Here is a 57,671-nt window from a genome sequence, read left to right on the forward strand (position 1 = left end):
TTCCTCCACTTATCGTAAAGTTAGTTTGATTTGTAACAGCTAATTTTCTGAAAACTTCTTTATTCCAATCTGTATCTGCGGTACCAAAGTAATCATCTCTAATCCCGTTATTTGTATACTGAAAAGTATCGTAATCCAAATCGATATTTGCAATATTCATAAGGTCAAAATCATAATAGAATTCTAAAGTTCCATCATTCAACCCATTTACACTATTTGTAATAAGTGTGTTATAAAAGTCTTTATATTGAGAAGCATTTAAAGCTTTTAAAGTATTTACAGGAGTCGCAAATGTAGAAGAGTACGATAAATTAACTCTTGCTTTTTGATTTCTCTTACCTCTTTTGGTCGAAACGATAATTACACCATTTGCTCCACGTGATCCGTAGATTGCAGTTGCTGCAGCATCCTTCAAGACATCGATTTTTTCGATATCGCTTGGGTTAATTGCTAGTAACGGATTAACTCCTGATATAGCATCGGTATTAAAAACGATTCCGTCAATGACAAACAATGGTTGATTTAATTGCCCCGATAGTGGAGACGTTAAACCTCTGATGTTTATTCTGATGGCTTCACCTGGACGTCCACTATTTTGAGAAACTTGCATACCCTCTGACAGTCCACCCAAAGCTTTGTCAAATCCAACAGTACCTGTTGCCATTTGCTCTATCTGAGCACTCTTTATTGATGATATAGCCCCTGTAACCTTGTCACGAGTTTGAGATCCGTAACCAATAATTACAACTTCTTGCATACTTGTTACCGCTTCCTTCATAACAATTTTCATATTGTCGGGAGACGTAATAGTATATTCTAAATCTTCGTAACCTATGTAAGAAACCAATAAAATTGGATTGCTACCAGAAACAGTCATTTTAAAATTTCCAAGAGCATCAGTCATTGTTGAATTTTGAGTGCCTTTTTCAAGAATACTTGCAGCAATCAATTTCTCATTCATTTCATTAAATACAGTTCCTGTAATGGTGGTAGTTTGCTGTTTAGCAACCACAGTTTTTTTAGGACTTGCAACTAAAGAAATCGTTTTACCTTGAATAACGTAATCGAAATCTGCGTTTGCAAAGGCTTTATTTAGCACCTCTTCCAACGGTTGATTCGTCACGTCAAGAGATACAGGTTTTGCATCTTTTGCTAAAGCGCTATCATAGAAAAACACATAATCTGTTTGCGTTTTCACAATATTCAAGAACTTTTTGAAAGCGATATTTTTGCCAGAATACGTAATCGTCTGAGACGATGCAGCAGCTGAAACTTGCAATGTTAACACAAGAAAGAAGATGGAGGCTAGCTTCATAATTTGCCAGGTTTTAGACGAAAGTCGATGATTTTTCGACTTAATTTTTAGTAATAATTTCATACATTCGTAATGGTTTTGGTTAATAATAGTACTCATACAACAGTCTAAAAATTAGAAATCAAAGTCAGTAAACCTAAAAGGTTTAGGCCGGCGATGCTCGAACATCAGTCGGCTTTTTTTTTGAAATCTTTTCTTTATTTTATAAAATAAGAAGGCAGTTTAATTCGAAATAAAAACGGTACGTCCTTCAAGTTTAAATTTTACTTTATTTAATTCTAATATTCTCAATACTTCTGAGAGTTTCAAGTTTCGCTGAATCTCTCCTTCAAAATTACGCTCTGGAACATCGCCTTTATAGACAACATCCACATCATACCAGCGACTTATATCACGCATAACTTCCTGAAGACTAGAATTTTCAAAATAGAATAAACCATTTTTCCAGCTCATCACTTGCGAGAGATTTACATTTTTTTCAAGGTTGATATCTCCAATAGTATTCACAACCGCTTGCTGACCAGGATATAATTTTTTGGATTTTATGTTTTGTGTAACGACCACACTTCCTTCAAGAAGAGTTGTTCTGATCACTTCTTCATCATTATATGAATTTACATTAAAGTGAGTTCCAAGAACCTCAACTTGCATTCCACCCACATCAACAATAAATGGACGACTTTTGTCAGGACTAACTTCAAAATATGCTTCCCCAGTGATGCTTACTTGTCTGCTTGCGCCAGAAAAAGCTGTAGGAAATTTAATAGAAGATGAAGCATTGAGCCAAACTTTTGTTCCGTCGGCCAGTTGCAAATTATATCGTTGTGCCTTTGGAGTAGACATTGTATTGTATACCGTTGCAGCTCCTTTTTGAGAATTGTAGATTAATTTTCCATCTCTGTTAGAAATTGTAGTATTAGATTGTTGTGCGATTTGTCCATTTCCGAGACTATCCAAAAGAATCTGCGATCCGTCTGCAAGTGTAAGTATTGCACCAGGAATTGCGGGAGAAATGTCTTTAATAGTTTCATCTGTAGTTACTACTTGTGTTTGCACCGGCTGATCATCATTAATGAAAAATGTCGTTCCAACTCCAACTGCAAGTATTAATGACGCTGCAACTACCAATTTTTTCCATCCAAACATCTTAATAACTTTTGGCTCTTGAGATTTTTGAGAAGTGTTGATTTTTAAATTTATTGCATTGATAAATTTTTCTGTCTGTGCTTCTGTGGCAAAATTATTTTCCGCTTTCGCTAAATTGTCTCTCAATAGCAAATCTAATGAATCTAGACTTTCGTCCCTGTCAAGCAAATCAAGCAACCGCGCCTTTTCTGAAGATGAAATTTCTCCAGAGATATAGCGCGATATCAGTTCATTAAATTCTTTTTCCTGCAACATAATTATATTTATTTGGCAACGATAGTATTAGTCTCTATATATAAAGACGACAACAGTTGACCAAAGTGGCAATGGAAAAGGAAAAATTTTATAATTATTTTTAGACTTTAATAAACAGTAAGGCTAAAATGCTGGAAATGTATTGATTATGAATATGAGTACGCATAAAATTTAACGCCTCGGCAAGATGCCAACGCACAGTTCTTTTGGCAATTCCCAATTCGGCACTAATGAAATCTGAATCTCGACCTTCAATTCGGCTAAGTAAAAATACCGATCTGCGTGGCTCAGACAGCAAATCTGCACCTTCTTGAATGATGCTTTCTAGCTCCTGGAATGCAAACTGCTCATCAGGCTTGAAAAACATTTCTTCTAATTTCTGTTCTTTGAGAGTACTAGTTTCAACTAGTTTTTTGCGAATGTGGGTAATAATAAGATTCCGACTCACGATAAAGAGATAATTATCAAAACTTTTTACATCGGTAAGTTTTTCGCGTTTTTCCCAAAGTTGAATAAAAACATCCTGAGTTAGTTCTTCTGCAACTTGGTAGGATTTGACAAAGGTCAACGCATGCTGAAGAACCTTTTGCCACCGTTGCCTAACAATTTCGGCAAAAGCCACAGAATCTCCGGCAGCTACTTTTAATAACAGCGAATTCTCTTCTGTACCGGAAGTTAAATGATCCATCATTAAAATTAAAGTTGCTTTGCGTTAGCTGTGAATTAACACACAAAAGTATGGCCTGAATATTACAATTAGAATAATCTGTAAAATTAGTACAATACTAAAGAGGTTTGTAACTATCTATATGCAAATAGTTGTAGATAATCATGAATGATCTAAAGTACCTTTCGGTATTGCATCAATCAGTTTTTGAGTGTAGACACTCTTGGGACTAGAATATAAAATATCAGCGTCGGCGGTTTCTTCGATTTTTCCTTTATTCATTACCACCACCTGGTCTGACATATATTTGACTACAGCAAGATCATGCGAAATAAATATATAGCTAAAGCCAAAATTATCCTTCAAATCATTTAGAAGATTTAGCACTTGGGCTTGCACCGAAATATCCAAAGCTGAAACCGATTCGTCACAAACAATCATTTTTGGCTGAAGCGCTACGGTTCTTGCAATTCCAATTCGTTGCCTTTGTCCTCCAGAAAATTCGTGGGGATATCTATCAAAATGCTCAGCGGTAAGTCCTACTTGTTCTAGAATTTCGATAGTTTTTGCTTTCCGCTCTTTGTCATCATTATACAATTTATGAACCTGCATCGGTTCCATAATTGCTTTCCCCACTTGAATTCGGGGATTTAAGGAGGAATACGGATCTTGAAAAATTATTTGAATTTCCTTTCGAAGATTTTTCAGTTCGTCTTTTCCGATATTGGTAATGTCTTGGCCTCGGTAAAAAATCTGTCCAGCCGTTGCTTTATCAAGTTGCAAGATTGCATTCCCCAATGTTGATTTTCCACAACCTGATTCGCCCACTAAACCGAGAGTTTCACCTTCATAAAGTTTAAGGCTGACATCATCAACTGCTTTAAAGCTCTTGGTTTTGCCCAGAAATCCTGCCGAAAAAAAGTATTCTTTTTCGAGATTTCGAATTTCTAGTAATGGTGGTGTACTGTATAATTTGTCTAATCGAATTTGTCTTTCCTCGGGACTTACAATTTCAGATTTGATTTTATTTTCGAGAAAATCTTTTATTGTTGGAAGACGATTAAGTCGTACATCAAGCGAAGGTCTCGCGCTCAACAACGCCTTTGTATATTGATGTTGAGGATTTGAAAATAATTCTTTTTTACTTCCTTGCTCAACAATACTTCCCTTGTACATCACAATCACTTTGTCGACAATTTGAGAAACTAAAGACAAATCGTGAGAAATAAAGAGGATGCTCATTTTGGTTTCCTGCTGCAGCTCTTTGAGTAACAGCAATATTTCTTTCTGAACGGTTACGTCCAATGCCGTTGTAGGTTCGTCGGCAATCAGAAGTTTTGGTTTGCAAGCGATTGCCATTGCAATCATTACACGTTGCTTTTGCCCGCCAGAAATTTGGTGTGGATATTTTTCAAAAAGCTGTGCTGGATCTGGAAGTTTTACTTGTTCAAAAAGTTCAATAGTTCTCGTTTTACTTTCCGATTTGGATAATTTGGTATGCTGTAGCAAAATTTCTTGCACTTGCACACCACATTTTGTTGAAGGATTTAAAGAACTCATTGGTTCTTGAAATATCATTGCGACTTCGTTTCCACGAAAATTCTGCCAGTGTTTTGCGGTAAAATCTGCGACATTTCTATTATTGAAAATTATTTCTCCTTCCGATATTTTCGAAATTTTTGCGGGCAACAATCCCATTATTGACAATGAAGAAACCGATTTCCCTGAACCTGATTCACCCACAATTCCAACGATTTCATTTGGCTGAATGCTATAGCTGATATTATGAATTACCGAATTCCACTTTCCGTCTGAAGCAAAAGCGATATTTAGATTTTCGACCGACAATAAAGGAGCAATTTTCATAAGGTAAATGTAAATATTATTTTGGAAACAACTGCCCTAGCCCTGATTGTAGCGGAAATCCCTTAGCTAGCATTTGCCTTTTTGCAACTGTGGCAGGCAAGAGCGACCAACGGAAGCTCCTTGAATGCCAACTGTTGCGGCAATTGCTAGCTAAGGATTGTAGAGAAAAGCAGGAAATAGCTCCAAAAAAAAAATTAAACAGAAAGAACTTCTTCGGGAATTAATATGGCTTCATTGCGCATTCGGAGAAAAATTTGTGCCACGGTCAAGGTGTCTTTCTCACAATAGGTCACGATGCGGTCGATATCCTTTTCTTTGTAAAAAACTGCGGCGACTTCACTGCCATCTATATCATCTTTTGGCGATGGTATGCCTAAAATTTTTGCTAATAACTTGAGTGATGTAAAGTGTTTATAGTCACCAAATTTCCACATTTCGAGAGTGTCTAGATGCGGGATTTCCCAAGGCTTCTTTCCGACTAAATTAAGCTTCGTAGGCAATGGAATACCTTTGATAATACAGCGTCGAGCAATAAATGGCAGATCAAATTCCTTGGCGTTGTGCCCGCATAATACATGCTGTGGACCAGAAAAATGATCGTTGAGAAGTTGCGAAAAATCTTTGAGAATTTGAACCTCATCTCCAAAAAAGGAGGTAACTCTAAAATTTCGGATGTCATTTTTGATATTGAAATATCCTACAGAAATGCAGATTATTTTACCGAATTCTGCCCAAATTCCTGCGCGATTGTAAAAATCTTCTGCACTAGCCTCGTCCCGCCTCTGATAATGCGTTTTATGATCCCACAAAACTTGCATTTCTGAGTCCAAATCTGAAAAAGTTTCAACTTCGGGAACTGTTTCGATATCTAAAAATAATATATTTTCGAGTTTTATCTTTTCTATCATACCGCGCTGTTTTTAGAATTTACGAGTTCATTTGCTCGAGCATTTTATAAGCCTCTTCGATGTAAATATAGAAATCCTTGCCGTGCTCATCGCCATTTACAGGCGTTGCTCGATGTCCTAAACGGGTGATTATAATATCGTCTTCGGGAATTACAATCACGTATTGTCCAAGGTGTCCGCGCATATAAAAGACATCTTTGCCTTGATATTTTGCCAACCACCACCCATAACCATACTCGGGAGCATCTTTAAATCGAGGAGTTATCGATTTTGCCACGAAAGCGCTATCGAGTATCTGCTTGCCTTCCCACTTACCAAATTGTTTGTACAACTTTCCAAATCGTGAAAAATCACGAGCATCAGATGCTATACAGCAATAGGCTTTCACGATTCCATCTTTTTGATCGGTTTGCCAAAGCGCGTCATTTTCGGCGCCCATTGGTTGCCAAAACTTTTCTGAAACATAGGTTGCAAGGGATTTGCCAGTAGCTTTTTCTATGACCATTGCTAGCAATTGTGTGTTGCCACTTAAATAAATAAAATATTTTCCAGGTTCGCTTGTTACTCTTAAATTCTTAATAATTGCGGGTAAATCCTTGTCGAAATAGGCTCGCGTGGTCACAGAAAACGGACTGTAATAGGATTCGTCCCAATTAAGGCCCGAGGACATTGATGACAGGTCGCCAACGGTAAGAGTAGCTGCTTTTCCAGTTGAAAACTCTGGAAAGAAATCGCCGACTAGTTGATCGAGACCTTTAATTTTCTTCTCTTGAATCGCTTTTCCCAAAGCTGCCGAGACCAAACTTTTGGCCATCGAGAATGAATTTGACTTAGAATCCTTATTATAATCATCGTAATAATGTTCGTATTGAATACTGTCATTTTTAATGATAAGATAAGCGACAGTTCCATTTTTTGAATGCAGGGAATCTAATCTATTACTACTGCTTGCCGAATTGTATTTGGCAGAAATTGGCCAGGATTGTGGAGTTTTTGACTTCTCTATAATCCGGTTTTCGAAATAATTATAATCATCTAAGAATGCTGTTTTGTGGCCATTAAGATAGGTGATTCGAACTGCGGTAATAAGATAGTCTACCTTAAAAATATATAAAGCGGCAATTAGCAATGCGAAAAAGGCAACTAAGCCAATTAAAAAGTATTTGAGAATTTTCATAAGATACCGACAATTAAAAATGCGAAGACCGTAACGAAAATACAACTTTTTTTAACAAGTATTTTTTCTGTTACAAAAATTAGAATAATTGTTCTTGCTGGCAATTTTGTTCGTGATGTAGCAGCCATTCTTTGCGCCAAAGTTCGGCTGAGAAACCTCCAAGTCCACCATCTTTTGAAATAATGCGGTGACATGGAATAATAATGAGAATAGGGTTTTTGCCATTTGCCGAAGCGACAGCACGGCTGGCTTTTGGATCGCCGTATTGTTCAGCAAGCTGAGAATAGCTCAAAATACTTCCGTATGGTATATGTTGGAGCAAATTCCACACCTTTTGTTGAAATATTGTTCCTTTCGGATTGATTTTAACTGTAAATTCTCTCCTACTTCCTGCAAAATATTCCTGGAGCTGGTTTACAACATTTTGAAGTTCAGTGGCAACTACGGGAGATTCTTGTAAAGAATCACAAAAATTTAAATAAAAAATTCCATCCTCATTCCCTATAATCTTAATGAAACCCAACGGCGAATTGATCACAGATGTTTTCATAATCAAGAAAGAATGATGATGGAATAAATTACTTGCAGACAATTATTTAGCCATTGAAAGCATATATGCTTCCAAAGACGCTAATTCGTCAGCACTCATTTTTTTTGTAATTGCTAAATTGGCTTGCATAACCACATATTGAGCTGGATCGACAATTGGCTTGGCGTCATCTTTAAGAAATGCAACAAGACTTGCACCCTCTTTTTTGTAAATAGTACCAATTTCAGTAATACTTGGTCCGATTGTCTTTTCGGCTGGTTGGTGACAAGCAATACAAGTTCCTTTTCCAGAGAAGAGTGCTTTTCCTTTTTCAACTAAAGCAGGATCCAAACCTGATGCAGCTAAAGCCGCTTCGGCAGCGGGATCTGGCGCATCTGCAACTGCTTCTGCTGGCATCTCCATTTCGTCTTCATATATAACGGTTTCTGCATTTTGAACTGGTTTGTCTTTACAGGCAAAAAGCATCAAAAGGGAAGCGAATACGATTACTTTTTTCATAACTTAAAATATTTGTGTTGTTTTTTGTTGCTATTTTCTAATGAGTGTCTATAAATTGCTGATTTATGGCAAAAGACTTGAGATTATTTAAAATTACATAAAATATTACCGCAAATTTAAGCCTTTTTTAAATTCTAAACTTTATTTTAAACAAGATTTAGATTGAAGCAACTCAATATATACGGATTCTAATCTAGTATCATTCAAGGATTATTTCCGGAATTTATTTTTGATTATCTTTTAGAAATTGTGCCGCTTCTCTAGCAAAATATGTTGAGATCAAACTTGCTCCTGCCCTTTTGATACACATCAATTGCTCCATCATAATTTGGTCGTGATCAAGCCATCCTCTTTCGGCTGCAGCCTTAATCATCGCATACTCACCCGACACGTGAAAAACAGTTACTGGAACATTTACCGCGTTTTTTACTTCGCGAACAATATCAAGATACGCAATTCCTGGTTTTACCATCACCATATCTGCGCCTTCTTCTACATCCCACAAAGCTTCTTTAATAGCTTCGATGCGGTTTGCATAATCCATTTGGTAGGTCTTCTTATCTTTTGGAACTTCGATATCAGCTTCTCGTGGTGCACTGTCTAAAGCATCGCGGAAAGGACCATAAAATGCCGAAGCATATTTAGCCGAATAGCTCATAATTCCCACATTGTGGAAACCTGCTTCATCCAATCCTTGACGCAATCTCAAAACGCGACCATCCATCATGTCACTTGGCGCAACCATATCTGCTCCCGCTTTTGCGTGCGAAACAGCCATTTTGACCAATGCGTCATTAGTAACATCATTGGCAACATCCCCATTTTTGATAATTCCGTCGTGTCCGTACATTGAGTACGGATCCAATGCTACATCAGGCATTACAATCATATCTGGACAAGCTTCTTTAATTGCTCTGATGGTGCGTTGCATCAATCCTTGGTCATTCCAAGCTTCTTTTCCGGTATTGTCTTTAACAGACTCATCAGCTTTCACGTAGATATTAACCGCGCGAATTCCCAATTCGAAAATATCTTTAACTTCTTGAACAGTCAAATCTATCGATCGATGGAAAATTCCCGGCATTGATGGAATTTCTATTTTGACGTTTTCGCCTTCGGCAATAAACATCGGAAACATAAAATCACTTGGACTTAATGTAGTTTCGCGAACAAGACTTCGCATAGATTCGTTGACACGTAGTCGGCGGCCTCGGTGCAGCATAAGTTAGTTTAGTTTACGGTTTACGGTTAACAGTTTTTGGTTTGCGGGTAAGCAGACTTCTATGTTATTGTGAACCAATATTATTAATTATACGTTGACAAATTATGAAAATTTTCTTAGTTTAAAGTTCTTTGTAGATCGTTAACAGCCGTTTATCGTACCATATTGAAATTCCTTCTCCTTTAAATAGTATTTCTCAATTATTTTTGCTGGAACATTATTGATTATAATGTTGATTTTATCTTTCTAATAAGAGAACCCAACATTTTTTTAATTTCTAAAAGCTCAGTTAATAATCTCTCTGACTCGTCTTGATTTATAAATTTTAAATCAGTTGCTAGTAAGATTAAATATTCTACCTCGTGTGCTGATCCTGATGATATGTATAAGAATCTAATCAATTCTTTTTGAGTTTCTCGTCCACAGCCTTCGGCAATATTGGTTGGGATGGAAATTGCAGCTCTATTAATTTGCGGAACAATTGTAAACATTTCCGATTTTGGAAAAGTTGAAGTAATTCGATAGACATCCAAAACTAATTGATGTGATCGCTGCCAAACGTGATATTTTTTATAATCTACCATTCGTCCTACTTTTAACTGTGAACCGTAAACTGTGAACTTTAAACTATTTGAGCCACTCCACCGGTCTCTCCAACACCTGCACCAATCTTTCCTCCTCGCTTCCAACTTCTGGATGATGATCGTAAATCCATTGCACATGCGGCGGTAAACTCATCAAGATACTCTCGATTCTTCCGTTCGTTTTAAGACCAAATAAAGTTCCTTTGTCGTGAACTAAATTAAATTCGACATAGCGGCCTCTTCGTACTTCTTGCCATTTGCGATTTGCATCTGATGATGGTAAGTTTTTTCTCTTTTCAACAATTGGAATGTATGATTCAACAAAGCTATTTCCAACTTCTGTGACAAAGTTATACCAAGCTTCCATCGACATTTCTGGGGTTTCTTTTAGATAATCAAAGAATAACCCACCGATTCCTCGCGCTTCGTGTCGATGTGCATTCCAGAAATATTCGTCACATTGCTTTTTGTATTTTGCGTAGAACGTTGGATTGTGTTTATCGCAAGCTTCTTTACAAATAGTATGAAAATGAACCGCATCTTCATCAAATAGATAATAAGGCGTAAGATCTTGGCCTCCACCAAACCAACTATTGATAACCGTTCCTTCGGCATCATACATTTCAAAATAGCGCCAGTTTGCGTGAACAGTTGGCACCATTGGATTTTTTGGATGAATAACTAAACTCAGCCCGCAAGCAAAAAAATCTGCTTCTCCCACATTAAATAACTTTTGCATACTATCCGGAAGTTTTCCGTGGACCGCCGAAATATTGACCCCGCCTTTTTCGAAGACAGCTCCATTTTCGATTACTCGAGTTCTTCCGCCACCACCTTCTGGTCTGTCCCAAAGATCTTCGCGGAATTTGGCTGTTCCATCTTGAGCTTCGAGGGCTGCACAGATTTGGTCTTGTAAGTTTAATATATATGAATAAAATTTATCTTTCATTATTCCAATTCTTTTTTAATATTCAGGTAGTCGATCGCTTTTAATTTATTTACAACACTTTTACCGGTTTTCTCTTCAATTTCTTTACGAGTATTTCCTGCAATTGTTCCACCTTGTTTCGCAATAACTTTATTTTCGACAAATGTCTCTGGCTTCTTTTCTTTGCTAATTTCTGTAGTTGTCGCTTCTGCCAACATATTGAGTACTAATTCTAGATTACTCATATTATCACGCAGATTTTCTTTTTTTAACCCTTTGTGATTTTTATATTCTTTAACTGATAATCCACTCCAAGCCTTGGTAATTTCATCAGTTAAAATCGCATATTCTTGACCCTTCTTTACACCTCTATTATCCCATTCATCCGTCAGATCTTTTCGAACTTCTATACTTTTCAACCGCTGATTGACCCATTCTTTGGAATATCCTTTTTTTAGATAAGTTTCCATCAAACGATCAATACCTATTTCTGGATCTTCGATTTCGTCGATTCTTTCACGGGCAACCTGCGCAATCCATAATTTAAATGGCTCTGCTTTAGGTGAGGGAATTGATTGTATTAGTCTAAATAACTGCTCGGTATCAGCAATGTCGGTTTTATAAAACTTCCCATCCGCAGCTTCCATTTTCAGTTGTCCGATTTTATCGGACAACTGACTTCCTTCTTTTTTGAGTTTCGATTTTAAGTCGCTCCAATATTTTCTTGGTCTATCGGTTTCAGTAAGAACTTCGACAATATCAACAATCGAAAAATACCATTTCTCTTGCTCATCATCCCAAAATGATCGAATTTTATTCTGCTCAAATAATTTTATCGCTGTTTCCTTTGTCATAATTTCAGTATTTACAGTTCAATTTACACAAAATCAACCAGTTATCAGTATAAAGTATTTTTTATAGTTTGGCTTGCGCCGAAGTAATCTTCCCCATTATCGAGAAAGACATTGTATGACTTTCGGTCTGAATGAATTTATAAATCGAAATTGCTTTCTCACCGAAATTATATTGACTTCCTTTCGACAGATTTATAAGAATATCTGCAAATTGCTCTAGTTGTTCAAATTCCAAATTATTCTGCTTTAGAAGTTTAATTAAATCTTCAGAACTCGAATTGCTGATAGTTTCTAAGGTCATTCCAAACTTTTCTAGCTGTTCGTCAATCGAAGAAAGTTCCGTCACATTCCAAAACTTCGGAACAAAAACTAGTGATAATAAGGTCTTTAGAATATTATCGATTCGTACTGCTTGCTCGTCTCTTAGTCCTTTGTTTAGCATTGCTGTTTTATTCTTTACTAATATTTTTATCAAGCTGTTTTGCAAAATCAATTACCGCTATTGTGAGAGCCGTGTCTTTAGAACAATACCTACAAGGTTTAAAAAAAACCTTGCAGGATCGCCAACTTAAGATTTTTTACTCAAGCGTATGTTTTACCGTTAGCGCATCACTTTGATTCTTGTGACAAAATTTGAAATTTTCGATTCCTCCAAATAGTTCTAAAACTTCTAACCTTTCTAACTTTGTTTCCTTTTCTGATAGTATAGATTGATACGATGAAAATCTAAAAACTTCAAAATTCAAATCCAAATGATGTTTTGGATTTAAATTGGTATAAATAATTAAATGTTTTAAGTATTCTTCGTTATCTAGCTTTATCCTTTTAAAATGTTTTTCGAAGAGACTGCCTGTTCTACCATTTTCTTTATTCACAGCTTTGACATACGAATTCAAGAAATTAGAAAAAGATTGTGTTACAAGCTCTCCTTCTTCGAGTAATCTTACAACTAAATGATAATGGTTGTCAAGTAAACAATAAGCATACAATGAAATTTTACCTGATAAATATTTGTTCAACTGCTTAAGAAAGAACATTTTATTTTTATCTGTAAAGAACACATCGCCTCCATTTATACCTCTATTATAAATGTGATAATAATGATCTTTTTCTAAAACTTCAAGTTGCACTAATCGCGTTTTTTAGACTTTCCTGCAAGGTTTTAAAAACCTTGTAGGTATTGTTGTTTTTCGGAATGCTAAAAATCCTGCAGGGATTAGAAAAACCTTGCAGGATAATTTATTATTACTGCTTATATTCTTTTACTGCATCAATAAATGCTTTGGCGTGGTCTATTGGAATATGAGGTAGAATTCCGTGCCCTAGATTTACGATGTATTTGTCTTTTCCGAATTCGTCAATCATTTCGTGAACCATTTTCTTGATCACAGGAATTGGAGACATTAGTCTTGAAGGGTCAAAATTTCCTTGCAAAGTGATGTTTCCACCTGTCAAGTATCTAGCGTTTGTTGGAGAACAAGTCCAATCTACTCCAAGTGCAGAGGCGCGGCTTTTTGACATTTCGCCAAGTGCAAACCAACATCCTTTTCCGAAAACGATTACCGGAGTTTCATCTGCCAACGCTTCGATAATCTGATTGATATATTTCCAAGAGAATTCTTGGTAATCAGCTGGAGCTAACATTCCGCCCCAAGAATCAAAAATCTGAACTGCATTTACACCAGATTTTACTTTTTCTTTTAGGTAAAGAATTGTGGTATCGGTAATTTTTTGAAGTAAAACGTGTGCAGCTTCTGGATATTGAAAACAAAATCCTTTTGCTTTATCAAAACTTTTTGAACCTCTTCCTTCTACAGCATAACACATAATTGTCCAAGGTGAACCTGCAAATCCGATAAGTGGAACCTCATCGTTAAGCATCTCTTTGGTCAATTTAATAGCATCAAAAACGTATTGTAATGTTTCGTGAACATCTGGAACTATTACTCTTTCTACATCTTGAGGTGTGCGAATTGGATTTGGAACAAAAGGTCCAAAATCTTCTTTCATCAATACTTCAAGTCCCATTGCTTGCGGAATTACAAGAATATCTGAGAATAAAATCGCTGCATCTGGAGCAATTCTTCTTATAGGTTGTACGGTAATTTCGGCAGCAATTTCAGGTGTTCTACAACGTGTAAAGAAATCGTATTTATCGCGCAAGGCCATAAATTCTGGCAAATATCTTCCCGCCTGACGCATCATCCAAACTGGTGGTCTTTCGACAGATTCACCTTTTAAAGCTCTTAGAAATAAATCGTTTTTTATCATTGTAATTAAATTTTTTATCTAAAGTGATTTAGATGTTTTATAATAATTTAGAACCTGAATAATTGTATTCTCAACCGTTTGAACAGTTGCAATATGAATCTGATCTTCTGAAACATATCGATTAATTAGCGCTTGGGAAGTCGTTCTGCCAATGCAGAAATACTGCTGATCTTTCTCCAAAGAATTTTCCATTAAATAACTATCTACTCCACTTGGACTGAAAAATAATATAGCTTCCGCCGAAGATTGGATCATTTGTGGCGACAAAACCGTTTTATAAACTTCAATTTCGTTATAGCTGATATTATGATCCTTGAGACCTTGAGGAATCGTTTCGTGTCTTAAATTTCCAGAGAAAAAAGTATATTTTCTATCCGAATATTTCGAACCGAGAATTTCTACAAGTTCCGCAGCATAATTGGTAAATTCCAACACTTCAAAACCATTTTTCTCTAATAAATCTTTGGTTTTAATTCCAACACAAAAAACTGGTTTAGACTTTAAATCCCCCACTTTCGAAGTTTTTAAAACTGAAGTTACCGAATTTTGACTAGTGAAAATTAGATTCTCGTTTGTGTCTTTAATTTCAACCGCATAATATTCGATGCTAATAAAATTGGCTTCAACCACTGTCAGCCCAGCATTCAGCAGAAACTGCTTCTGATTGGGTCGTAATATTTTTGTGGATAAAACTCGAACTGTATCGTGCATCGCAATATTCTTTATAGAAAAATCAGGAGGATTATTTTTTTAAGTCTTTCTTAATCTGAGCCATAATAACATCTCCGCCTCTTGACAGGATTTCTCTGGCACATTCCTGTCCAAATTCTGCGTACTCATCGATACTTATTGTCTTTTCGATGTCAATTTTCTGAGCACCATCAAGAGAAAACAATCCGCCTTTAAAGCGAATTTCATCGTCAATAATTGTAGCAAGTGCCCCAATAGGAGCTGTACATCCACCTTCAAGAGTCTTTAAAAACATTCTTTCAACGTGGGTGCAAATTTCTGCTTCCTGATTATTTAATTTGGCAACAGCCTCCTTACAATAATCATCGTTTGCCATCACCACAACCACCATCGCGCCTTGTGCAGGTGCGGGAATCATCCAATCTAGTTCTTGAAAATTCGCTGGTTTTTTGTTGATACGGTTTAGTCCGGCAGCAGCAAATACTGCTCCTTCCCAAGGATTGTCGGCAAGTTTCTGCAGTCTTGTATTTACATTTCCACGCAAATCTACAACCTGATGATTTGGATATCTATTAAGCCATTGTGCTTGTCTTCTCAACGATCCTGTAGCAATTGTGCAAGGCGCTTGAAAATCCACTTCGCCTTTTTTGACAATGATGTCAAGAGTACTTTCACGCTCCAAAACTGCAACTTGTTCTATTCCCAAAGGCAAAGCGGTCGGCACATCCTTCATAGAATGTACTGCTATATCTACCTGATTGGTAATCATTGCAACGTCTAAAGTTTTGGTGAAAATTCCTGTGATTCCAAACTCATATAATGGTTTGTCAAGAACGATATCTCCTACAGATTTGATGGGAACGATTTCGGTATTATAGCCTAAATCTCTTAGTTTATCTTGAACGTGATTGGCTTGCCAGAGTGCAAGTTCACTATCTCTAGTTCCAATTCTGATGATTTTTGTCATTTTGCCAGCGCTTCAATTTGAAAGATCTTTTCGATCCATTCGATACTTTCATCTACCATTGTGTCATCATCTTTAAGGTGATTGGCAAAATGAGTAGTTATTTTTTGAATAATTCTATTGCTAATAATTTCTGCTTGCTCTTCGTGAAAATCGCTGAATTTCTTACGCTGAAAGTTTAGTTCATTCTGCTTGATCGAATTCAGTTTTGCTTTAAGTGCAAAAATTGTTGGAGCAAACTTGCGGTCTTTTAGCCACGCTTTAAATTCGCTTTTTACCTCTTCAATAATCGCTTCGGCAGCAGGAATTTGTTTTTTTCTATTGATAAGAGTTTCGTCAGTCATTTGTGCGAGGTCATCCATGTGCACAAGAGTAACTCCTGGAATTGACTTCACATTCTCGTCTACATTCTTTGGAATCGATAGATCAAGAATAAGCAAAGGCTTTTTTATATTTAAAATTGCTGCATCAACAGTTGGCTTTTGAGCTCCTGTTGCAACAATTAGAACGTCTGCTTTCTGAATTTCTAACTGAAGATCGCTGAAGTCTTGCACGATAAGATTAAATTTTCCAGCAACTTCTAGCGCTCTGTCTTTGGTACGATTAATCAGTGTGATGTGATCATTTTTGGTATGCTTTACTAAATTTTCACAAGTATTACGACCAATTTTCCCTGTACCAAAAAGAAGAATATTTTTATTTTTAAGATCCTCGATACTGCGCATTATGTACTGTACAGATGCAAAAGATACTGAAGTAGCACCCGAACTAATTTGAGTTTCGTTCTTAATTCTCTTACTCGCTTGAATCACACAATTAATAAGCCTCTCCATAAAAGCGTTGGTAAGACCCATATTTTTCGCTTCTGCAAAACCGTTTTTTATCTGGCTTATAATTTCAAAGTCACCTAGAATCTGACTATCTAATCCCGTACCAACTCTAAATAAATGATTAACTGCCTCATTGTTTTTATATACATAGGCAACTTTTTGGAAATCTTCAACTGTACCTAAACTATGATTGCATAAAAGCTGAATTAATTGGAAAGGGTGCTCTGCATAACCGTAAATCTCAGTTCGATTGCAAGTAGAAATAACGATTAAACTTTCCAAACCATTTTCCTTCGCTTCCGCTAAAAGATTTGTTTTTGCTGCCGAATCTACACTAAACTTTCCTCTCATACCGGCGTCAGCTTTCTTGTAGCTTAGTCCAATAGCGTAAAAGGTTAGGTGCTTCGACGAGTTGTAATTTTCCATATTTGAAGATATCTCTTTAAGACGATACAAAACTATCGCTATCTTACCGATGAAAGTAACGCTAGAAGTACTTTTTATAACGCTATAAGCTTTTAGAATTATAAATCGTTTCTTTTTAGTAAAATAGCGTAACTTTGCAATGAAATCAGCTTGTTAGAGTGGTTCAATTTAGAGTTGTTCTAAATAAGAATCTCTCAAATGTTAAATTTTATTTTAAAAAAACATCGCTATGGGTTCTCCCGAAATTATTACAATTGAAGAAGATTTCATTATAATCAAATCTGAAAACAATACTTCAGAAACTGAATTTGTCTCGCATTCTGTGAGTACTGGCCTGATACAGTTTCATTTTCAACTGAAAGGAAAGTCGAAATTTATTTTCAATAATGGTTCGTATGCATTGGAACTTCGTGATAGTAAATCCCTGTTTTTATACAATCCGCAGAAGGAGCTTCCGCTAAATTTAGAACTAGGCGCAGAATCTTGGGTGATCACAGTTTTGATTTCCATCAAAAAATTTCACGCGTTGTTTTCCAATGAAGCAAATTATATCAGCTTTCTAAATTCCGATAATAAGGACAAAAAATATTACAAAGAAGAAGATGTAAGTCCGTCGATGGCAATCGTGCTTAGTCAGATGTTTCATTACAACCTTCACTCATCAATCAAGAATCTTTACTTTAAAGGAAAAGGTTACGAAATTTTAAGTCTCTACTTTAATCAGAGCGAGGATCCAGTTTCTGAGCAGTGTCCTTTTTTAAGTGATGAAGACAATGTGCTTAAAATTCGAAAAGCAAAAGACATTATTATCGCCAATATGACCGAGCCTCCCGGACTTCAAGAGTTGGCAGATCAGGTGGGATTGACTTTGAAGAAATTGAAAATGGGTTTTAAACAAATTTATGGCGACACAGTATTTGGATTCCTCTTCGATTACAAAATGGATTACGCTCGAAAATTACTCGACAGCGGTTCGTATAATGTAAATGAAGTAGGTCTCAAAATTGGCTACAGCACCGGAAGTCACTTTATTGCTGCTTTTAAAAAGAAATATGCCACTACTCCCAAAAAATATTTAATGTCTCTTGTAGTTAATGAGACGAAATAAAAAAATAAGTTCAAAAAAAATAAATATACTGTAATATGAAGGGTGTTTTATTAGTAAATCTAGGTTCTCCTCAAAGTCCAACTCCAAAAGATGTAAAGCCATATCTTGACGAATTCTTGATGGACAAATATGTGATCGATGTTCCGTTTTTATTGCGTGCATTGTTGGTTCGCGGAATTATTTTGCAAGCACGTCCTAAAAAGTCTGCCGCGGCTTACGCCAAAATCTGGTGGCCTGAAGGTTCACCACTTATTGTATTATCTGAAAGAATGCACAAGAAAGTTGAGCCGAAATCAAAAGTTCCAGTATCCCTAGCAATGCGTTATGGACAGCCGTCGTTAAAATCTGGATTGCAGGAATTGGTAGATCAAGGTGTAACTGAAATTATGTTGTTTCCGCTGTATCCTCAGTATGCAATGGCATCGACAATGACAATTGTAGAGCTTGCAGAAGATTTACGCAAAAAACATTTTCCACAAATCACGTTTACCCACGTACCTGCTTTTTACAACAAACCAGATTACATCAAAAATCTATCTGATTCGATTAAGGATTCATTGAAAGATTTTGAGTACGACCATTTATTATTTTCATACCACGGAATTCCAGAAAGACATATTCGCAAAACAGACGTTACCAAATCTCACTGTAAGATAGATAAGAGCTGCTGCTCTACCCCATCACCAGCGCACGAATTCTGTTACCGTCATCAATGTTACGAAACTACAAGACTTGTAGTTGAAAAATTGGGAATTCCAGAAGGAAAATACAGTCAAACTTTTCAATCAAGACTTGCTGGAGACAAATGGCTTGACCCTTATACCGATGTGGAGATAAATAAATTACCTGAGAAAGGCGTGAAAAATCTTGCTGTTGTAACACCAGCCTTCGTTGCCGATTGTCTTGAAACTTTGGAGGAAATTGCAATGGAAGCAAATGACGAATTTCTTGCTCACGGTGGAGAAAAATTCCACACCATCCCTTGTCTTAACGACGATGAAGCTTGGACCGATACTGTTGCTTCTTGGATTAATGATTGGGCTGTAGCCAAATAAAATTAGCCTATTATTCTATGGAATATTATAATTATATCAAATCCCTGCATCTCATTTTTGTAATCACTTGGTTTGCAGGGCTTTTTTATATCGTCCGACTTTTCGTTTATCAGATTGAAGCCGCTTCCAAAGAATCTCCCGAAAAGGAAATTTTGCAAAAGCAATATAAGATTATGACCTACAGATTGTGGTATATTATCACTTGGCCTTCGGCTGTATTAGCAACACTTTTTGCAGTTGTCTTACTTATAATGATGCCCGAATGGCTGAATCAAGATTGGATGCATGTCAAGCTATTCTTTGTTTTAATGCTATTTTTATATCATTTTAAATGCCAGCAGATATTTACTTCTTTGCAAAATGATGATGTGAAATACACCTCAAATTATATGCGAATCTTTAATGAAGGTGCGACTTTGATTTTGTTTGCAGTGGTATTCTTAGTGATTTTAAAAAATGCTTTTAATTGGATTTTTGGAGTTATCGGAATCTTTGCATTTTCGATTATCTTGATGCTAGGATTTAAACTGTACAAAAGAATTCGAGAAAAAAACCAATAGCGTATGGCGTTTAGCTTTAATATATCGATGTTGTCGTTGCGAACAAGAATATTCATTACGATGATATTGCTGATTGTAGTGTCATCTGTATTACTAGCGTCAATTTCGATTATTCAATTTAAAAGTGAGGCAAAACAGTACCATCAAGAACGATTAGAAAATAAGGAAAATGCTATTAAGGAGCATATAAACTATATTCTTTCGACCACCACTTATCCGCTTACCACCGAGAATTTACCGCTGATTTTTAAAGATAGAATTTACGAACTTTCGGACATTCATAATTTGGAAATCAACATTTACGATCTTCAAGGAAATTTATTAAAGTCGTCTAAAGCAGCTTTTGCAATTGATCCTGTATCGCCGCCGATTCCGCAATATATTGTAAAGCTTGTTCAATCTTCGGTTGAAAAAAGATATGTTGATATTAAGAATATTGACGGCAAGAAAAACCGAAGTTCCTTTAGTCAGCTTAAGGACGATAAGTTTAAACCGATGGGGATTTTGAATCTACCTTACGTTGAAGATGACGGATTTTACGAACGAGAACTTCAGAATTTCCTGTTACGTCTTGGTCAGGTCTATTCTTTTACCTTATTAATAGCTTTTGGATTGGCGTATATTCTTTCGACTTATATTACAAAATCATTAAAAACGATCTCGGATAAGATTAATGAAACAACCTTACGTCAAAAAAATCAGAAGATTTTAGCTAGAGCAAATAGTAAAGAAGTTGATTTATTGATTCAGGCATACAACGCAATGGTTGATGAACTTGAAGAAAGTGCCGATAAACTTGCGCAAAGTGAACGAGAAGAAGCTTGGCGCGAAATGGCCAAACAAGTCGCTCACGAAATTAAGAATCCTCTGACTCCAATGCGATTGACCGTTCAGAATTTTCAACGAAAGTTTGATCCCGACGATCCAGATTTGATTGTAAAACTGAACGATTATTCGAATATTTTAATTCAGCAGATAGATACAATGAACTCAGTTGCCTCAGCGTTTTCGAGTTTTGCTTCAATGCCAGCACAGCAAAACGAAACCTTGAATGTTGTGGATGTTGTGGAATTAGCTTTGGAAATTTTCAATGAAGAATTTATAAGTTTCCATAGCGAAGAAGAAGTTATCAAAACGAAAATTGATCGTACTCAATTGATTCGGATTATTACAAATCTGGTAAAAAATGCGATTCAGGCAATCCCTTCAAATGTAGAAAACAAATACGTTAAAGTTAGCATTGAACGCGTTGATGAATCTGTACATATTAAAGTAGAAGATAATGGTGTGGGAATCGCAACTGCGAATTATCGACATATTTTCGAACCGAAATTCACCACAAAATCTAGCGGAATGGGATTAGGTCTCGGTATTATCAAAAATATCATCGAAAATTACAAAGGAACTATTACATTTGAATCAGAAGTAAACGAAGGAACTGTTTTTACGGTTTCCTTGCCAATTATTAAAAATTAAAAAATCATAGAAATGACATTTGAAAACATACTTATTTCCAAAGAAAATTCGATTCTAACTCTTACAATCAATCGTCCAGAAAAACTGAATGCACTTAACAAAGCGCTTATTCAGGAGATGCACGATGCTATGAAAGAGATCGAGAAAGACAACGAAGTTCGTGTTGTAGTAATAACAGGAAGCGGCGCAAAAGCATTTGTTGCTGGAGCAGATATTTCGGAGTTTTCAGATTTCTCTATAGAAGAAGGTGCTCAACTTGCAGCACAAGGACAAGAATTGTTGTTTAATCTAATCGAAAACTTTTCGAAACCAGTAATTGCGGCGGTTAACGGTTTTGCACTTGGTGGCGGATTAGAGCTTGCAATGGCCTGCCACTTCCGTGTTGCATCTGACAATGCCAAAATGGGATTGCCAGAAGTATCTCTTGGAGTAATCCCTGGATATGGCGGAACACAACGTTTACCTCAACTTGTAGGAAAAGGAAAAGCAATGGAACTTATTATGACTGCTGGAATGCTAACGGCAGATGAGGCTAAAGAGTTAAAATTGGTAAACTATGTAGTTACTCAAGAAGAACTTCTTGCACATTGCTACAGTATTGCTCAAAAGATCATCAAGAACTCTCCAATGGCTATTAGAAAAGCGATTAAAGCGGTTAATGCAAACTTCCAATACGGAGTAAATGGATACGAAACTGAAATTAAAGCTTTTGGATATTGCTTTGGAACTGCAGATTTCAAAGAAGGAACTACAGCTTTCTTAGAAAAAAGAAAAGCAGTTTTCGCTGGAGAATAATTCGGCAAAAGCCTAAAATAATAAAGGAGCAACTTCAACGGTTGCTCCTTTTGTATTTTATAAATCTATCAAAACTTAAAATCCCTTCGTTCCACATTCTTCGAAGAAGTTTTCGAGGAACAACTCCATAAACTGATGCCTTTCTTGAGCGATTTTCTTTGCAGTTTCGGTGTTCATTTTGTCTTTTAAAAGCAACAACTTTTCGTAGAAATGATTGATCGTTGGCGAATCAGATTTTTTATATTCTTCCTTAGTCATTGAAAAATTTGGTGTAATTTCAGGATTGTACAAAGCTCTATTTTTAAAACCTCCATAATTGAAAGTTCGAGCGATTCCCACCGCGCCAATTGCGTCGAGTCTATCGGCGTCTTGTACAATGTCGAGTTCAATAGATTTAAATTTCTGATCGAAGTTTCCACCCTTGAAAGAAATATTTTCGATAATAATAATTACCTGTTCGATAACTTCCGTGGCAACTTCTTGCTTAGAAAGAAATTCTCGAGCAATCTGAGGACCTCTGCTTTCGTCTCCGTCGTGAAACTTACTGTCGGCAACATCGTGTAGCAAAGCGCCTAGTTGAACCACGAGAAGATTGCAGTTTTCACCTTTGGCAATCTTTACTGCATTGTTCAAAACTCTTTCGGTGTGAAAATAATCGTGTCCGCCTTCAGCATCTTGTAATTGCTGTTTCAAGAATGTTTTAGTGTCTTCTATTAATTTTATATCGCTTGTTGTCATCATAATTTAATGATTTGAAATACTTGATTTTGTTTTGGGGCACGGATTATAAATCCGCGCTATCGGTTTAGGTAAATCCGCGCTATCGGTTTATAAATAATTGTAACCGATCATTCTAGCAACCTTTTACTTAAAACACTATTAAGAGAATCTATTCTATTTAAAACTTCATTGCTGTTCTCATTAAATATTTTATTGTCGATATTAAAGATTTTTAGAACAATAGCATCTGAAGCAATGGAAGAGTCTGAATTGGTATCTTGTAATACAACTTCATCTTTTGAAATCTTTAGAATGTGCAATTTTGAATCATTTAAGGATATTGAATCGTCCTTAGTAAGTAGAAATTTGTTTGAGTCAATCTTATCTCCATTGTCCAAAAATTCAAGGTTTTTTGTTTTTGAATTGTAGGAGTAGCGGAAAAAATCATTGTTATTATTAAAATACCAAAGTGTATATCCATTATTATAAGAGTCTCTATCATTTGACTCTATATACCAAATCTTCGCATTGTTATTGGTTAAAAAATAAGTCCGATTATCTTGCAGAGAATTATTACAAGATGTCGTAGTAAGAAAGATTAAAGCAATGCATCTTTTCATAGTTATAAATTTATCCATATTAAGGATGATTTTAAAAGTACAGCATAATTTTTATGAATGTAATTTAGGTGACTTCCAAATGGAAATTCATTTTGCTACTGATCATTTTTGAATGTTTTCTGACTACTTATATTTACCGATGTTGCAAATCGAATATACCTTTATTAATTTACTAACTGCCTTTCTAGCACAAGTCTTGCGCTAATTTCTTTCGGCGAAAGCCAAAAAAAAATTCTGTAAAAAGAAAATGTTGGAATCAAAGCGCAAAACTTCAAATCCAACATTTTTATGAATTTTAATCTAAATTATTTTGTAGCTGGCTCAACCCACTTAAATATTGTAGACTCTTGCGGAATCACCATTCTCTCAGATATTCTGGCCATTCTAGCTGGTAATTTCATCAGATAATCACGTGCTTTTTCAGCTTCGGATGTAAGATTTGTAATTTTGTCAATTTCCCATCTCACCATCAAACGCTCCATAATATCCACATAATCCATCGCTGTGTAAACACCAATTCGCTGTGCAGAATCTGAGAATTGCTCAAATGCTGTTCCGATTTTATTTCCTGATTCTCTCAAGAAATGCGCAGGCATTACGATTTTTTGCTTCATCATATAATGGAAAGCAAGCATCATTTCGCTTGGGTCAACCTTAAAAATTCTGTCCACAAATTCGCTATAAGCGTGGTGATGACGCATCTCGTCACCAGCAATCATCTTACACATTTTAGACAATTTATGGTCGCCATATTTTTTTGCCATTTGCGACACACGGTTGTGAGAAATATAAGTTGCAAGCTCTTGAAAACTCGTATAAACAAAGTTTTTGTAAGGATCAGTACCTGTACCAATATCAAAACCGTCACTTATCAGGTGTTGAGCAGTAATTTCTACCTCACGCATATTCACGCGTCCAGAAAGATACAAGTATTTATTAAGCACGTCACCGTGTCTATTTTCTTCACCTGTCCATTGTCTAATCCAACGAGACCAACCATTCCCTTCAGTCTGATTGATTCCTTCGACATCCATTAGCCAAGATTCATAAGTAGGCAACGCTTCTTCGGTAATTGTATCACCTACCATCACAACCCAAAAGTCGTAAGGTAAATCTTTCGCTATTTCGCGTAATTCCTTCACCTCATCATAGAAACTTTCTTGCTGTGAATTTGGCAAGAAGTCTGTTGGCTGCCATATAGTGTCAATCGGAATAAGAAATTGATTTGTATAAGTATCAATATCTTTTTCCAAGAATTGCATTACTTCCAATCGTTTATTTGTAATTGCCATAAGTCTTTAATTATTATATTTTAAATCTCCCACAACATCTGCCTCAGCTTTTGCGATGATTTCGTCGGCAGTAGCGCTATTTACGGCAATCGCAGGATGAATTTTTATTGTAATATGATTTCCTAAACCTACTGGAAAAAAGCCAAAACGCATCATTTTCCAGGAATTATTTATAGATATTGGCACCACATAAGCATCGGGCGCCGCCTTCATTAGTACTTTTAAGCCAGTTGCAGCAAACGGTTTCGGCGTGCCAGTTTTACTTCTTGTTCCTTCTGGAAAAATCGCCGCTGCCCGATTGTATTTCTGTATGTATTGACCAAGTCCCTTTATTGCCGGTATTGCCTGTTTTGGTTGATCTCTATCAATTAAAACCGATCCTCCTTTTCTTAAATTATAAGAAACACTCGGAATTCCCTTACCTAATTCGGCCTTACTCACAAATTTCGGATGAAATTTACGCAAATACCAAACCATCGAGATGATATCATACATACTTTGATGATTAGCTACCAAAATAAGCGGAACTCCCTCAGGAATTAATTCTCGATTGCTCACTTTGTAAGTTGTACCAAGCATTCTCGTGCAAACTATCAAGCAAAGATTTAGATAATCCACACTTACTTTATGAGCTTTATATCCAAAAACATTAAAACAGACCCATTGTATTGGATGAAAAACCACCAAAACAAGTCCGAATAATAAGTAATAAATCGCCGATAAAGGGTAAGAAACTATCTTTTGCATACTGCACTTTAACAACAAGCAAAAGTATGAATTATATTTTAAAATTTCATAGCTACAACGGCTTTATAATGCACAGAAATGAACATTTGAACGATCATAAATCTATTTATTACATACTTTTTCAGCCAATAATATACGAATTTAATAATTTATACTTTTACAAGCCTCATTTTCGAAGATTTAAAACTACACTTTTTGCTATCATCACCATAATTTTTATACGCTTACGCGAAAGTTATAAAGATGACGACTTTGCTAGACAGCATCGATTTAAAGCCGATTACTAGCATCTAAATGACACTTATCATAATCGAAAAATTAAAACGAGAATTTTTTCGCTTACGCGAAAGTTAGAAAAACGAAATCTTCTACAAACAAGATTAAATCTAAGTCGATAACAAGCTTTAAATTGCAATTTTAGCAACACAAAAAAATAGTTAAGAATTTGACTATTACCATCCTTAGAATGGTTTGAAGACAGCAAAAAAAATAGTATTTTTACAAAAAAGTTATTATGGCCAAAGAGAAAGAAAAAGACGCTACTAAAATGAGCTCGGAGAAGGAAGCAAAACTTAAAGCATTGCAACTTACCCTTGACAAACTTGACAAGACTTACGGAAAAGGAACTGTAATGAAAATGGGCGACAAAGCAATCGTAGAAGTAGAGACCATCTCTTCTGGATCGCTAGGTCTTGACCTTGCACTTGGTGTAAACGGATATCCTCGAGGTAGAGTTATTGAAATATACGGACCTGAATCTTCAGGTAAAACAACATTGACCCTTCACGCAATTGCCGAAGCTCAAAAAGCTGGTGGTATCGCTGCTTTTATCGATGCAGAACACGCATTTGATAGAAATTACGCAGAAAAGCTTGGAGTAGATATCGAAAATCTAATTATTTCGCAGCCAGACAACGGAGAGCAAGCATTAGAAATTGCCGAAAACCTAATTCGTTCGGGCGCAATTGATATTGTGGTAATTGACTCAGTTGCTGCTTTGACTCCAAAAAGTGAGATTGAAGGCGAAATGGGAGATTCAAAAATGGGTCTTCACGCACGTTTAATGTCTCAAGCATTAAGAAAACTTACCGGAACAATTAGTAAAACCAATTGTACAGTATTTTTCATTAACCAATTGAGAGAGAAAATCGGTGTAATGTTCGGAAATCCTGAAACTACAACGGGAGGAAATGCGCTTAAATTTTACGCATCTGTTCGTATTGATATCCGTCGTTCATCTCAAATTAAAGATGGAGATAACGTAATTGGAAACCGTACGAAAGTGAAAATCGTAAAAAACAAAGTAGCACCACCATTCAAGGTTGCTGAGTTTGATATTATGTATGGAGAAGGAGTTTCAAAAACAGGAGAAATCTTGGATTTGGCAGTTGAATTCGAAATCGTGAAAAAAGCAGGATCTTGGTTTAGCTACGGAGATACAAAATTAGGACAAGGTCGTGATAGTGTGAAAGTACTTATCAAAGACAATCCAGAACTAGCCGATGAGCTAGAACAAAAAATTAAAGACAGAATTAAAGAAAATCTTTAATTTCAAAAACCCGCTGCTAGCGGGTTTTTTTGTACTTTGAAATGGCGTTTTTAATGTTTTTTATTCAAATCTTTTCTCAACTCTGAAATTGCAAACGCAGTTGCTTTCGCTTCAAAACTGGTTCTTGTTTGAGTACCAACTTTGCCATATCTTTTGTCAAGATGTTCGCCAAGAGTAGTTATGTTTTTATTTTTCCTTTCCATTTTATATAAATCTTAGTATTGGCTTAGACGCGCACTCCCTCCAATTCCTCCTCAACCTTCTCCACTCCCTGAAACTCCAGCAATGCCTCCAAAATCTGTTCTCTAGATTTATCTCTAATCCCCTTTACATTCATTTTGCTATCGTCAAGACCTTCAGTTTCTACAAACCCGCAGAATTTAGCTCTCATAATGCCTGGACTTCCACTAAAGAACGTATAAGAGAATCGCTTTTTATTATCGGCGAAAGCCAAAGGAACAATCGGAATATGATGGCTTAAGGCCAATCGGAACGCACCATCTTTAAAGTCGTCAAGCAAAATACTTTCGTCATCCGGAACTCCTCCTTCTGGGAATATGCAAATGCTCAAACCTCTATTTAATCTTGCTTGTGCTCTTTCAAAAACCTGCATTCTACTTTTCGAACTACTTCTATCAACCAAGATGCAAGTTCTTTTATAGAAAAATCCAAATAACGGAATCTTCGCTAGTGACTGTTTTCCAACAAAAACAAAAGGATGTTTTACCACCGCCAGCATCAACATTACATCGGTTATCGAAGTATGGTTGGCAATAAACATATAGCTTTTGCCTTTTTCTAATTTCTGCCTTTTTTCAACTTTATAATAAAAACCCATTCCGAAGAGAATCGTTTTTGCCCAAATTCTCGCCATTGCAAAATAGTAGGGATACCACTTTTCTCTAGAAATCGAAATCAGTAAAAAAGGCAACATTATAAGGATCGGCAGTCCCATTAGGATGTAGAACCACACGCGCCACAAGAGCCAGCCAATCTTCTTTATTAATTTCATAAGTTCAAAAGTAATCAATACGACTATACCAATTTTTAAAAATACACTAACTTTGCTTCAAATTTATTTCAAATGGCAAAAATACTTACTGGCGTTCAGAGTACTGGAACACCACACTTGGGAAATTTGTTGGGAGCGATTATCCCAGCAATCGAATTATCAAATAAACCTGAAAATGATTCTTTCCTATTCATAGCTGATTTGCATTCAATGACGCAAATCAAAGATGGAGCTCAACTGAGAGCGAACACTTTAAGTACTGCTGCAACTTGGCTGGCCTGTGGAGTAAATATCGAAAAAACCACTTTCTACCGACAGTCAGATGTTCCTGAAACTGCTGAATTGTCGTGGTACTTAAGTTGTTTTTTTCCATTTCAAAGACTAACATTAGCACATTCTTTCAAAGACAAATCAGATAGACTTGACGACGTCAACGCGGGACTTTTCAGTTATCCGATGTTGATGGCCGCCGATATCCTATTATATGATGCCGAATTTGTTCCCGTAGGAAAAGATCAACTGCAACATATCGAAATTACTAGAGATGTCGCAGCGAGATTCAACCATCAGATGGGCGAAACTTTTGTACTTCCTGAATCATATCTTCAAGAAAACACCAAATATGTTCCTGGAACAAACGGTGGGAAAATGAGCAAGTCTGCAAATAATTTCATCAATATTTTCTTAGCTGACAAAGCTTTGCGCAAGCAGGTAATGAGTATCGAAACGGACAGTACCGCACTTGAAGATCCGAAAGATCCTGAAACCTGCAAAATCTTTGCAATCTACCAACTTCTGGGAACTGATGCGCAAATCGCTGAACTACGTGAAAAATACAAAAATCCAAACCGCGATTTCGGTTGGGGACACGCAAAACAAGAATTGTTTGAGTTGATTATTTCTAAATTCGAAAAAGAAAGAAGCCTCTACAATTATTATATGGAGCATCCAGAAGAAGTTGAAGAAGCACTATTAATAGGAGCCGCAAAAGCACAAGTAGTTGCAAAAGGTGTTCTTAGCAGAGTAAGAGGGAAATTGGGTTATAGAGCGTAAATCATATTATTAAAGAGCTGTTGAAGAATTTTCGGCAGCTCTTTTTTAATCATTTATTCTATTTTGATATCCATTCCAAATATTATTCAAATCTTCGAGAGCTTTTTCACTGATGATATAATCCGTCATTATTTTTGGAAGTGATTATGCAGTATATCTAAATTTTCTTTCCTGTCAAAATCGTGAATCTTTCTGCTTTTTTCTCCAATTTCTAATTCGCTGAGCAAAGACTGTTTTTGAATTTCTTCTTTTTCAAAATGTCTTAATGCAGTTCTAACAACTTCACTAACAGAACTATATCTTCCTGTTGTTATCTGACCATTGATGAAATTCTCATAATAATCTCCAATTATAATCGATTTATTTCGTGCCATAATTTTCAGTTTTAAACAAAATACCAATTTATGGTATTGATAGAAACGAGTTCTAGTTTCTTTAGATATTTTTTGTGCCTCGCGAAATTCACTTAAAATGGCGAGTAGGAGAAAGAAGATGTGAAATAACAACACTAAAGTTTCAGCACCGCTCTTCGATGGTCTCTGACCTCGAAGCAGGTTCATTTCTAATTTAACTTATATTTTATAAACACAATATATTCCCGCTCTTCGATGGTCTCTGACCTCGAAGCAGATTCATTTCTAAATAAACCTCGCATTTTTTACAAACACTATATATTGTTCAACAAACTCAATCAAGGTACAAATTCATATCGCCTCAAACATCTTCCCCGGCAACGGTCGAGCCACGCCTTTAAGTTCAAGATTTAGAAGAATAGACGACAATTTATAAATCGGCAATTGACATTTAATGGCAATCAAATCCATCTCTGATTTCCCGTTTGCCTGCATATAGTCGTAAACTCTTTGCTCGTCAGGTTCGAGTGTAATAAAAAGCTGCTTTTGAATCACTTTCTTTCTGTTCTCCAATTCCCAATTTAGAATATACATAACATCTGCCGCCGACGTTAGCAAGTTTGCCTTTTGGGTTTTTATCAGATTGTTACAACCTTGGCTAAACTTATCCGAAGTTCTGCCCGGCACCGCAAATACATCGCGGTTGTAGTCATTTGCAAGATTTGCAGTAATAAGCGAACCACCTCTTTCTGCAGATTCAATTACAATTGTAGCTTCAGACATTCCTGCGACGATGCGATTCCGCCGAACGAAATTCTCTTTGTCAGGATTTCCACCACTCCAAAACTCAGTTAAGAAACCGCCGTTCTCCTCAATCCTGCGAACATACTTTTTGTGTACCGCCGGATAAATCTGACTCATTCCGTGAGCGACCACCGCAATCGTCTGAAGTCCCATATCCATTGCCGCTTGATGCGCGACGATGTCCACACCATAAGCAAAACCGCTTACAATAATAGGATTTAGAGGCGCAAGATCTGAAATCAACTTTCGGCAAAATTCCGTTCCGTGAGATGTGATTTGCCGAGTGCCAACGATGCTGATGATTCGAGGATTTTCCAAATCGATATTTCCCGTACTAAATAACAGTACGGGTCCATCATAGCAATGTTTTAGGCGCATCGGATAATTATCATCCTGAAAATACATCGTCTGTATCTGATGATTCTGAATATATTGTAGTTCATTTTCAGCCTTTTCAAAAATTGATTTGTCTGTAAGATTCTTGATGATTATCGAGCTAATCTGATTGATAGAAGCAAGTTTATTTTTGGGTGTTTTAAAGATTTCTTCGGCACTGCCACAATGAGCAATAAGTTTTTTGGCCATAACATCGCCTACTCCATCCACTTTCTGAAGCGCCAAAACGTACAACAAATCATCTTCTTTCATAGGTATCGATTTGAAACTGAAATGTATACAATTTTCTCGAAATTGTTAATAAAATTTGTTGATAAAATTATATTCCTTCAAAGCTTTGCTTAACTTTGTTTTTATGAAAATCGCACAGCACATTTCGCAGCTTTTGTATAGATACCAATGTGTTATGGTACCCGGTTTTGGTGCATTCCTGACTGAAACTCAGTCGGCACAAATGCAGCAAGGCACACATACTTTTTTCCCGCCGAAGAAACTTTTGTCTTTCAATGCACAGATAAAAAATAACGACGGACTTCTTGCCAATTATATCGCACGTCACGAGAATATCTCTTACGAAGAAGCGGTTGTAATGATTCAGCACGAAGTTGCAATTTGGCAGTCTATGCTTGATACAAATCAAGCAGTCACACTCAATAATATCGGATTTTTAAGTCTCAACGACGATCATAATATTGTGTTTTCTCCAAACACCCAGAAAAATTACCTTGCCGAGTCCTTTGGTCTTAGCGCAGTAAATGTCGAGGCGATTGAGAGAATTGCAGTAGAGAATTTATTGGCAGCAAGTGAGCAGCCAAATACTGTTTTTGAGCGTAAAGTTGAAGTTGTACAAGACGAAGTTGCCGAAACTCCGGTTATCGCGATGGACACTCAAAAACGCCGTCCTTACCTGCATTACGCAGCTGTTTTAGTTTTGGCTTTGGCAGTTACTGGAAGTGTAGGATATAATTTTTTCCAAACACAAGTCGCAGCCGAAACTCTGCAAGTTCAGAATGAAGTTCAGCGAGAAGTTCGTGCCAAAATTCAAGAGGCGACTTTCTTTATCGAGAATCCAATTCCTTCGGTGACACTCAATGTTCGCGATACCAAAATGCCGTATCACGTTGTTGCTGGAGCTTTCAGAAACGTTGAAAATGCAGACAAAATCTTTCAGAAATTGAGTGATGCAGGTTATAAATCCAAAAAGCTAGAGGTGAATAATTTCGGATTAACCCCGGTTATTTATGGCAGTTTTTCATCCTATACAGAAGCTTACAAGCTAATGAAAACGATTCAGAAAACCGACAATCCTGACGCTTGGCTTCTTATCAAGGAATTATAAGGTCACATAAAATATACTTACAATCCGCATTTTCCCTTAAAGGAATTTGCGGATTTTTTTTTGGGCGTGTCCCTTTGGGCCGGGCTTTCCACTCCCACTCTTTGTTGTAGCTTTTGCTCCGCAACGCCACAACAAAGGAGTTCCGCTACAATCCCTCACGCAGACTTGTGGTGAGATTGAAGTGAGGTGGTTGAAAGATGATACTTTTCATATTTACTCTATCTAAAACTCAAATAGCATTCCTCACGCAAACTTTTGGTAAAATTGAATTGAGGTGGTTGAAAAATTTATTGTTTTAAATCTACACTATCTAAAACTGCATACTCAAACTTGTCATTTCGACGTAGGAGACCCGAGCAAAGCGAACGGGCGAAGCAAATCACATAATACTGAATTTGATTTCCTGTATAACTAGACTCGAATTATTTTCTAGAAATTTGAATTTTGGAGAAAGAAGAATTAGCATCAAATGAGTCCCTTCCTTCGTCAGGGTGACAAAATTGCGTATTTGGCTTGTGAGTGAACTAAATGCTTCGAGGTCACAGACCATCGAAGAGCGAGACCTAAGATCGAGCATCAAATGAGACCCTTCCTTCGTCAGGGTGCAAAATTGCGGATTTGGTTTGTGAGTGAATAAAAGGCTTCGAGGTCACAGGCCGTCGAAGAGCGAGAAATAAGAAACTAGCATCAAATAAGACCCTTCCTTCGTCAGGGTGACATGTTTGTGGGAGATGGTTTGCGCGTAAATTTTCTAATGGTGTGTAGTTCTTTATAAGTTCAAAGGAATGAGATTGAGTAGCAAATGAGACCCTTCCTTCGTCAAGGTGACAAGATTGCGGGAGATGGTTTGCGCGTAAATTTTCTAATGGTGTGTAGTTCTTTATAAGTTCAAAGGAATGAGATTGAGTAGCAAATGAGACCCTTCCTTCGTCAGGGTGACAAGTTTGCGGGAGATGGTTTGTGAGTGAACTAAAGGCTTCGAGGTCACAGACCATCGAAGAGCGAGTCACAGACCATCGAATAGCGAAAATTACAATTTTGGAGAATGAAGAACTAGCCTCAAATGAGACCCTTCCTTCGTTAGGACGACAAGTTTGCGGGAGATGGTTTGCGAGTGATCTAAAGGCTTCGAGGTCACAGACCATCGAAGAGCGAGTCACAGAACATCGAATAGCGAAAATTACAATTTTGGAGAATGAAGAACTAGCCTCAAATGAGACCCTTCCTTCGTCATGGTGACAAGTTTGCGAGAGATGGTTTGCGAGTGAACAAAAGGCTTCGAGGTCACAGACCATCGAAGAGCGAGTCACAGACCATCGAATAGCGAAAATTACAATTTTGGAGAACTAAGAACGAGCCTCAAATGAGACCCTTCCTTTGTCAGGGTGACAAGTTTGCGTATTTGGTTTGCGAGTGAACTAAAGGATTCGAGGTCACAGACCATCGAAGAGCGAGTTCAAAGGATTTAGTTTGAGCCTCAAATGAGACCCTTCCTTCGTCAGGGTGACAAGATTGCGTATTTGATTTGCGAGTGAACGAAAGGCTTCGAGGTCACAGACCATCGAAGAGCGAGAGCGAGTCACAGACCATCGAAGAGCGAGAGTTCAGAGGAATTAGTTTGAGCCTCAAATGAGACCCTTCCTTCGTTAGGACGACAAGTTTGCGGGAGATGGTTTGCGAGTAAATTTTCTAATGGTGTGTTGTAGTTTATAAGTTCAAAGGAATGAGATTGAGTAGCAAATGAGACCCTTCCTTCGTCAGGGTGACAAGATTGCGGGAGATGGTTTGCGAGTGAACAAAAGGCTTCGAGGTCACACACCATCGAAGAGCGAGTCACAGAACATCGAATAGCGAAAATTACAATTTTGGAGAACGAAGAATTAGCATCAAATGAGACCCTTCGTTCGACAGGGTGACAAGATTGCGGGAGATGGTTTGCGAGTGAACAAAAGGCTTCGAGGTCACAGACCATCGAAGAGCTAGAATATCGAATAGTGAAGTTGATAAGTTTGAAAAAGCAGCCTATTCTTAAGCACCAGACACCTTTTTTGGACTTCTCTAGCCCCGATTGCAGCGGAAATCCTGCGGTGGCAAACGACATTGCGCACTGCGCGGCAAGAGCGACCAACGGAAGCTCCTTGCCGCGCAATGTGCGCAAGGAGTTTTGCCGCTGCAGATTGAAGTGGAAAGCGGGATTAAGCTCTAAAAAAAAATCATAATATAATTGACGGCTATTCCTATAATCGAGATGTATACAAACAAAAAAGCCTTCAGGAATTGAAGGCTGGTCATTGAAAATTTTAGAAATTAGTAACTGTATGTTACAGTCAAATACTCGGTGTTATTTGGACTACTATCATCGAAAATGGCTGCCGAATTAACTTTTGTTGGATAACCATTTGAATTATAAATGAAAGAATTCATCATATAATTCTGATTTTCATTTTGTAATATAATCGAAATAATATTTTTCGCTCTTCCGTGTAATTCATAATCACCTACTACAGCGTCTGCAATTTCAGCATAACCTGTTACATTTTTCATTGGATTATTATTGCTGTCGTATGTGTATACATATGTATTTCCGTTGGATTGAACTTCTTTTGAAATTTCACCATTTGTATAAGTCATTGTACTGGTTTCGGATGGTAGTCCAACTGTAGTTCGAGTTACAGTATTGTTAGAATTGTAGGTGTAAGTATAAATATCATCACTACTATCTGACATAAATCTGTGACGGTATTCAGTCAATTTCCCCGCTGGATTATAAGCAAAAGTTTCTTTTGTGTAAAGCGTACCATCTACAAAATATTCTACTTTAGTGATTAAGTCACCTGAATAAAAGAATTTGGAGAAAGAACCATCATTATATTGCTCTTTAAGTAGCTTATTTCCGTCATAAAAATAGTCAGCTGTGAAATTTAGACCATCGCCGTTTGCTTGCTGATAGACGGCACGCTTTAACAATATATCAGTAACTGCTGGGTTTGTAGCTGGTCCATCATCATTACTTGAGCAAGAAGAAAGTGCGACGAAACTAATCGCGCTCAAAAATAAAAAAATTTTTTTCATAGGTTTGGTCTGTATGGTTAACAATTAATTAACATAATGCCAAATATATAACTTTTTGTGAATTGCCAAATCTTTTTTTTACCAGAACGAAGATTTATTCTAAAATCTTAAATTTGTCCTAGACAGTCCGATTTGTAAACTCACAATACTATCTTTGTTAAAAAAAAGAATGCAAGCAAAAACACCTTCAGAATCTGCTACGATCGCTACTGATATCGTATTACCAAGTGAGACAAATCCGCTGAATAACCTATTTGGAGGAGAACTTCTAGCGCGTATGGATAGAGCCGCGAGTATTGCTGCACGACGACACGCGAGACGAATTGTCGTGACAGCTTCTGTAAATCACGTGGCTTTTAATAAAGTAATTCCGCTGGGAACGGTGGTTACAATTGAGGCGAAAGTTTCTAGAAGCTTTAATACTTCGATGGAAATCTTCTTGGATGTGTGGATTGAAGAGGTAACTTCGGGACTTCGTAGTAAAGCTAACGAAGCTATCTATACCTTCGTTGCAGTAGATGACTCGGGAACACCGACAAAAGTTCCTGAACTTAAACCTGAAACAGAACTTGAGATTGAACGTTTTTCTGCAGCATTGCGCCGTAAACAGTTAAGTCTTGTGCTTGCCGGAAAGATGAAAGCACATGATGCGACGGAGTTGAAAGCATTATTTAGTTAGTCTTAAGTTGACAGTTGACAGTTTACAGTGGCTGAGGAGTAGCTATCAGCTGTCAGCATTAAGCTCTTAGCTTTTTGACTTAGGAAAAATATCGAGTTGTCGTTTTTAATAAATAATAATTGATGACTTAATTGCAGTTGAACTATGTAACAATTTATTAAAAATTGTTATCTATCTTTCAGCATCAATTAACTAATTGCAAACTGAAATCCGTCAGTTGTGACAAATTAAAACTATTCCGAAGTCATAACCTTAACTGGAAATTTTCAACTACTAAAAATAACTGTTAACCGATAACTGTAAACTTATAACTATATTAAAACTGTAACCTATGAGAATATTTTATTTCCTTTCGCTACTAATCTGTGCAACTTTGATCAGTTGTGGCAGCACAAATTCTGAAGATAATTTACTAGTTATCGTGAAGTACAAAACACAACCAAATAAAAATATCGATGCGATAGTTGCCTTAAAAGCATTAGTTGAACAAGCTGAAAAAGAAGATCATTTTGTTGAACTGAAGATTTATGTTGATCCAGATGATAACTCGACTATTCTTGTTCAAGAAGAATGGGAAGACGCCACATATTATAAAAATGATCATATGAAAACTGCACACTACCAGAAATTCATGACTGACTCACCTGCCTTTTTAGTTGGAACTCCAGAGATTAGTTATTGGAATTTGAATTCAGCATATAGGAAGTAGGCTGTTAGCCTTTAGCTGTCAGCGATTAGCTTTTAGCTATCAGCTTTCCTTAATGATGCGTAGACCTAAATTAAAAAGTCTCTAAGAAGGTATTTTTACCTTCTTAGAGACTTTTTTTATTCTGAATCTTATGATCAAAGTTCAATCTTCAAAGTAACTTTATACTTATTTTCGATCTTTTAGATTATTTTAATTTTTTAGATTTTTTAGATTATTTCAGTTATTTAAGATTTCTCGGAAATCTTTAAATTTTTGAATCTTTAAATCTTTAAATTTCTCCTCCTACATTCCCGACAACCACTGCTGTGGATTTACGTAAGTTGCATTTTGGGAGATTAGGAATTTGATAACTGTCGCTCCGGTTTCACCGTTGGTGTTGACCGTTCCGATGCTTTGTTTTAAACTTACTTTATCTCCTTTATTAACTGTAACGTGGTTTAGGTTTTGATAGACCGAGAAGAAATCCCCATGTTGAATAATTACAATTTTATTAATTGGCGATAGTACCATCACACTACTCACTTCTCCGCCAAAGACAGCTCGTGCGATAGCTCCTTTTTCTGTAGTGATTTCCACACCACTATTATAAATTACAAGTGATCTGTGCACTGGGTGTGCTTGTTGGCCATAACCTAAGGTTACAACTCCACGTTCTACAGGCCACGGAAGTTTATTCTTGTTGGCTCTAAAGTTGGCAGCTACAATTTCGCCTTCTGGTGTTAATGCAATTTTTGTTGATGATACTGGCGCAGCTTTGGTTGAAGCAGCTTCAGCTGCCGCTTTCTTAGCTGGCGCCGAACTTGGATTTGCTTTTGCTAATGCAGCAGCTTTGGCCGCAGCTTCAGCAGCAGCTTTTCTGTTGGCTTCGGCAATTGCAGCACGAATAAGACGATCGATTTCTTTGTCGATTTTCTTGCTTTCTTGCTCTTTCTTGCGAATATCAGTAGTAATATTCTTCTTATCCTTCAAAATTCCCTGGAAAATCTTTTCAGTGTCTTTACGTTCTAATTCCAACGATTCTTTTTCCTTGCGATTTTCAACAAGAAGTTTTTCTTTTTCGGCTTTCTGACCTTTTAATGTTTCATTTAAAACTTCCAGATCCTTAGTTTTTTTCTTAAGCTCTTCTCCCTGCGATTTTCTAAATCTCGCATATTGCTTCATATATTGTGCACGTTTGTAGGCTTGAAGAAAACTTTCTGATGATAATAGAAACATCGCTCTACTCTGCTCCGATCTACTTTTGTAAGACTTGACAATTAGCTCAGCATAATCTGCACGCAATTCTACCAACTCTTTTGTAAGTTCGTTAATCTTCTTTTGATTGATATACATATCATTTGCCAAAAGTTTGCTTTGCCTTTCGGTAGTTTGGATAAGTTTCTCTTTTAGACCAATCTTATTTTTTTGAAGTAATAATTCGCTAGTGGTCGATTTTTCTTTTGTCCGTACCGATTTTAAGAGCGCTTGATTTTCTCGTATCTCCTTTTGTATCTGCAATTTACGTGCTTCAAGTTTGTCTTGGGCCGATTGACTCCACGACAATGAAGTGATCAAAATAAAGAATAGGCTTAAAATAAATTTCGGCATTTTTGAATAAGATTTTGACAAATTTAATCAATATTAATTCTTTCAAAGCCACTTGGCGCTGAGTATGGAAAAGAAAAATCTTCGTTGAAGGTAACTGACTTATAATCAATACCTATAAAGCTTGTTCCTTTTTCTTGTGCTGCTTCGATTGAAAATCTTTTAGGAAGTGTTCCTTCTGGAAAATCTGTATGTTCTTGGTAAAAAACAGTTAAGCTTTTGCCTTGCGATTCTTCGGTAAGGGTTTGCATTTTGAGTAAAAACTGCGCAGCATCAAAATAATATCCTTGTTTTATTGTAGACTTGTTTGCAGATTCTAATGCATACATATCTTCAAAAATGGAAGAATTATATTTAGAGTCACGCAAATTGTCCAATGGCTGCCCTAGTAGCAAATTTTGAATTTTCTCGAAATTTAATTCAGTTCCCAACCATTTACTCAGGGTCGAATAATCACCATCAAAATATTTAGAATTTGGCTTTTCATAATACTGAACTCGATCTGGAGTAATTAACGCTTTCGCCATTGTGATTCCCAAGAATCGAATGCTTACCAAAATCATTTCGTCTTTTTTGATTTTGATTTCGGCGGTTACAGATTGCGATTGTTTGTTGTCCTTGTACGAAACGTTTGCTTTGATGTATGCAGTTGAAAAGTCGATTTCATCATTGGCATAATGATTTTTGATAATCTTTTCGGCAGATAAATTTTTCTCCGCTTTTTCGGTCGCAACTGTGGCTTTAGACTTGCAAGCGAAAAAAAGTGGTAGTAATAGAAGTAGTACGAATTTGCGCATTATTTTTTAAATTGTTTTAGTAATTTTTCAGCTTTGATAAAGTAAGTTTCCTTTTTTTTCTGATCTCCCAATCCGTTTGCTGCTTCGCCCAACTGAATCAAGAAATTGATTTCGAGTTGTGGATTATTAACAACATAAAAATAACCTTCATCTAAAACGGCAAGTGCTTTTTTATATTGCTGTAGCTGATTATTTGCCAGTCCATTGTAATAATACATTTGTGGTTGGGCCGGAAAAAGATCAATCATATCGGCAGAAGTTTTCAGCATTTTATCAAATTCTCCAGTATGACTGTACGCTTCCATTAATAGAAACACCGATTTATAATCGTCGGAATTTTCCTTTAGATGCTGCTCGTAGTATTTCACCACATTTGGCCAATCGCCAGTATTGCTGTAAAACTTTGCTACTTCTTTTGAAACATCCACAGGATCATTATCAAAATATTTGATTGAATTTTCTACTTCGGCGGCATATTGAGGTTTGCCTTGTGAGAAAATTAAAAACTCATTAAGAACTCGATGTTTTATTTTTCTGTCGATTGTCTTACTAGCCAAAACGCGCTTCATTGATGCGACTGCTTTCTCGCCATCATTGTTATTAACGTGAAATTTAAAAAGTCCAATCTGTGCAAATTCAGATTCGGGGATAGCTTTTTCTAATTTCTTGGCAATTTCCAACGCTTTCTCTTCTTGATTGCTTTCAGAGTACATTAGAATCAATGCCAAATAGTTGGACTCGTCTTTTGGATTTTTGGCAATTTGATCTAAAAGATTTTTCTTTTCTGGACCTTGGTATTTTGCATCTTGCAGAATCTGTGCTTTATAAAGTTCACGCATATCGCGCTTGCCCACAGTTTCATTCAGTTCATTAATCAAATCTAAAGCTTTGTCATATTGCTGCGTGCTCATATAAAGAGCGGTTAAATCTTCTTTGTATTCTACTTTAAAATCAATCAGTTTTGTGACAATTGTAATGGCGCGGTTAAAATCTTTGGTCTCGTAAGCGACATCATACATCCCAACGTAGTACCACATATTTGTAGGATCTAGTTTGGTTGCTTTTTCAAAAGCTTCGTAAGCTCTAGGATAATTGCGTTGTGCGAGCAGATTCTTGCCCATTTCGTGGTACAAAACAGCATTGTTGGGTTGTTGTTTCAGACATTTTTCGAGAAACGTAATTGCTCGGTCGTAATTGCCAATTCCTTTTTGAGTTAAAGCCTCGTAAAAGTTATTCAGAAACTGATCGTCTTCCAGAGGAATTGTATCTGGCTCAGCCTGTGCCATGGCAGGATTTGCAGACAAACACATTGCTGCAAATAATCCCGAGATAACAACTTTGTAGTAATTCATTTTTTTGATTTTCAAAATGCAGCTCAACAAAAATAGATAAAAAAAACTTCAATGACTTATCTTGATGAAGTATGATTTTATTAAGTCGATTTACTTACTCTGCTTGCAGAAGTCAACAAAAACTTATTTGTCAGCGAATTGGATATCACCGAAGATTCAAAATATAATATTTGATATAGATATTTATGGATTGACTTATTTTCCTACGCTAATACTCAGATTAGGTAATTCGACCTGTAATTTTATTTTCGCTTTTAAGGCTGTAAAAACTTTCAATAAAGTTTCCATTGTTGCATTACTAGCGTTGCTTTCAAGTCTCGAAATCTGTGCTTTTTGTACACCGATTAATTTCCCCAAGTCTTCCTGAGTTAAATTTCGTTCTTTTCTAGCTTCTTTAATTGCTTTTCCAATGAGATCCATTTGAAGTTCATATTCAAATATTTCTCGGTCAGGCGTTCCTCTTTTACCGATTAATTTATCTTGAACTTCATCTAAAGTATGTGTGTTCATTATTTGTTTTGTTTTAATGCTTTGTCCGCAAAGTATTTTTCTCTACTACTTAAAGCCTTTTCAATTTCTTGGTCGGGAACTTTGCTCCTCTTTTTTATAAATCCGTGTGTAGAAATAACCAAAGTTTCGGTTGCGGAGGTTTTATCCCAAAACGCAAGTAGGCGATATTGAAAACCTTGATATAAAGTTCGAAATTGGCTTCGCCGAACCACTTCCTTAGGTTTCCCAGATTTCGTTATTTAATTTTTTAAAAAGTTCTGCATCAACCTGAATTTGCGATTTACGAATATTGTAAAGTATTTTCTCGTAATGCTTTTTTTCCAATCCACTTAAAAATCAAAGGCTTCATCCAAAAATATAATTTCGAAAAGTTTCGCCATCGCCAATAATTTAATAAAGTAAAGACACTAAAGGTTTCGTTTTAACGAAAATTTTTAGTGTCTTTTTTTTTCGATTTGGTCCAAATAAAAATAATAACATTAGGATAAGGCAGCGGTTCAAGGACATTGTTTGCAAGACCACGAACTAATTCAGCCGAAAAATCTCAATTGCAATCAATTGCTTGATCATATAAGTCCAAACCAATTGTATAATGCAAGGTGTAATTTTTTCTATTTATTACATCTGTATTGTAATCGTCGTAATTTTTCAGATTAAATGGTCCAGTTCCTCCATTAACACCAACGCCGTTATTAATTTCTCTAGTAAAAGTCAGACATTTATTATCTTCAAAAACTAGTACCAAAGAATCTCCGACAAAATTACTTTGTATAGAATAAAAAGGTGCCGTTATCGGTTTTCCTACAGAAATGATTTCTTTTGATTCTCCAGCGTTGATTGAATATTGCTCTGATAAATCTCTGTTAGTATCATAAACCTTCATAATCAGATTTCTGTCGCTAGTATTTTGATAAATATAAGTTGCAGTACGTCTTTCATCAATTTCACCTTTCTCACAAGAGGTAAAGAGGGTTGCTATTATAAGAACACTAATTCCAGTAAGTAAATAGTGCATCCACGTTATTTTTTGTTGCATTGTTATCTGAATTTTTAATATTATCTCTCCAATTATTCCACGTTCTTTCACCTTGTAAAGCATCTTCAATTTGCCTTATCGTATAACCACTAACTTGGTCATATCCGCTTACTCCATCAATCATATCTGGAACTATCCCTGTATAATTAGAAGAGGGCTCACTATATCCATCTTTTTTTCGGGCGAACCACGTTGTGAAAAGTGGATATGTCATTCTTGTTAATTCCCACTCTACCCCCCTCGCCCATGATTCTTTAACTATTTTTTGACTGTCTTTATAATCAGTTTTTTTCATATTGAAATGTGAAGCGTGCGCTAATTCATGAATTGTTGTTGCATAAATTTCACAACTAGGAGAAGTTGGATTGTAAATTCTAACGGAAGGAAATATACCTAAAAATCTAGCTGCACATCTATAATCACCATTGATATTAATATTATTCTCGTAGAATGCGCCTATTTTCATTTGAGGTTTCCACGATCCATTTTCTGGTGGACGTCTTAAGCCTTTTATATTTTTATAATAATAATGCAACGCTGCTCTGTGAATATGACCATAATATTCATCGGAGCCTCCTTGTATATTTTTATTCCAATCTTGTCTCTTCATTAGTGGACCTCTTAATTCTGCTTGACCAAAATTACCACTCCTAATGCTGTAGTGATATCTTTCCCATTGAATAATGTATCTAGCTTCTCCCCGAATTGTACCCGTCGAAAAATAACCATTTGAATTAGATATTCCGCTATCGACTGTGAACCATTGTCGAATTAGAATTTTAGCGCCTTCTAATGGCATAAGAGATTGAACCTTTGTTGATAGATTGCGCTCGCAACTTTCTGCTATTTTAATTGTTCCTGCGGGACGCCATTTCTTACCGAAAAACCAACGATTAGTGAGTGTAGATCCTTCTTCTAAAACTTCTTCTTCGTGGCCGGTTCTAACAAATGCGTCAAAAATTAAATGATTATACAAATCAGTTTTATTATTGATTTTATATGTAATTAGATATCGCTCCTGTTCCTCAGTATCGTTAAAAAAATTATCTTGTTCGGGAATATACAATTCTTCTAAAACTTCATAAGGCACGGCAGGAATTGCTTTGTTTATTTGTATAGCACTATAATAATCTGGAATACTATCTTTTTTAAATTTTCGATTATCCAAAAAGTCATCTTTATATTCATAATCTAGTCTGTAATTAAAAAGGAATAATGTAGAGTCTGCTTTTAATAATGACTCTTCTTGTATGCTTTTGGGCTTGAACTTCACATAAAGATGAGAAGCAACAATTGTCAAATTTTCTAACTCTACAAAAGGAGAATCTGGATTTTTTCGCTTGATATCCATTAGAGACATTTTCATATTTGACACCGTGTAAGGGTTTTCGAGTTTTAAAGAATCTCCAACAAAATGTCGTTCTGACAATTTACCAGAACTATGCTGAGAATTATTATAATCCATCACATCATCATTATTCTCACAAGAACAAAATATTAAAATTACTGCAGTTGCAAACAGCTTAGAGATTTCTTTCATATTTTAAAATTAAATTTGATTTAAAACGAGTTACAAATGTTATTATAATAAGTATATTAAAATAAACTGTTAGAAAATAATTTATCACTATTCCAAAACCGAATAATCTCCAATACTAATACTTGTGAAATTTCCATCAAATGTGGCATAATTCCCAATCATTGCATTGTCAATATTAGCGTTGTGAATATGGCTATGATTTTGAATCAAGCTATTGCGAACGGCTGAATCTGTAACAGTGCAATCATTTCCGATTGAAACATTTGGACCAACAGTTGAATTTGTAAGCACTACATTTTCGCCAATAAAACACGGCTGAATGATTGTTGAATTATTACTGATTACCGAATCTGACACTAGATTTTGACCATCAGCCATCAGGAAGTTTAGCAATCTTGAATTGGTATCGACAGTTACATTCTTGTTTCCGCAGTCCATCCATTCGTCAACTTTTCCTGGAACAAAAAGAAGTCCTTTCTGCTTCATATTTTCAAGCGCGTCAGTAAGTTGGTATTCGCCTCCTTTAATTACGTTGTTGTCTAAAAGATACTGAAGTTCGGCACGAAGTGTTTCGCCACTTTTGAAATAGTAGATTCCGATGATTGCAAGATCTGAAACAAATTGCGCAGGTTTCTCTACGAAATCTACGATTTGGTTTTTATCATTTAATTGAACAACTCCAAAAGCACTTGGATCTTCAACTTGCTTTACCCAAACAACGCTATCCGCATTTGTATCTAAAGAAAAGTCTGCACGGAAAAGCGTATCGGCGTAAGCAACTACGACTGGTCCTTGCAAAGATTCTTTTGCGCACATAATTGCGTGAGCGGTTCCCAAAGCTTCATTTTGATAGCAGATTGTTCCTTTTGCACCCAACTTTTCGGCAATGGCAAGAAGGTCTTTTTCTACCTGAACTCCAAAATCCTTGTGAATAATAAAAGAAATCTCTTCGATTTTCTCGTTGATTACCGCAGCGATATCTTCGACAAGACGGTGCACAATTGGTTTTCCTGCAATAGGAATAAGTGGTTTTGGAATTGTAAGAGTATGTGGTCTAAGACGTGATCCTCGACCCGCCATTGGAACAATTATTTTCATTCGGTTATGCTTTGTGGTTATATACTATATTTTTTTGTTCGATTTATTCAGAGATTATTTCACTCCTGTGCTACCAAAACCGCCTTCTCCTCTATCTGAAGTTGACAATTCTAAAGCTTCTGACCATTCGGCACGTTCGTGTTTTGCAATTACAAGTTGCGCAATACGATCGGCATTTTCGATGGTAAAAGCTTGGTTGGAAAGGTTGACTAGAATAACGCCAATTTCGCCACGATAGTCTGCATCAATTGTTCCAGGAGCATTAAGGCAAGTGATTCCGTTTTTGATTGCTAGTCCACTACGAGGTCGAACTTGTGCTTCGATTCCCACAGGAAGTTCGATAAAAAGTCCGGTTTTGATCAAAGCTCTTTCGAGCGGTTGAAGCGTAATTGATTCAGAAATTGATGCACGAAGATCCATTCCTGCCGAAGCGATTGTTTCGTAAGAAGGAAGTTCGTTTTGTGATTTATTGATGATTTTGACTTTCATATCTAATGTTGTTTTGAAACCTGATCGTTTTTAGCCGTGATTGCAATGGAAAGCCCGGAGCGAAAAAATCGTGAATTTCCTGAACCAAAAGAGCGACCGGAGGAAGCTCCTTTTGGGGCATTGGAAATACCGATTTTTTAGTGAGGACTTGCAATGGAAAGCGCGAATAGCTTCATATTATTATTCTTATTTTACTTTTAATACCTTGAAAATCACATCTTTTTCGTTTTTGTAAATAAAATAGGCGAATACGAGTAATAAGGCGGTGCCAATATAGTAGTTTTCTCTAAAATAGTAGAAGGAAACGACCGAGAAAATGATGGAAGTTGCGAGATAAGCGACGATTTTTTTCATATCGTAGGGAATTGGGTAGTATTTATTTCCCCAACTGTAGGAAATTAACATCATTGTGGAATATGCGGCTAATGTGGCGATTGCGGAGCCCAAATATCCGATGCTTGGAATGAGTAAAAAGTTGAGCGCAATGGTGACTGCCGCTCCGATTATGGAGATAATTGCTCCGATATATGTCTTGTCTATCAGCTTGTACCAAACGGATAAATTGGTGTAAATTCCTAAGAAAAAGTTTGCCAAAATAATTAGCGGCAGTACTTTCATCGCTTCCCAATAACTGCTATCTTGAATCATAATAACTTTGAGAATATCGGCAAATACCACGACTCCCAGCTGAATAAATGCGCCGAAAATCACAAAATATTTGGTGATCATCGCATAGGTTTGTGGTGCATTTTCATTGTGGGCGTAACTGAAGAAAAACGGTTCGATTCCGAGCGTATAAGCGGTTCGGAAAAGCACCATGAAAACCCCAAGTTTGTAGATTGCGCCGTAAATTCCTACCTGCGCGGTGGCGGTATTTGGCGGTAAAAGGTATTCTAAAAGGATTTTGTCGATGTGTTCGTTGATGGCGAAAGCGATTCCTGCAAAGAGAATTGGCCATCCGTAGCGCATCATTTTTCGCCATAATTTGAAATTAAAGTGCCATTTGATGCGGAAATAATTGTCCGAAAGCATTGAGAATGTAAAAAGCGATGCGATGATATTTGATACGAAAATATAGCCAATTTGGAAATCTTCGAAATAGATAGATCCAAGGAAACTGTTTGGATTTCGTTCATTAATTTCGGGTAGAATTGTCAAGAAAAAAATGTTGAAAGCTAGCATTATCACAACATTTAAAATCTTAATGATAGCATATTTTCCTGACTTTCCTTGCGCTCGCAATTTGGAAAATGGAATGATGACAAATGCATCAAGTGCGAGAATCCAAATCGCGTAAGTGACGTACTGCGCTCCAATTCCGGACCATTCGGCGAGTTGCGACTTGAAAATAAGTCCCAAGCTGAGAAACAATATGGTACTCCAAAATATGGAAACGGTCGAGGTCTCGATGACTGAATTCTTGTTATCCTCTTTGCTATAGAATCTAAAGAATGAGGTTTCCATCCCGTAGGCCAAAATGACATTAAAAAATATCATGTACGCAAAGATTATGGTGACTTGACCGTATTCTTCTTTGGGTAAAAGTCCGGTGTAAAGTGGCACCAAAATGAAGCTAAACATTCGTGGCAAAACGGTTGCGAGACCATAAATGGCAGTTTGCTTAAAGAGGCTTTTGAATAATCCCAAAGTAGATTTGATTTTTTAGAGGAGCAAAGATAGGGAAATGGATAGTAGGGATATTAGATTTTAGATTTTAGATTTACGAGATGGAATTTGGAATTTGTGTTTGATTAGCGATTGGAAATTAGCGAAAGGAGATTGGAAAGAGTGTCGTAGCGATGACTGATCGGCTGCTACTAGTTTATATAACTATGGATTGTATCTTATATTTGATAATTTCGGTTTCTCATTTCATTTAGATGGTTTTGATTCTTTTGATTTTTTCGATTTTTCTTTGGCTGCCCGCGCCGAAAAAGGCGCGCCGGGCTCTCCGCTGTATCTTTTTTGTTAGAGGATTTTGGGGAAAGGAAGGCTATTTTTGGCAACAAAAAAGGATGCCGCTGCGATCCCTGTCAGGGGAATTCATAACGAATAATCTTTTTAGGAGAGGACCATCAGTAACCATCAATTTACCCATCCCAGGTATTCTTAACAAGTATATATTTTAATTACTTCGATATCCACTTCGTAGTCAACAAAATCCTCATTTTCCTTTGCTTCCCAGTTTTCCCAACAATCTGCGAGAGCGCCTACTATTTCAATTTTTGTTTTATCGAATTTCATTTGTTTAACTGGATAATCCATATAGTCATGTCTATAAATCAATTTACCTTTATTTGGCACTTTGAAATAACCATATTTTTTAATGATTTTGTAATCATCCTTTACTTGATAAAGCTTTAGTTCCCACTCGCCACTACATTCTAAATTGTACAAAATCTTTGGCAATCGCAAAATCAAATCAGCGTAGTTTGTAAATAATACATTCTGTACATTTACATAACCATCTATATTATTGCCTAGCAACAAAAACGATAAATCTTGCTGAATAGTTCTTTTGTAACTTTTTTCGGAGAAAGATATTTTATTTGACATAACTAAATATTTTATGTTACAAATGTAACATAAAATATATAACATCATAGTAATCAATGCTTATAAATACTGAAGAGTTATTAACCATAACAAATTTTGCGTCATCAAAGCAGTTAAGTCGGCAGCATGTATACCGACTTATTGAAAGTAATGAGATTACGAAAGTAGAAATTGACGGGGTGTTATTTATACTGCAAGACGAGAAAGCGAAAAACTTTTTAAGAAAGAGGAAGAGGAGTGTTTAGTGTTTTTAGAAATTGTAAATCTTTCAAATAACCAAGGTCAAAAAACAACATTTCGTTTTAAAATAGATTTTTTTAGGGAGGGGATCTCATTAAGACGACGAGATTTTCAGTACCAATATGAAATGATGTTACCATCAATATCAAAATATCTAGATAACATCATCACTTACAGGATTTTAAAACTAATTTTCGTTTTAAATAGAATCAAAAATTCACTTTTAAATAATTTGATATTATATAAACATTCACTCAATTCAAATTGGATGAATGTATCCAATTGCATATCTTGCACCTAAAAAATAGCATTTAAATGATTTTAAAATTTTCCGGTCATGACACCTTTCATTGTAGACAACAATGGCTTTCTAAAGGATTGCAATTTATTGAGAATCATGGATATAACTCTTTTAATAACACCGAAGTCGCAATTTCAAATTTAGGAGTCGGTAAAAATATGGTGCAGTCAATTCAGCATTGGTTGCGAGCATTTGACTTGATTAGTGAAAATCACGAAATTAAAGAGTTTGCAAGAGATATGTTTTTTGAACCAAAATCTTACGATCCTTATTTAGAAGATGAAGGAAGTTTATGGCTATTGCAATATAAAATCTGCAAGACACAATATGCAAGCATCTATAATATAATTTTTGCCGAATATTTTAATGACAAATTGAATCTAGAATTTTCTGAATTTCAAATCATTCAGTTTATTGAAAGAAAGATACGTGATAAAAGTGAAAGAGAAGTTAGTAAAAACACGCTTAGCTCCGATTTTAAAGCTTTTATAAAGCTATACACAACTCCTACAAAAACTTTAAAAACTATAGAGGACGATTTCAATTCTCCTCTATTGGAACTTAATTTAATATCTCAATTATCTGCAACAGATGGTAGTGAAAAGCAGTTTAGATTGAATAAGGAAGATCGATCAAATATTCCTACAGCAATTTTTGCTTATTGTTTACTTGATCAATTTGATGGTAAAGAAATAGTAAATTACGACGAAGTTAGAAGGACTCTTGGAGCATACTTCTGCTTATCAAATGAATCCTTAGATAATCTAATTGATTTACTATCTACAGTTTATAGCGAATTCGTCTATAAAAACGATGCAGGTATAAGGCAAATTCAGATCAAAGGATTAGATCAAAATTTTAAAAACGATTTATTGCAAGCATATTATGAAAAACAATAGTATCTCAACCAATATATTACGAGACGAATCAAAGGATTTGAATTATGTTGTTACTCCAAACGCAATTCAGATTTATAATCGCATTTTTAAGACTTCATCAAGTAGCAATAAATCCTTTACTCTTATTGGAAATTACGGTACAGGGAAGTCCACATTTTTATGGGCGCTTGAAAAAAACCTACAACGACAAAAACTTTATTTTAGCAGCGACGCTAATTTTGAAGATAAAGAGTACGAGTTCATAAAATTGATTGGTGAAAATAATTCTCTACGTAATTCACTTTCTAAACTTCTATCGTCCAAAATATTATCTGCTTCAGAAATTATAATTGAGTTAGAAAGTAGAAGAAAAAAGGCAGCGAAGAAAAATAAGGGAGTAGTTTTAATAATAGACGAATTTGGCAAGTTCTTAGAGTACATTAATAAAACTAATGATGCCGACGACTTATATTTATTGCAGCTAATTTCAGAATGGGCGAATGACGATGAAAAAGAAGCTTACTTTATAATTTCCTTGCATCAAAGCTTTGTTTCATACGGTAGCAGCTTAGACGTTTCAGATAAACTTGAATGGGAAAAAATTAAAGGCCGTTTCGTTGAATTATTATTTAACGAACCCATTGAGCAGTTACTATTTTTTGCGTCTAAAAAATTGGAAGCGCATGTTTTACCTAACAAAAACTTTAATCGATTCAATCAATTAAACAAGCTAATTAAAAATAATAATCTGGTTAATTATAGTGAAGAAACTAATAGTGATCTCGCACAGAAATTATATCCTTTAGACTGGTTATCTGCAAATATTCTTGTTCAAGCTCTTCAAAGATATGGGCAAAATGAAAGATCTTTGTTTACTTTTTTAGACGACAATTCAGATTTCTCGATTAGCAAATTCAAAGGCGACTTTTACTCCATTGCAAATGTTTATACATATCTAACCAATACTTTAGGTAGCGAAATTTATAGTTTAAGTAATCCTCATAGGTCGCAATGGCAGACTTGTTTTAGAGCACTTGAGAGAGCTGAACTTATTAAAGATATTGATTACAATTTATTGGCAGAGATTATTAAAACGATTTGTCTTACGGCGATATTTACAAAGCCATCTAGTTTACTCAATGAAGAAGTAGTAGCCAAATATATTCATTACACAAGTGAATTTCATATAGATGAAGTTGATGTAGCTATATCCAAATTGAAAGCCGCGGGAGTTTTAAGATTTTATAATCACAGTAATAAACTTAATTTCCTTGAAGGAACCGACATCGATATTGAACAAGAATTAGCTGATGCAACTAAGGAAATTAATCCTGACTTTTCTCTTAAAGATGCTATTTCCGAATTGGTGGATTTTCCAATTATCCTTGTTAAAGAAAATTCTTTCAAAAACGGCACTCCGCGATTCTTTGAATTTAAAATATTAAATGATCTTAGCGATGTTTCGATTGCTGAAGGTGCCGTAGACGGCTACATCAATCTAATTTTTGACAGCAAAATTTCTGAAAAAGACATAAAAAAAGTTTCTAGTTCAGCAGGAAGTAACCTTTTTGTATCCTACAAAAACTCTAAAGAAATCTACAACGAAATCTTCGACATCAATAAATTAAAGCATTTAATTGAGAAACATGCCGAGGATTTAAAAGCCAGAAAATTACTTATTAATGATTTAGAATTCCACAAACAGCAGCTGGAAAAGAAGGTTCTAAATAATTTATTTTTGTCGGATCAACAAAATGTGTGGTTATACAACGGCAAAAAACAAAATATTGATTCTAAGAAGACTTTAAATAAAACTCTTTCAAGAATCTGCGAAAATGAATTTAACAGCAGCCCCGTCTTTAAAAATGAATTGGTAAACAAAGAGTTTCTAAGTACACAAATAAGCTCAGCAAGAAAATCATTCGTCAGACATTTGATGAATAATGAATCTCAGCAGGACGTAGGATTTCCTTACGAAAAATTTCCCCCAGAGAAATCTATTTACATCACATTAGTGAGGGAAAACGGAATTCATAAAAAAAATAGTACTGCCAAAAATTTTAGTTACCACAAACCAGACAACCCATCTTTTTTTCCTCTGTGGGATGAGTGTGAATCATTTTTAAAATCAGCAAATTCATCAAAGCGTAATCTTGGAGAACTATATGATGTTTTGACCAAAGCTCCATTCAAATTAAAGAGAGGCTTTATTGATTTTTGGATACCGCTATTCTTGATAATTAAGCGGGAGGATTTTGCGCTCTTTCATGAAATAAATGGTTTTGTACCATTTCTCAGCGACGATGTCTTTGATCTAATTCATAAATCTCCAACTAACTACTCTATTAAAAGCTATGATGTAACTGGCTTAAAAATAAATGTTTTAGAAAGCTACAAAGAACTGGTTCAAGCATCTAGTGATGAGCAAGGAACAAGCAGCACTTTTCTTTCTATTTTTGGGAATTTTCTGCGGTTTTACAGAGGTCTCAACGAATATGCAATTAATACTAAAAAGATTTCTCCCAAGGCGATTCGTCTACGAGAAGCAATCAAGAATGCAAAAGACCCTGAGGACGCGCTTTTTAATCAATTCCCTTCAGCTTTAGAATTTCATTCCATATCTATAAGTGATGATGAAGAAATATTGAAAACATATACTGCACATGTCGAGCAAGCAATTCGCGAAATACGAACTGCGTTTGACGATTTAATCGATAGAGTGGAACAAAAAATCATAGATTCTTTTGTCTGTGAATCAAAAGATTTTAAAGAATACAAAAAAGAAATCAATTCCAGACTCACCTCTATTAACAAAAGTCTTTTAGGAACACAACAATCTGTTTTTTACACAAGATTAATATCTCCATTAGACGATAGAGCTTCCTGGTTAAAATCAGTTGCTGATGCGGCTCTTGGAAAATCAATTGACAAAATGATTGATGAAGAAGAATTACTCCTAAATACTAACTTACAACACTATTTAGTTAGCCTTATTAGAGCCTCCGATTTGCATGTTTTCTCAAATAAAGACAACACCAAAATGATTTCGATTGAGTTGGTTGGAACTTCTGGAAATATTATAAATGATAAAATTATAATTTCTAGTGAGCGTCATAAAGATTTTGATGTTTTAAAGGGCGAACTACAAAATAGATTAGGTATTTTAGATGTTCATAAAAGAAAGCAGCTTTTGATGGAACTACTATCGAAAGAACTAAATGAAGAAATTGAATTATGAGCGCAATAAAACATGTTTTAGGAATTTCAGGTGGTAAGGACAGCGCTGCATTGGCGATATATATGAATAGAAAACATCCAGACATTGATGTCGAATATTATACTTGCGATACTGGAAAAGAGCTTACAGAAACTTACGATCTGATCAATAAATTAAATTCAGTTCTAGGAAAGAATATTCGCTTATATAAGTCTATAGATGACTTGAATTCTCCAGAAAAAAATCCATTTGATCACTTTTTAGCAATGTACGGGGGATATTTACCTTCTGCAACCGCTCGATGGTGTACCGGCAAAATGAAACTTGAACCTTTCGAAAATGAAATTGGAGACAAACCAACAATTTCTTACGTAGGAATTAGAGGAGATGAAAATCGCGAAGGTTATGTATCAAAAAAAGAAAATATCCAATCAATCTTTCCATTCCGAAAAAACATTTGGAGCGAAGATGTAATTAAAAAATTTCTAGCAAATTCCAATATTGAATTTTTGAAAAGAGAATTTGAACGAGTTTCATCTTCATCGCAACTTCAGATGATTTTGCAATATATCGAACAACCTATTTCCTTGCGTTTTACGCAGAAACAAAAATTAAACGCACTTTTAGATACTGATGTAAAGTTATTCAACAGAGTGGTCTTCGAATTCCTGAAATCGACCGATTATCCAGTTGGTAAGCTTGAAAGCTTTTCGCTGATTGATAATGACGAAGTTTTAGGAATAGATGAAATCTTTAAAGAACTAAAAGATTCAGGTGTCGGTATTCCTGCTTATTATTTACCCTTGGATTATACAGTTGAAATTGATGGGGAAATAAAGACTGGCACATACTCTAGAAGCCGATCTGGATGTTTCTTTTGTTTCTATCAACAAAAAATCGAATGGGTTTGGTTATTAGAGCAACATCCAGAATTGTATGCCAAAGCAATGGAGTATGAAAAAGAAGGATATACTTGGACTATTGAACCACTAATTGATCTCAAAAAACCAGAAAGGGTTCAATCCATAAAAAAAGAGCACTATTTAAGAATGCATAAAATCAAAACGAACGCAAAAAATTCTACTAGTTGGCAAGATGAAATCTTAGAAGCTGAAGGTGAAGGTTGTGCAAGTTGCTTTATATAAATTTATGGCTTATAATATAGATTTTGCAAAAAGAGGTGAGTATTTAATACATATTAAAAAGTTTTTTTTGTATCCAAACAATTGGAATGATACTACTAAGCAAATCCTCATTCCTTTAAAATGGAAAAAATTAAAATTCAATAAAGTAAATAAAAACAAAATACCAAAAAAGACTGGTTTATATTGTTTTATAGTTAATCCAAAATATAACAATTTTATAGCAACTAATTATTTGTTTTATATAGGAAAGACTAATAATTCGTTATTTACAAGATATGGAAATTATTTAGATGAACAATCAGGAAAAGGGAAACCAAGAGATAAAGTTTATGAAATGTTGAATATTTATAAAGATGATATTTATTTTTATTATACTGAAATTTCACATAAAAGTGATGTAGATTTATATGAAGAAACGTTATTAAATGTATTTGTACCCCATGTAAATACAAGTATCCCTGAAGCAAAAATTAATACAGCTCTTAAAAACATTTATGAAAAATAATACACTTAAGATACCTTGTCTAAAAGGAAAAATAGGAACTGACGATGATGGTTGGTTTTATTATACTGGTTTAATGTCTTTTAAAGAAATAGCAAATAGAGTTCAACTTCCTAAAGAAATTGATAAAAATTATTTAAATAATGATTTAAAACTTGGTGAATGGATTCAAAGAGATTTGGATAATAAAAAAACAAAATTGTTAGTTGAATATATAAATACCCAACCTCAAAGATTTTTCAATAGTTTAATATTAGGTATTTTTGACGGAGCACCGGTATGGCAAGAGTTAAAAATTAGTAATCCAAATGACAGTGTAGATTTTTTTAGTGAAGATGAAGCAAAATATTTTTCATCTACAATGGGCGTTTTAACATTAGAAGGGAATGAAAAAATTTTCGCAATCGACGGTCAACATAGAGCAGTAGGTATAAGAGAAGCAATTAAAGATAATAAAGAAATATTAAATGATGAAGTTTCTGTTGTATTTCTAGCACATAGAATGACCATAGATGGAATAGAAAGAACTAGAAGATTGTTCACAACGTTAAACAGATATGCAAAACCAGTTGATTTAAGTGAAATTATTATCCTAAGTGAAGATGACAATAGTGCTATTATTACTAGAAGAATTATTGACGAATTTAAATTATTAGAAAATAAAATTTTAGTAAACAAAAGCCCTTCTATAAATGTAAATAATAAAGAATCATACACAAACATTAGAACTTTATATTCTACGGTTTTGACCTTATTAACAGACAAAAAAATTTTTAATATAACAGTGGATGGATGTAATAGTGATTCTTTTATAAAAAATAGATTAAGTTCAACCGAGTTAGAAGAATTATACAAAAAAATATGTACTGAATTAGATGATTATCTTAATGTCATTCCAGCATTTAAAAAATTCATAAAGGAAGGGGTAGTCGATAGAAAAAGTCATAATACAAATTTAATTTTCAGACCAATAGGTCAGCATATTTTTTTTGACTTAGTAAAGATTGCCAAAAAATATGATAAATTAGAAGATGTTTTAGAATATTTTAAGAAAGACACTTTTAACTTAAACAACCCTGTTTGGAGAAAAATACTTTGGGATGAAGAATCCAATAACATTACAACTCAAAAAACAAGAATTAGATATTCCATTCTTCTAATGTTAGATTTTTTAAATATTAAATTTGTTAAAACAAAAAAAGATCAAGAATTATTTACAGATTTTGGATTTGATTCAAAAAGTGTTTTTAAATAATCAATGTGAAATTATATAAAAAAAATAAATTATTAAATTTACACAAGAAAGCCATTCCTTCTTTTTCAAATTATATTTTACCTTCTAAAAGTAAGTGCATTAACTCACATTCACTTATTTTTAAAAGGGATTTTATTTCTTCAGATCTAAACCATTTTTTATTTGTTTCGCTACCGCACTATTCTACTTATCAGATACTCTTTAATATCTGAATCGTGAAATAATCGTGTAAGTATTCGGTCCATTTTTATACTTTCTATTTTTGACTGCAGCTCTAAGTTATTCCTATAATCATTAATGACATCACTAGTAGTTAACTGCAAGTATTCACGATTGACAAAAGCTTTTAATGGCAAACCTATCGTATTGTTTTTTGAAACAAATACGTTTTTATGCTGCTTCCATACTTGTTGAAATTCAATATTTAAAACATTGATTTCTGTTGTATCACTTTTAGAAATAGAATAAATATTAGATAGAGCTATCAATAAAATTATTTGATGCGGAGCAAGGTTCCCTCTAGCTTTATCTCTTTTTAAATTATCAATAAATTTTGCTGGATTTATCTTCAACTTTTTGAAGCGTTTTCATAGATCGTTGATAATGCAAATGGGTCATCAAAAAGAGTAGAATCGTTATCATATTCCTTCCTTAAATAATGTAAACCACCGAGTGCGAATTGATCACATATTTCTTTTACCTTTTTTAGCAATTCAGATAGACCATTATAGTTTTCAAGGATCTTTTCGCGTGAATTCAACTCTAGTTCGTTAATAATATCTTCTCTCCCGATAACTCTTGCAATACAATATTTATATTGGTTAATATTTTGATTTGACCAATTAGGCATTTTTTGATGCTTATTTTCAAAACCCTTATAATGACGAGAATTGATATTTAATCCAATCATTAAGCAATATATGTACCCTTCATACCAACTTGTTAAATAATTGCCCATCTTACCTTTTGGAAAATCGGAACCAGTTGTACTACTAAATTTGTTAATAAAAGATTCGTATTCTTTATCTATGTACAATGAATGACCAAATATTATACTATCCATCTTATTTAATTAATGTTATTAATCTGTTTTTTTTCTCACCATTCTTTATAGTAATAAATCTAGCATTATTTATATTCTGAACTTTATTAAGTATTGAATGACCAGTGCTATTTAAATCATCTGACCTATCATCCCATAGTTCTTTTGTAATCAAAATATTTTGATTTTGGGCATGATCTAACTGATAATTAAAAAACTCCTCTGTTAAAGCTAATGTCGTATGAGAAGTTGGTGCGTCGGCTATAAATGGATAATCCACATTTCCTTTTGCAATTTCGACTAAACCGAAAATCACAGAAAGTTGTCTAATCGCTTGCGACGCACCGCCTCCTTGATCGGAATTATTACCATATTTATCTACAACTCTAATCTCGAATTCAGGCTTTTTTGCTGAATTTATGCTGAATTCAACTTTAATATTCTGATTATTTAAAACAGCATTACTATTTGTAAAAGCTTTCCATTTTTTATTTGCAACATTTTCTAATTTTATACAAAAAGCTAAATATTCTTCATTTTTAAGTTTCAAAAGATAATTGCTTAACAACTCACTAAAACGTTGCAAATCTTCCGCTATTATAAATTCTTTACTTACTTTTTCTTTTTCATTATTTATCTTGACATTAGACAATTCAAGTTTTTTAGTATTTAATTCTGATATTTTACATTCTCTTTCCTCTTTTAATTTTTCTGCTTTAATTAAAGCGTCATTATAAGTAGATAATGTAATATTATCATCATCATTTTCTTCTAATGTTCCATTAGATTCAACAAATCGTTCACGACATATCTCAATTTCTTTAATTTCCTTTCCTATGCTTATTATTTCATTTTTTTGCTGTGTTATAAAATCCAAATCTATTGGGGAAAATTTATTCAGATAGCCTTGGGATTTTTTTACGAAGTCGTGAACATCTTCCAAAACTTTTAATTCAATATCATCATGATTTAGTTCCTTTTTAAAATATGGAATTAATTTTTCTTTAATATAAATCCTACCTTCATCATTTAGTTTTTGAGAACACACATAGCATTGACCCTCAACTACCATTTGATCTAAAATTAGTGGACTTGGTTGATCTCGTTCCAAGGCAGATAACATTTGCTGTTCCTTTCCGGTTAATCGATCATCCAATTCTGCTCTTCGATTTGCCACATATTCTCTAACTTCTATTGACGTTTGATCTAAAATTTCTTTCTCTAATGTATTTCCTGTTAATTTAGAAATCCAAAAATTACCGTTAATACAACTTTCAACAAATGATTTGTATAGAGCCTTAAGATTACCTTCTTTGTAATAAATATCCTTATTAAATTTATCTATTTCTTCTTTTAATTTCTTTCTTTCTTTAGCCTCATTTGCTTGAGAAGAAAATATATGAATTGTTTTTTCATTTTCTATTATAAATTCCTCTATTTCAATTAACTCTATTTCTTCAAGTATCTCAATTTCTTTCTCTAAACTTTGTTTCTTTTTAATATTGTTTTTTGCAACGACATTGTCTCTATTGTCTTTAGTTTCGATATCGTTTTTTAATTTTTTTATTGATTTAGATAATAGATCTGAAGTATTGTACTTCTTATCTAAAATGTCTAATTCTACTAAATTATTAATTGT

At 35.2% G+C, this 57,671-nt stretch carries 57 protein-coding genes (2 of these 57 cut by a window edge); 16 read left to right on the top strand and 41 right to left on the bottom strand.

What is annotated here, in order from left to right; genetic code table 11:
* The 18 genes from SBO79_RS02760 to hemA form a co-directional block, all read right to left on the bottom strand.
* Window positions 1-1,378, bottom strand: the 5' end (the start) of a protein-coding gene (locus SBO79_RS02760) for a TonB-dependent receptor (protein WP_318641606.1). The gene continues 2,099 nt to the left of window position 1, outside the view; the window shows 1,378 of its 3,477 coding nt (coding positions 1-1,378); the start codon lies at window positions 1,376-1,378; its stop codon lies off the left edge, out of view.
* A gap of 159 nt (window positions 1,379-1,537) precedes the next feature.
* A complete protein-coding gene (locus tag SBO79_RS02765; protein ID WP_318641607.1) occupies window positions 1,538-2,716 on the bottom strand; it encodes a FecR family protein in 1,179 nt (392 codons plus the stop codon).
* A 100-nt stretch (window positions 2,717-2,816) separates the two neighbouring features.
* Window positions 2,817-3,407 carry a sigma-70 family RNA polymerase sigma factor gene (locus SBO79_RS02770; protein ID WP_318641609.1) on the bottom strand — a complete coding sequence of 197 codons (591 nt, stop codon included), beginning with the start codon at window positions 3,405-3,407 and terminating at the stop codon, window positions 2,817-2,819.
* Between the two features lie 138 nt (window positions 3,408-3,545).
* The gene (locus SBO79_RS02775; RefSeq protein WP_318641611.1) at window positions 3,546-5,249 is read right to left on the bottom strand and encodes an ABC transporter ATP-binding protein; all 1,704 of its coding nucleotides are present in this window, start codon (window positions 5,247-5,249) and stop codon (window positions 3,546-3,548) included.
* A 194-nt stretch (window positions 5,250-5,443) separates the two neighbouring features.
* A complete protein-coding gene (locus tag SBO79_RS02780) occupies window positions 5,444-6,157 on the bottom strand; it encodes a 3'-5' exonuclease (protein WP_318641612.1) in 714 nt (237 codons plus the stop codon).
* A gap of 19 nt (window positions 6,158-6,176) precedes the next feature.
* On the bottom strand, window positions 6,177-7,334 hold the full coding sequence (locus SBO79_RS02785; protein ID WP_318641613.1) for a serine hydrolase domain-containing protein: 1,158 nt from the start codon (window positions 7,332-7,334) through the stop codon (window positions 6,177-6,179).
* A 79-nt stretch (window positions 7,335-7,413) separates the two neighbouring features.
* On the bottom strand, window positions 7,414-7,884 hold the full coding sequence (locus SBO79_RS02790; RefSeq protein WP_318641614.1) for a methylated-DNA--[protein]-cysteine S-methyltransferase: 471 nt from the start codon (window positions 7,882-7,884) through the stop codon (window positions 7,414-7,416).
* A gap of 42 nt (window positions 7,885-7,926) precedes the next feature.
* Window positions 7,927-8,382, bottom strand: coding sequence for a c-type cytochrome (locus tag SBO79_RS02795; RefSeq protein WP_318641616.1), 456 nt, complete (start codon window positions 8,380-8,382; stop codon window positions 7,927-7,929).
* A 223-nt stretch (window positions 8,383-8,605) separates the two neighbouring features.
* Entirely contained in the window at window positions 8,606-9,604 is a 999-nt protein-coding gene (hemB, locus tag SBO79_RS02800) for a porphobilinogen synthase (RefSeq protein WP_318641618.1), read from the bottom strand.
* A 224-nt stretch (window positions 9,605-9,828) separates the two neighbouring features.
* Window positions 9,829-10,188, bottom strand: a complete 360-nt coding sequence (locus SBO79_RS02805; RefSeq protein ID WP_318641620.1) for a four helix bundle protein — start codon at window positions 10,186-10,188, stop codon at window positions 9,829-9,831.
* 43 nt (window positions 10,189-10,231) lie between these two features.
* Window positions 10,232-11,137 (bottom strand): oxygen-dependent coproporphyrinogen oxidase, encoded by a 906-nt coding sequence (hemF, locus tag SBO79_RS02810; protein ID WP_318641623.1) that lies wholly within the window; start codon window positions 11,135-11,137, stop codon window positions 10,232-10,234.
* Entirely contained in the window at window positions 11,137-11,970 is an 834-nt protein-coding gene (locus SBO79_RS02815; protein ID WP_318641625.1) for a BRO-N domain-containing protein, read from the bottom strand. Before SBO79_RS02815 ends, hemF begins: the two co-directional genes overlap by 1 nt.
* 61 nt (window positions 11,971-12,031) lie before the next feature.
* Window positions 12,032-12,412, bottom strand: a complete 381-nt coding sequence (locus SBO79_RS02820) for a hypothetical protein (protein WP_318641627.1) — start codon at window positions 12,410-12,412, stop codon at window positions 12,032-12,034.
* Window positions 12,413-12,548: 136 nt separating this feature from the next.
* Window positions 12,549-13,100: a hypothetical protein gene (locus SBO79_RS02825; RefSeq protein WP_318641628.1), complete on the bottom strand. Its 552-nt coding sequence runs from the start codon at window positions 13,098-13,100 to the stop codon at window positions 12,549-12,551.
* 115 nt (window positions 13,101-13,215) lie between these two features.
* Complete coding sequence (gene hemE / locus SBO79_RS02830; protein ID WP_318641630.1) at window positions 13,216-14,241, bottom strand: uroporphyrinogen decarboxylase; 1,026 nt, start codon at window positions 14,239-14,241, stop codon at window positions 13,216-13,218.
* Window positions 14,242-14,259: 18 nt separating this feature from the next.
* The gene (locus SBO79_RS02835) at window positions 14,260-14,952 is read right to left on the bottom strand and encodes a uroporphyrinogen-III synthase (RefSeq protein ID WP_318641632.1); all 693 of its coding nucleotides are present in this window, start codon (window positions 14,950-14,952) and stop codon (window positions 14,260-14,262) included.
* 31 nt (window positions 14,953-14,983) lie between these two features.
* Window positions 14,984-15,898 carry a hydroxymethylbilane synthase gene (gene hemC, locus SBO79_RS02840; RefSeq protein WP_318641634.1) on the bottom strand — a complete coding sequence of 305 codons (915 nt, stop codon included), beginning with the start codon at window positions 15,896-15,898 and terminating at the stop codon, window positions 14,984-14,986.
* Window positions 15,895-17,151 carry a glutamyl-tRNA reductase gene (gene hemA / locus SBO79_RS02845; RefSeq protein WP_318641637.1) on the bottom strand — a complete coding sequence of 419 codons (1,257 nt, stop codon included), beginning with the start codon at window positions 17,149-17,151 and terminating at the stop codon, window positions 15,895-15,897. The genes hemC and hemA overlap by 4 nt, the downstream gene beginning before the upstream one ends.
* A 229-nt stretch (window positions 17,152-17,380) precedes the next feature.
* On the opposite strand from hemA, the gene SBO79_RS02850 reads away from it, so the two are divergent.
* From SBO79_RS02850 to SBO79_RS02870, 5 genes are read left to right on the top strand one after another with little or no spacing between them, the layout of a single operon-like run.
* Complete coding sequence (locus tag SBO79_RS02850) at window positions 17,381-18,259, top strand: AraC family transcriptional regulator (RefSeq protein ID WP_318641638.1); 879 nt, start codon at window positions 17,381-17,383, stop codon at window positions 18,257-18,259.
* Between the two features lie 35 nt (window positions 18,260-18,294).
* Window positions 18,295-19,314 carry a ferrochelatase gene (gene hemH, locus SBO79_RS02855; protein WP_318641641.1) on the top strand — a complete coding sequence of 340 codons (1,020 nt, stop codon included), beginning with the start codon at window positions 18,295-18,297 and terminating at the stop codon, window positions 19,312-19,314.
* A 17-nt stretch (window positions 19,315-19,331) separates the two neighbouring features.
* Complete coding sequence (locus SBO79_RS02860; protein WP_318641643.1) at window positions 19,332-19,874, top strand: CopD family protein; 543 nt, start codon at window positions 19,332-19,334, stop codon at window positions 19,872-19,874.
* A 3-nt stretch (window positions 19,875-19,877) separates the two neighbouring features.
* Window positions 19,878-21,350, top strand: coding sequence for an ATP-binding protein (locus tag SBO79_RS02865; protein ID WP_406600240.1), 1,473 nt, complete (start codon window positions 19,878-19,880; stop codon window positions 21,348-21,350).
* 12 nt (window positions 21,351-21,362) lie between these two features.
* Entirely contained in the window at window positions 21,363-22,145 is a 783-nt protein-coding gene (locus SBO79_RS02870) for an enoyl-CoA hydratase/isomerase family protein (protein WP_318641645.1), read from the top strand.
* 75 nt (window positions 22,146-22,220) lie between these two features.
* Here the strand turns inward: SBO79_RS02870 and SBO79_RS02875 are convergent, their stop codons facing one another.
* From SBO79_RS02875 to SBO79_RS02890, 4 genes are all read right to left on the bottom strand, one after another.
* Window positions 22,221-22,883, bottom strand: a complete 663-nt coding sequence (locus tag SBO79_RS02875) for an HD domain-containing protein (protein ID WP_318643411.1) — start codon at window positions 22,881-22,883, stop codon at window positions 22,221-22,223.
* Between the two features lie 110 nt (window positions 22,884-22,993).
* Window positions 22,994-23,485, bottom strand: a complete 492-nt coding sequence (locus SBO79_RS02880; protein ID WP_318641647.1) for a hypothetical protein — start codon at window positions 23,483-23,485, stop codon at window positions 22,994-22,996.
* Between the two features lie 305 nt (window positions 23,486-23,790).
* Window positions 23,791-24,777, bottom strand: a complete 987-nt coding sequence (locus SBO79_RS02885; protein WP_318641648.1) for an acyl-ACP desaturase — start codon at window positions 24,775-24,777, stop codon at window positions 23,791-23,793.
* A gap of 6 nt (window positions 24,778-24,783) precedes the next feature.
* A complete protein-coding gene (locus SBO79_RS02890; RefSeq protein ID WP_318641650.1) occupies window positions 24,784-25,524 on the bottom strand; it encodes a lysophospholipid acyltransferase family protein in 741 nt (246 codons plus the stop codon).
* A 26-nt stretch (window positions 25,525-25,550) separates the two neighbouring features.
* On the opposite strand from SBO79_RS02890, the gene SBO79_RS02895 reads away from it, so the two are divergent.
* Together SBO79_RS02895 and recA are read left to right on the top strand one after the other, a co-directional pair.
* Window positions 25,551-25,811: a hypothetical protein gene (locus tag SBO79_RS02895; RefSeq protein WP_318641652.1), complete on the top strand. Its 261-nt coding sequence runs from the start codon at window positions 25,551-25,553 to the stop codon at window positions 25,809-25,811.
* A 260-nt stretch (window positions 25,812-26,071) separates the two neighbouring features.
* A complete protein-coding gene (recA, locus tag SBO79_RS02900) occupies window positions 26,072-27,073 on the top strand; it encodes a recombinase RecA (RefSeq protein WP_318643412.1) in 1,002 nt (333 codons plus the stop codon).
* A 50-nt stretch (window positions 27,074-27,123) separates the two neighbouring features.
* Here the strand turns inward: recA and SBO79_RS02905 are convergent, their stop codons facing one another.
* Entirely contained in the window at window positions 27,124-27,276 is a 153-nt protein-coding gene (locus SBO79_RS02905; protein WP_318641654.1) for a hypothetical protein, read from the bottom strand.
* 23 nt (window positions 27,277-27,299) lie between these two features.
* On the bottom strand, window positions 27,300-28,085 hold the full coding sequence (locus SBO79_RS02910; RefSeq protein ID WP_318641656.1) for a lysophospholipid acyltransferase family protein: 786 nt from the start codon (window positions 28,083-28,085) through the stop codon (window positions 27,300-27,302).
* A gap of 72 nt (window positions 28,086-28,157) precedes the next feature.
* On the opposite strand from SBO79_RS02910, the gene trpS reads away from it, so the two are divergent.
* A complete protein-coding gene (gene trpS, locus SBO79_RS02915) occupies window positions 28,158-29,138 on the top strand; it encodes a tryptophan--tRNA ligase (protein WP_318641658.1) in 981 nt (326 codons plus the stop codon).
* A gap of 128 nt (window positions 29,139-29,266) precedes the next feature.
* On the opposite strand, the gene SBO79_RS02920 is transcribed toward trpS, so the two are convergent.
* Together SBO79_RS02920 and dprA are read right to left on the bottom strand one after the other, a co-directional pair.
* Window positions 29,267-29,512, bottom strand: coding sequence for a type II toxin-antitoxin system ParD family antitoxin (locus tag SBO79_RS02920; RefSeq protein ID WP_318641660.1), 246 nt, complete (start codon window positions 29,510-29,512; stop codon window positions 29,267-29,269).
* 330 nt (window positions 29,513-29,842) lie between these two features.
* Entirely contained in the window at window positions 29,843-30,943 is a 1,101-nt protein-coding gene (gene dprA, locus SBO79_RS02925) for a DNA-processing protein DprA (RefSeq protein ID WP_318641662.1), read from the bottom strand.
* Between the two features lie 103 nt (window positions 30,944-31,046).
* Here dprA and SBO79_RS02930 point away from each other — a divergent pair, with 103 nt between their 5' ends.
* A complete protein-coding gene (locus tag SBO79_RS02930) occupies window positions 31,047-32,030 on the top strand; it encodes an HU domain-containing protein (RefSeq protein ID WP_318641664.1) in 984 nt (327 codons plus the stop codon).
* 2,307 nt (window positions 32,031-34,337) lie between these two features.
* Here the strand turns inward: SBO79_RS02930 and SBO79_RS02935 are convergent.
* On the bottom strand, window positions 34,338-35,102 hold the full coding sequence (locus tag SBO79_RS02935; protein ID WP_318641666.1) for a hypothetical protein: 765 nt from the start codon (window positions 35,100-35,102) through the stop codon (window positions 34,338-34,340).
* Between the two features lie 169 nt (window positions 35,103-35,271).
* Between SBO79_RS02935 and SBO79_RS02940 the strand changes: the two genes are divergently transcribed.
* Both SBO79_RS02940 and SBO79_RS02945 read left to right on the top strand, forming a co-directional pair.
* Window positions 35,272-35,781 (top strand): acyl-CoA thioesterase, encoded by a 510-nt coding sequence (locus SBO79_RS02940; protein WP_318641669.1) that lies wholly within the window; start codon window positions 35,272-35,274, stop codon window positions 35,779-35,781.
* A 331-nt stretch (window positions 35,782-36,112) separates the two neighbouring features.
* Entirely contained in the window at window positions 36,113-36,490 is a 378-nt protein-coding gene (locus tag SBO79_RS02945; RefSeq protein WP_318641671.1) for a putative quinol monooxygenase, read from the top strand.
* A 282-nt stretch (window positions 36,491-36,772) separates the two neighbouring features.
* Here the strand turns inward: SBO79_RS02945 and SBO79_RS02950 are convergent, their stop codons facing one another.
* The 11 genes from SBO79_RS02950 to SBO79_RS03000 all read right to left on the bottom strand — a co-directional run bounded on the left by SBO79_RS02950 (window position 36,773) and on the right by SBO79_RS03000 (window position 47,452).
* Window positions 36,773-38,077: a murein hydrolase activator EnvC family protein gene (locus tag SBO79_RS02950; RefSeq protein ID WP_318641673.1), complete on the bottom strand. Its 1,305-nt coding sequence runs from the start codon at window positions 38,075-38,077 to the stop codon at window positions 36,773-36,775.
* A gap of 23 nt (window positions 38,078-38,100) precedes the next feature.
* Complete coding sequence (locus SBO79_RS02955; protein ID WP_318641675.1) at window positions 38,101-38,871, bottom strand: lipoprotein insertase outer membrane protein LolB1; 771 nt, start codon at window positions 38,869-38,871, stop codon at window positions 38,101-38,103.
* On the bottom strand, window positions 38,871-40,223 hold the full coding sequence (locus tag SBO79_RS02960; protein ID WP_318641677.1) for a tetratricopeptide repeat protein: 1,353 nt from the start codon (window positions 40,221-40,223) through the stop codon (window positions 38,871-38,873). Before SBO79_RS02960 ends, SBO79_RS02955 begins: the two co-directional genes overlap by 1 nt.
* 195 nt (window positions 40,224-40,418) lie before the next feature.
* Window positions 40,419-40,733, bottom strand: coding sequence for a helix-turn-helix domain-containing protein (locus SBO79_RS02965; protein WP_318641679.1), 315 nt, complete (start codon window positions 40,731-40,733; stop codon window positions 40,419-40,421).
* On the bottom strand, window positions 40,733-40,945 hold the full coding sequence (locus tag SBO79_RS13940) for a type II toxin-antitoxin system RelE/ParE family toxin (protein WP_406600241.1): 213 nt from the start codon (window positions 40,943-40,945) through the stop codon (window positions 40,733-40,735). Before SBO79_RS13940 ends, SBO79_RS02965 begins: the two co-directional genes overlap by 1 nt.
* A 332-nt stretch (window positions 40,946-41,277) precedes the next feature.
* The gene (locus SBO79_RS02975; RefSeq protein WP_318641681.1) at window positions 41,278-41,748 is read right to left on the bottom strand and encodes a hypothetical protein; all 471 of its coding nucleotides are present in this window, start codon (window positions 41,746-41,748) and stop codon (window positions 41,278-41,280) included.
* Entirely contained in the window at window positions 41,723-43,309 is a 1,587-nt protein-coding gene (locus SBO79_RS02980; protein ID WP_318641682.1) for a hypothetical protein, read from the bottom strand. The genes SBO79_RS02975 and SBO79_RS02980 overlap by 26 nt, the downstream gene beginning before the upstream one ends.
* A gap of 87 nt (window positions 43,310-43,396) precedes the next feature.
* On the bottom strand, window positions 43,397-44,407 hold the full coding sequence (locus SBO79_RS02985; RefSeq protein ID WP_318641684.1) for a sugar phosphate nucleotidyltransferase: 1,011 nt from the start codon (window positions 44,405-44,407) through the stop codon (window positions 43,397-43,399).
* Between the two features lie 54 nt (window positions 44,408-44,461).
* Entirely contained in the window at window positions 44,462-44,896 is a 435-nt protein-coding gene (gene dut / locus SBO79_RS02990) for a dUTP diphosphatase (RefSeq protein WP_318641686.1), read from the bottom strand.
* A 186-nt stretch (window positions 44,897-45,082) separates the two neighbouring features.
* Complete coding sequence (locus tag SBO79_RS02995; protein WP_318641688.1) at window positions 45,083-46,543, bottom strand: lipopolysaccharide biosynthesis protein; 1,461 nt, start codon at window positions 46,541-46,543, stop codon at window positions 45,083-45,085.
* 462 nt (window positions 46,544-47,005) lie between these two features.
* The gene (locus SBO79_RS03000) at window positions 47,006-47,452 is read right to left on the bottom strand and encodes a hypothetical protein (protein ID WP_318641690.1); all 447 of its coding nucleotides are present in this window, start codon (window positions 47,450-47,452) and stop codon (window positions 47,006-47,008) included.
* Window positions 47,453-48,007: 555 nt separating this feature from the next.
* Here SBO79_RS03000 and SBO79_RS03005 point away from each other — a divergent pair.
* From SBO79_RS03005 to SBO79_RS03025, 5 genes are read left to right on the top strand one after another with little or no spacing between them, the layout of a single operon-like run.
* Window positions 48,008-48,892: a DUF4007 family protein gene (locus tag SBO79_RS03005; RefSeq protein WP_318641692.1), complete on the top strand. Its 885-nt coding sequence runs from the start codon at window positions 48,008-48,010 to the stop codon at window positions 48,890-48,892.
* On the top strand, window positions 48,879-52,109 hold the full coding sequence (locus SBO79_RS03010) for a hypothetical protein (protein WP_318641694.1): 3,231 nt from the start codon (window positions 48,879-48,881) through the stop codon (window positions 52,107-52,109). Before SBO79_RS03005 ends, SBO79_RS03010 begins: the two co-directional genes overlap by 14 nt.
* Complete coding sequence (locus tag SBO79_RS03015) at window positions 52,106-53,233, top strand: phosphoadenosine phosphosulfate reductase domain-containing protein (RefSeq protein ID WP_318641696.1); 1,128 nt, start codon at window positions 52,106-52,108, stop codon at window positions 53,231-53,233. The genes SBO79_RS03010 and SBO79_RS03015 overlap by 4 nt, the downstream gene beginning before the upstream one ends.
* A 4-nt stretch (window positions 53,234-53,237) precedes the next feature.
* On the top strand, window positions 53,238-53,738 hold the full coding sequence (locus SBO79_RS03020) for a hypothetical protein (protein WP_318641699.1): 501 nt from the start codon (window positions 53,238-53,240) through the stop codon (window positions 53,736-53,738).
* Window positions 53,728-54,990, top strand: a complete 1,263-nt coding sequence (locus SBO79_RS03025) for a DGQHR domain-containing protein (RefSeq protein ID WP_318641701.1) — start codon at window positions 53,728-53,730, stop codon at window positions 54,988-54,990. The genes SBO79_RS03020 and SBO79_RS03025 overlap by 11 nt, the downstream gene beginning before the upstream one ends.
* Before the next feature lie 170 nt (window positions 54,991-55,160).
* Here SBO79_RS03025 and SBO79_RS03030 read toward each other — a convergent pair whose 3' ends face one another.
* The 3 genes in view from SBO79_RS03030 to SBO79_RS03040 are tightly spaced (at most 1 nt apart) and all read right to left on the bottom strand, a layout consistent with a single transcriptional unit that may run on beyond the window.
* Window positions 55,161-55,562, bottom strand: coding sequence for a hypothetical protein (locus tag SBO79_RS03030; protein ID WP_318641703.1), 402 nt, complete (start codon window positions 55,560-55,562; stop codon window positions 55,161-55,163).
* Window positions 55,559-56,053 (bottom strand): hypothetical protein, encoded by a 495-nt coding sequence (locus SBO79_RS03035; protein ID WP_318641705.1) that lies wholly within the window; start codon window positions 56,051-56,053, stop codon window positions 55,559-55,561. The genes SBO79_RS03030 and SBO79_RS03035 overlap by 4 nt, the downstream gene beginning before the upstream one ends.
* A 1-nt stretch (window position 56,054) precedes the next feature.
* Window positions 56,055-57,671 carry the 3' portion of a hypothetical protein gene (locus tag SBO79_RS03040; RefSeq protein WP_318641707.1) on the bottom strand. Its footprint extends 570 nt past the window's final position, so 1,617 of the gene's 2,187 nt are visible here — the last part of the coding sequence; its start codon lies off the right edge, out of view — the gene reads right to left on this strand; the stop codon is at window positions 56,055-56,057.

Origin of the sequence: Flavobacterium ardleyense, assembly GCF_033547075.1 — a bacterium.
Lineage (GTDB): Bacteria > Bacteroidota > Bacteroidia > Flavobacteriales > Flavobacteriaceae > Flavobacterium > Flavobacterium ardleyense_A.

Excerpts from the sequence above, each read along its gene's own strand:
- SBO79_RS02895 (WP_318641652.1), top strand. The coding sequence starts at position 25,551 with ATGAATTATATTTTAAAATTTCATAGCTACAACGGCTTTATAATGCAC.
- SBO79_RS03015 (WP_318641696.1), top strand. The coding sequence starts at position 52,106 with ATGAGCGCAATAAAACATGTTTTAGGAATTTCAGGTGGTAAGGACAGC.
- SBO79_RS02945 (WP_318641671.1), top strand. The coding sequence starts at position 36,113 with ATGAGAATATTTTATTTCCTTTCGCTACTAATCTGTGCAACTTTGATC.
- SBO79_RS03025 (WP_318641701.1), top strand. The coding sequence starts at position 53,728 with ATGAAAAATAATACACTTAAGATACCTTGTCTAAAAGGAAAAATAGGA.
- SBO79_RS02985 (WP_318641684.1), bottom strand. The coding sequence starts at position 44,407 with ATGAAAATAATTGTTCCAATGGCGGGTCGAGGATCACGTCTTAGACCA.
- SBO79_RS02960 (WP_318641677.1), bottom strand. The coding sequence starts at position 40,223 with ATGAATTACTACAAAGTTGTTATCTCGGGATTATTTGCAGCAATGTGT.
- SBO79_RS02975 (WP_318641681.1), bottom strand. The coding sequence starts at position 41,748 with ATGCACTATTTACTTACTGGAATTAGTGTTCTTATAATAGCAACCCTC.
- SBO79_RS03035 (WP_318641705.1), bottom strand. The coding sequence starts at position 56,053 with ATGGATAGTATAATATTTGGTCATTCATTGTACATAGATAAAGAATAC.
- SBO79_RS02910 (WP_318641656.1), bottom strand. The coding sequence starts at position 28,085 with ATGAAATTAATAAAGAAGATTGGCTGGCTCTTGTGGCGCGTGTGGTTC.
- SBO79_RS02850 (WP_318641638.1), top strand. The coding sequence starts at position 17,381 with ATGGGTTCTCCCGAAATTATTACAATTGAAGAAGATTTCATTATAATC.
- SBO79_RS02930 (WP_318641664.1), top strand. The coding sequence starts at position 31,047 with ATGAAAATCGCACAGCACATTTCGCAGCTTTTGTATAGATACCAATGT.
- SBO79_RS02940 (WP_318641669.1), top strand. The coding sequence starts at position 35,272 with ATGCAAGCAAAAACACCTTCAGAATCTGCTACGATCGCTACTGATATC.
- hemE (WP_318641630.1), bottom strand. The coding sequence starts at position 14,241 with ATGATAAAAAACGATTTATTTCTAAGAGCTTTAAAAGGTGAATCTGTC.
- recA (WP_318643412.1), top strand. The coding sequence starts at position 26,072 with ATGAGCTCGGAGAAGGAAGCAAAACTTAAAGCATTGCAACTTACCCTT.
- SBO79_RS02790 (WP_318641614.1), bottom strand. The coding sequence starts at position 7,884 with ATGAAAACATCTGTGATCAATTCGCCGTTGGGTTTCATTAAGATTATA.
- hemA (WP_318641637.1), bottom strand. The coding sequence starts at position 17,151 with ATGGAAAATTACAACTCGTCGAAGCACCTAACCTTTTACGCTATTGGA.
- SBO79_RS02795 (WP_318641616.1), bottom strand. The coding sequence starts at position 8,382 with ATGAAAAAAGTAATCGTATTCGCTTCCCTTTTGATGCTTTTTGCCTGT.
- SBO79_RS02780 (WP_318641612.1), bottom strand. The coding sequence starts at position 6,157 with ATGATAGAAAAGATAAAACTCGAAAATATATTATTTTTAGATATCGAA.
- SBO79_RS02980 (WP_318641682.1), bottom strand. The coding sequence starts at position 43,309 with ATGAAAGAAATCTCTAAGCTGTTTGCAACTGCAGTAATTTTAATATTT.
- SBO79_RS02955 (WP_318641675.1), bottom strand. The coding sequence starts at position 38,871 with ATGCGCAAATTCGTACTACTTCTATTACTACCACTTTTTTTCGCTTGC.
- hemH (WP_318641641.1), top strand. The coding sequence starts at position 18,295 with ATGAAGGGTGTTTTATTAGTAAATCTAGGTTCTCCTCAAAGTCCAACT.
- SBO79_RS03010 (WP_318641694.1), top strand. The coding sequence starts at position 48,879 with ATGAAAAACAATAGTATCTCAACCAATATATTACGAGACGAATCAAAG.
- dprA (WP_318641662.1), bottom strand. The coding sequence starts at position 30,943 with ATGAAAGAAGATGATTTGTTGTACGTTTTGGCGCTTCAGAAAGTGGAT.
- SBO79_RS02785 (WP_318641613.1), bottom strand. The coding sequence starts at position 7,334 with ATGAAAATTCTCAAATACTTTTTAATTGGCTTAGTTGCCTTTTTCGCA.
- trpS (WP_318641658.1), top strand. The coding sequence starts at position 28,158 with ATGGCAAAAATACTTACTGGCGTTCAGAGTACTGGAACACCACACTTG.
- SBO79_RS02860 (WP_318641643.1), top strand. The coding sequence starts at position 19,332 with ATGGAATATTATAATTATATCAAATCCCTGCATCTCATTTTTGTAATC.
- SBO79_RS02950 (WP_318641673.1), bottom strand. The coding sequence starts at position 38,077 with ATGCCGAAATTTATTTTAAGCCTATTCTTTATTTTGATCACTTCATTG.
- SBO79_RS02865 (WP_406600240.1), top strand. The coding sequence starts at position 19,878 with ATGGCGTTTAGCTTTAATATATCGATGTTGTCGTTGCGAACAAGAATA.
- SBO79_RS02805 (WP_318641620.1), bottom strand. The coding sequence starts at position 10,188 with ATGGTAGATTATAAAAAATATCACGTTTGGCAGCGATCACATCAATTA.
- SBO79_RS02905 (WP_318641654.1), bottom strand. The coding sequence starts at position 27,276 with ATGGAAAGGAAAAATAAAAACATAACTACTCTTGGCGAACATCTTGAC.
- SBO79_RS02965 (WP_318641679.1), bottom strand. The coding sequence starts at position 40,733 with ATGAACACACATACTTTAGATGAAGTTCAAGATAAATTAATCGGTAAA.
- dut (WP_318641686.1), bottom strand. The coding sequence starts at position 44,896 with ATGAAAGTCAAAATCATCAATAAATCACAAAACGAACTTCCTTCTTAC.
- hemF (WP_318641623.1), bottom strand. The coding sequence starts at position 11,137 with ATGAAAGATAAATTTTATTCATATATATTAAACTTACAAGACCAAATC.
- SBO79_RS02770 (WP_318641609.1), bottom strand. The coding sequence starts at position 3,407 with ATGATGGATCATTTAACTTCCGGTACAGAAGAGAATTCGCTGTTATTA.
- SBO79_RS03020 (WP_318641699.1), top strand. The coding sequence starts at position 53,238 with ATGGCTTATAATATAGATTTTGCAAAAAGAGGTGAGTATTTAATACAT.
- SBO79_RS03005 (WP_318641692.1), top strand. The coding sequence starts at position 48,008 with ATGATTTTAAAATTTTCCGGTCATGACACCTTTCATTGTAGACAACAA.
- SBO79_RS02935 (WP_318641666.1), bottom strand. The coding sequence starts at position 35,102 with ATGAAAAAAATTTTTTTATTTTTGAGCGCGATTAGTTTCGTCGCACTT.
- hemB (WP_318641618.1), bottom strand. The coding sequence starts at position 9,604 with ATGCTGCACCGAGGCCGCCGACTACGTGTCAACGAATCTATGCGAAGT.
- SBO79_RS02870 (WP_318641645.1), top strand. The coding sequence starts at position 21,363 with ATGACATTTGAAAACATACTTATTTCCAAAGAAAATTCGATTCTAACT.
- SBO79_RS02880 (WP_318641647.1), bottom strand. The coding sequence starts at position 23,485 with ATGAAAAGATGCATTGCTTTAATCTTTCTTACTACGACATCTTGTAAT.
- SBO79_RS02890 (WP_318641650.1), bottom strand. The coding sequence starts at position 25,524 with ATGCAAAAGATAGTTTCTTACCCTTTATCGGCGATTTATTACTTATTA.
- SBO79_RS03000 (WP_318641690.1), bottom strand. The coding sequence starts at position 47,452 with ATGTCAAATAAAATATCTTTCTCCGAAAAAAGTTACAAAAGAACTATT.
- SBO79_RS02885 (WP_318641648.1), bottom strand. The coding sequence starts at position 24,777 with ATGGCAATTACAAATAAACGATTGGAAGTAATGCAATTCTTGGAAAAA.
- SBO79_RS02835 (WP_318641632.1), bottom strand. The coding sequence starts at position 14,952 with ATGCACGATACAGTTCGAGTTTTATCCACAAAAATATTACGACCCAAT.
- SBO79_RS02875 (WP_318643411.1), bottom strand. The coding sequence starts at position 22,883 with ATGACAACAAGCGATATAAAATTAATAGAAGACACTAAAACATTCTTG.
- hemC (WP_318641634.1), bottom strand. The coding sequence starts at position 15,898 with ATGACAAAAATCATCAGAATTGGAACTAGAGATAGTGAACTTGCACTC.
- SBO79_RS02765 (WP_318641607.1), bottom strand. The coding sequence starts at position 2,716 with ATGTTGCAGGAAAAAGAATTTAATGAACTGATATCGCGCTATATCTCT.
- SBO79_RS02815 (WP_318641625.1), bottom strand. The coding sequence starts at position 11,970 with ATGACAAAGGAAACAGCGATAAAATTATTTGAGCAGAATAAAATTCGA.
- SBO79_RS02920 (WP_318641660.1), bottom strand. The coding sequence starts at position 29,512 with ATGGCACGAAATAAATCGATTATAATTGGAGATTATTATGAGAATTTC.
- SBO79_RS02775 (WP_318641611.1), bottom strand. The coding sequence starts at position 5,249 with ATGAAAATTGCTCCTTTATTGTCGGTCGAAAATCTAAATATCGCTTTT.
- SBO79_RS02820 (WP_318641627.1), bottom strand. The coding sequence starts at position 12,412 with ATGCTAAACAAAGGACTAAGAGACGAGCAAGCAGTACGAATCGATAAT.